General features: G+C 62.8%; 48 protein-coding genes, 1 tRNA gene and 1 riboswitch. Of the genes, 16 read left to right on the forward strand and 33 right to left on the reverse strand.

Annotated elements, in window-relative coordinates; genetic code table 11:
- Positions 1-1,101, forward strand: a 1,101-nt coding sequence (locus A3722_RS17390; RefSeq protein WP_067916321.1) for an FAD-dependent monooxygenase, incomplete at its 5' end; no start/stop codon positions are given.
- A gap of 18 nt (positions 1,102-1,119) precedes the next feature.
- Here the strand turns inward: A3722_RS17390 and A3722_RS17395 are convergent.
- The 3 genes from A3722_RS17395 to A3722_RS17405 form a co-directional block, all read right to left on the reverse strand.
- Positions 1,120-2,244: an aminotransferase class V-fold PLP-dependent enzyme gene (locus tag A3722_RS17395; protein WP_067622709.1), complete on the reverse strand. Its 1,125-nt coding sequence runs from the start codon at positions 2,242-2,244 to the stop codon at positions 1,120-1,122.
- 62 nt (positions 2,245-2,306) lie between these two features.
- A complete protein-coding gene (locus A3722_RS17400; protein WP_067622706.1) occupies positions 2,307-2,762 on the reverse strand; it encodes an Lrp/AsnC family transcriptional regulator in 456 nt (151 codons plus the stop codon).
- On the reverse strand, positions 2,759-3,214 hold the full coding sequence (locus tag A3722_RS17405) for an Lrp/AsnC family transcriptional regulator (RefSeq protein ID WP_067622704.1): 456 nt from the start codon (positions 3,212-3,214) through the stop codon (positions 2,759-2,761). Before A3722_RS17405 ends, A3722_RS17400 begins: the two co-directional genes overlap by 4 nt.
- Positions 3,215-3,348: 134 nt before the next feature.
- Between A3722_RS17405 and ilvC the strand changes: the two genes are divergently transcribed.
- Together ilvC and A3722_RS17415 are read left to right on the forward strand one after the other, a co-directional pair.
- Positions 3,349-4,371, forward strand: a complete 1,023-nt coding sequence (gene ilvC, locus A3722_RS17410; RefSeq protein ID WP_067622701.1) for a ketol-acid reductoisomerase — start codon at positions 3,349-3,351, stop codon at positions 4,369-4,371.
- Between the two features lie 76 nt (positions 4,372-4,447).
- On the forward strand, positions 4,448-5,368 hold the full coding sequence (locus tag A3722_RS17415) for a DMT family transporter (protein ID WP_067622698.1): 921 nt from the start codon (positions 4,448-4,450) through the stop codon (positions 5,366-5,368).
- Positions 5,369-5,374: 6 nt separating this feature from the next.
- Here the strand turns inward: A3722_RS17415 and glmM are convergent, their stop codons facing one another.
- The 9 genes from glmM to A3722_RS17460 form a co-directional block, all read right to left on the reverse strand.
- Entirely contained in the window at positions 5,375-6,721 is a 1,347-nt protein-coding gene (glmM, locus tag A3722_RS17420; protein WP_067916323.1) for a phosphoglucosamine mutase, read from the reverse strand.
- Positions 6,718-7,731, reverse strand: a complete 1,014-nt coding sequence (gene folP / locus A3722_RS17425; RefSeq protein ID WP_067627013.1) for a dihydropteroate synthase — start codon at positions 7,729-7,731, stop codon at positions 6,718-6,720. The genes glmM and folP overlap by 4 nt, the downstream gene beginning before the upstream one ends.
- The gene (locus tag A3722_RS17430) at positions 7,731-8,660 is read right to left on the reverse strand and encodes a dihydroneopterin aldolase (RefSeq protein WP_067627011.1); all 930 of its coding nucleotides are present in this window, start codon (positions 8,658-8,660) and stop codon (positions 7,731-7,733) included. The genes folP and A3722_RS17430 overlap by 1 nt, the downstream gene beginning before the upstream one ends.
- A 113-nt stretch (positions 8,661-8,773) precedes the next feature.
- Positions 8,774-9,418: a cell wall hydrolase gene (locus tag A3722_RS17435; protein ID WP_201722067.1), complete on the reverse strand. Its 645-nt coding sequence runs from the start codon at positions 9,416-9,418 to the stop codon at positions 8,774-8,776.
- Between the two features lie 126 nt (positions 9,419-9,544).
- Positions 9,545-12,082 (reverse strand): putative PEP-binding protein, encoded by a 2,538-nt coding sequence (locus A3722_RS17440; RefSeq protein WP_067627009.1) that lies wholly within the window; start codon positions 12,080-12,082, stop codon positions 9,545-9,547.
- A gap of 74 nt (positions 12,083-12,156) precedes the next feature.
- The gene (gene glyS, locus A3722_RS17445) at positions 12,157-14,484 is read right to left on the reverse strand and encodes a glycine--tRNA ligase subunit beta (RefSeq protein ID WP_067627007.1); all 2,328 of its coding nucleotides are present in this window, start codon (positions 14,482-14,484) and stop codon (positions 12,157-12,159) included.
- Between the two features lie 92 nt (positions 14,485-14,576).
- Positions 14,577-15,392 (reverse strand): DUF1206 domain-containing protein, encoded by an 816-nt coding sequence (locus A3722_RS17450; RefSeq protein ID WP_067627005.1) that lies wholly within the window; start codon positions 15,390-15,392, stop codon positions 14,577-14,579.
- Positions 15,393-15,473: 81 nt separating this feature from the next.
- Positions 15,474-15,989 carry a DUF6446 family protein gene (locus tag A3722_RS17455; protein ID WP_067627003.1) on the reverse strand — a complete coding sequence of 172 codons (516 nt, stop codon included), beginning with the start codon at positions 15,987-15,989 and terminating at the stop codon, positions 15,474-15,476.
- Entirely contained in the window at positions 15,986-16,933 is a 948-nt protein-coding gene (locus A3722_RS17460) for a glycine--tRNA ligase subunit alpha (protein WP_067627001.1), read from the reverse strand. Before A3722_RS17460 ends, A3722_RS17455 begins: the two co-directional genes overlap by 4 nt.
- Before the next feature lie 155 nt (positions 16,934-17,088).
- Between A3722_RS17460 and A3722_RS17465 the strand changes: the two genes are divergently transcribed.
- Complete coding sequence (locus tag A3722_RS17465) at positions 17,089-18,969, forward strand: serine protease (RefSeq protein WP_067626999.1); 1,881 nt, start codon at positions 17,089-17,091, stop codon at positions 18,967-18,969.
- A gap of 66 nt (positions 18,970-19,035) precedes the next feature.
- Here A3722_RS17465 and A3722_RS17470 read toward each other — a convergent pair whose 3' ends face one another.
- The 6 genes from A3722_RS17470 to A3722_RS17495 all read right to left on the reverse strand — a co-directional run bounded on the left by A3722_RS17470 (position 19,036) and on the right by A3722_RS17495 (position 25,111).
- Positions 19,036-20,484 (reverse strand): TrkH family potassium uptake protein, encoded by a 1,449-nt coding sequence (locus A3722_RS17470; protein ID WP_067626997.1) that lies wholly within the window; start codon positions 20,482-20,484, stop codon positions 19,036-19,038.
- Positions 20,485-20,565: 81 nt separating this feature from the next.
- Entirely contained in the window at positions 20,566-20,814 is a 249-nt protein-coding gene (locus tag A3722_RS17475) for a hypothetical protein (protein WP_067626996.1), read from the reverse strand.
- A gap of 215 nt (positions 20,815-21,029) precedes the next feature.
- On the reverse strand, positions 21,030-22,121 hold the full coding sequence (gene folE2, locus A3722_RS17480; RefSeq protein WP_067626994.1) for a GTP cyclohydrolase FolE2: 1,092 nt from the start codon (positions 22,119-22,121) through the stop codon (positions 21,030-21,032).
- 83 nt (positions 22,122-22,204) lie between these two features.
- Positions 22,205-23,389: an O-succinylhomoserine sulfhydrylase gene (gene metZ, locus A3722_RS17485; protein WP_067626992.1), complete on the reverse strand. Its 1,185-nt coding sequence runs from the start codon at positions 23,387-23,389 to the stop codon at positions 22,205-22,207.
- A gap of 64 nt (positions 23,390-23,453) precedes the next feature.
- Positions 23,454-23,530, reverse strand: a riboswitch (SAM riboswitch).
- Positions 23,531-23,592: 62 nt separating this feature from the next.
- Positions 23,593-24,198 (reverse strand): inner membrane-spanning protein YciB, encoded by a 606-nt coding sequence (locus A3722_RS17490; protein ID WP_067626991.1) that lies wholly within the window; start codon positions 24,196-24,198, stop codon positions 23,593-23,595.
- Positions 24,199-24,208: 10 nt separating this feature from the next.
- Complete coding sequence (locus A3722_RS17495; RefSeq protein ID WP_067626989.1) at positions 24,209-25,111, reverse strand: DMT family transporter; 903 nt, start codon at positions 25,109-25,111, stop codon at positions 24,209-24,211.
- A gap of 63 nt (positions 25,112-25,174) precedes the next feature.
- Between A3722_RS17495 and A3722_RS17500 the strand changes: the two genes are divergently transcribed.
- Positions 25,175-25,660 (forward strand): MgtC/SapB family protein, encoded by a 486-nt coding sequence (locus tag A3722_RS17500; RefSeq protein WP_067626987.1) that lies wholly within the window; start codon positions 25,175-25,177, stop codon positions 25,658-25,660.
- 33 nt (positions 25,661-25,693) lie between these two features.
- Here A3722_RS17500 and ftsY read toward each other — a convergent pair whose 3' ends face one another.
- Positions 25,694-27,076 carry a signal recognition particle-docking protein FtsY gene (ftsY, locus tag A3722_RS17505; RefSeq protein WP_067916325.1) on the reverse strand — a complete coding sequence of 461 codons (1,383 nt, stop codon included), beginning with the start codon at positions 27,074-27,076 and terminating at the stop codon, positions 25,694-25,696.
- Positions 27,077-27,172: 96 nt separating this feature from the next.
- The gene (locus tag A3722_RS17510; RefSeq protein WP_067916327.1) at positions 27,173-28,885 is read right to left on the reverse strand and encodes an NAD(P)H-dependent oxidoreductase subunit E; all 1,713 of its coding nucleotides are present in this window, start codon (positions 28,883-28,885) and stop codon (positions 27,173-27,175) included.
- 161 nt (positions 28,886-29,046) lie between these two features.
- Here A3722_RS17510 and A3722_RS17515 point away from each other — a divergent pair, with 161 nt between their 5' ends.
- Together A3722_RS17515 and A3722_RS17520 are read left to right on the forward strand one after the other, a co-directional pair.
- Positions 29,047-30,048, forward strand: coding sequence for an alkane 1-monooxygenase (locus tag A3722_RS17515; RefSeq protein WP_067625551.1), 1,002 nt, complete (start codon positions 29,047-29,049; stop codon positions 30,046-30,048).
- Positions 30,049-30,089: 41 nt separating this feature from the next.
- On the forward strand, positions 30,090-30,479 hold the full coding sequence (locus tag A3722_RS17520; RefSeq protein WP_067625553.1) for a hypothetical protein: 390 nt from the start codon (positions 30,090-30,092) through the stop codon (positions 30,477-30,479).
- A 6-nt stretch (positions 30,480-30,485) separates the two neighbouring features.
- Here the strand turns inward: A3722_RS17520 and xseA are convergent, their stop codons facing one another.
- Positions 30,486-32,048 carry an exodeoxyribonuclease VII large subunit gene (gene xseA / locus A3722_RS17525; protein WP_067625548.1) on the reverse strand — a complete coding sequence of 521 codons (1,563 nt, stop codon included), beginning with the start codon at positions 32,046-32,048 and terminating at the stop codon, positions 30,486-30,488.
- Between the two features lie 70 nt (positions 32,049-32,118).
- On the opposite strand from xseA, the gene purD reads away from it, so the two are divergent.
- Positions 32,119-33,384, forward strand: coding sequence for a phosphoribosylamine--glycine ligase (gene purD / locus A3722_RS17530; RefSeq protein WP_067625545.1), 1,266 nt, complete (start codon positions 32,119-32,121; stop codon positions 33,382-33,384).
- Between the two features lie 30 nt (positions 33,385-33,414).
- Here purD and A3722_RS17535 read toward each other — a convergent pair whose 3' ends face one another.
- Together A3722_RS17535 and A3722_RS17540 are read right to left on the reverse strand one after the other, a co-directional pair.
- The gene (locus A3722_RS17535; RefSeq protein ID WP_067625541.1) at positions 33,415-34,110 is read right to left on the reverse strand and encodes an FG-GAP repeat domain-containing protein; all 696 of its coding nucleotides are present in this window, start codon (positions 34,108-34,110) and stop codon (positions 33,415-33,417) included.
- A complete protein-coding gene (locus A3722_RS17540) occupies positions 34,110-34,433 on the reverse strand; it encodes a 2Fe-2S iron-sulfur cluster-binding protein (RefSeq protein WP_067625538.1) in 324 nt (107 codons plus the stop codon). Before A3722_RS17540 ends, A3722_RS17535 begins: the two co-directional genes overlap by 1 nt.
- Before the next feature lie 176 nt (positions 34,434-34,609).
- On the opposite strand from A3722_RS17540, the gene A3722_RS17545 reads away from it, so the two are divergent.
- Positions 34,610-35,161: a peptidoglycan-binding domain-containing protein gene (locus A3722_RS17545; RefSeq protein ID WP_067625535.1), complete on the forward strand. Its 552-nt coding sequence runs from the start codon at positions 34,610-34,612 to the stop codon at positions 35,159-35,161.
- A 54-nt stretch (positions 35,162-35,215) separates the two neighbouring features.
- On the opposite strand, the gene A3722_RS17550 is transcribed toward A3722_RS17545, so the two are convergent.
- The 7 genes from A3722_RS17550 to A3722_RS17580 all read right to left on the reverse strand — a co-directional run bounded on the left by A3722_RS17550 (position 35,216) and on the right by A3722_RS17580 (position 42,012).
- A complete protein-coding gene (locus tag A3722_RS17550) occupies positions 35,216-36,643 on the reverse strand; it encodes a DegQ family serine endoprotease (RefSeq protein WP_443068601.1) in 1,428 nt (475 codons plus the stop codon).
- A gap of 254 nt (positions 36,644-36,897) precedes the next feature.
- Positions 36,898-37,092: a DUF2065 domain-containing protein gene (locus A3722_RS17555; RefSeq protein ID WP_067625528.1), complete on the reverse strand. Its 195-nt coding sequence runs from the start codon at positions 37,090-37,092 to the stop codon at positions 36,898-36,900.
- Positions 37,089-38,204, reverse strand: coding sequence for a protease modulator HflC (hflC, locus tag A3722_RS17560; protein ID WP_067916329.1), 1,116 nt, complete (start codon positions 38,202-38,204; stop codon positions 37,089-37,091). The genes A3722_RS17555 and hflC overlap by 4 nt, the downstream gene beginning before the upstream one ends.
- On the reverse strand, positions 38,204-39,436 hold the full coding sequence (hflK, locus tag A3722_RS17565; protein WP_201722068.1) for an FtsH protease activity modulator HflK: 1,233 nt from the start codon (positions 39,434-39,436) through the stop codon (positions 38,204-38,206). The genes hflC and hflK overlap by 1 nt, the downstream gene beginning before the upstream one ends.
- 68 nt (positions 39,437-39,504) lie before the next feature.
- Positions 39,505-40,884, reverse strand: a complete 1,380-nt coding sequence (gene gorA, locus A3722_RS17570; RefSeq protein WP_067624511.1) for a glutathione-disulfide reductase — start codon at positions 40,882-40,884, stop codon at positions 39,505-39,507.
- An 89-nt stretch (positions 40,885-40,973) separates the two neighbouring features.
- The gene (rpiA, locus tag A3722_RS17575) at positions 40,974-41,762 is read right to left on the reverse strand and encodes a ribose-5-phosphate isomerase RpiA (protein WP_067624514.1); all 789 of its coding nucleotides are present in this window, start codon (positions 41,760-41,762) and stop codon (positions 40,974-40,976) included.
- Positions 41,763-41,775: 13 nt separating this feature from the next.
- Entirely contained in the window at positions 41,776-42,012 is a 237-nt protein-coding gene (locus tag A3722_RS17580) for a hypothetical protein (protein ID WP_067624517.1), read from the reverse strand.
- Between the two features lie 3 nt (positions 42,013-42,015).
- Here A3722_RS17580 and A3722_RS17585 point away from each other — a divergent pair, with 3 nt between their 5' ends.
- Both A3722_RS17585 and A3722_RS17590 read left to right on the forward strand, forming a co-directional pair.
- Positions 42,016-43,389, forward strand: coding sequence for an L-serine ammonia-lyase (locus tag A3722_RS17585; RefSeq protein WP_067624521.1), 1,374 nt, complete (start codon positions 42,016-42,018; stop codon positions 43,387-43,389).
- A 94-nt stretch (positions 43,390-43,483) separates the two neighbouring features.
- The gene (locus tag A3722_RS17590) at positions 43,484-44,395 is read left to right on the forward strand and encodes a pirin family protein (protein WP_067624524.1); all 912 of its coding nucleotides are present in this window, start codon (positions 43,484-43,486) and stop codon (positions 44,393-44,395) included.
- Between the two features lie 19 nt (positions 44,396-44,414).
- Here the strand turns inward: A3722_RS17590 and A3722_RS17595 are convergent, their stop codons facing one another.
- Positions 44,415-44,999 (reverse strand): TetR/AcrR family transcriptional regulator, encoded by a 585-nt coding sequence (locus A3722_RS17595; RefSeq protein ID WP_067624529.1) that lies wholly within the window; start codon positions 44,997-44,999, stop codon positions 44,415-44,417.
- A gap of 75 nt (positions 45,000-45,074) precedes the next feature.
- Here A3722_RS17595 and A3722_RS17600 point away from each other — a divergent pair, with 75 nt between their 5' ends.
- The 5 genes from A3722_RS17600 to A3722_RS17620 all read left to right on the forward strand — a co-directional run bounded on the left by A3722_RS17600 (position 45,075) and on the right by A3722_RS17620 (position 50,271).
- Positions 45,075-45,458, forward strand: coding sequence for a hypothetical protein (locus tag A3722_RS17600; protein WP_067624540.1), 384 nt, complete (start codon positions 45,075-45,077; stop codon positions 45,456-45,458).
- 103 nt (positions 45,459-45,561) lie between these two features.
- Positions 45,562-46,848, forward strand: a complete 1,287-nt coding sequence (locus A3722_RS17605) for a homoserine dehydrogenase (RefSeq protein WP_067624532.1) — start codon at positions 45,562-45,564, stop codon at positions 46,846-46,848.
- A gap of 474 nt (positions 46,849-47,322) precedes the next feature.
- On the forward strand, positions 47,323-48,285 hold the full coding sequence (gene glpX, locus A3722_RS17610) for a class II fructose-bisphosphatase (protein ID WP_067624535.1): 963 nt from the start codon (positions 47,323-47,325) through the stop codon (positions 48,283-48,285).
- A gap of 54 nt (positions 48,286-48,339) precedes the next feature.
- Positions 48,340-50,079 (forward strand): single-stranded-DNA-specific exonuclease RecJ, encoded by a 1,740-nt coding sequence (gene recJ, locus A3722_RS17615; RefSeq protein WP_067916331.1) that lies wholly within the window; start codon positions 48,340-48,342, stop codon positions 50,077-50,079.
- 117 nt (positions 50,080-50,196) lie between these two features.
- Positions 50,197-50,271: transfer RNA gene (locus A3722_RS17620), tRNA-Glu, on the forward strand.
- Between the two features lie 6 nt (positions 50,272-50,277).
- Here the strand turns inward: A3722_RS17620 and A3722_RS17625 are convergent.
- Together A3722_RS17625 and A3722_RS17630 are read right to left on the reverse strand one after the other, a co-directional pair.
- Positions 50,278-51,504: a tyrosine-type recombinase/integrase gene (locus A3722_RS17625; protein ID WP_067627245.1), complete on the reverse strand. Its 1,227-nt coding sequence runs from the start codon at positions 51,502-51,504 to the stop codon at positions 50,278-50,280.
- Positions 51,505-51,736: 232 nt separating this feature from the next.
- A partial coding sequence (locus A3722_RS17630; RefSeq protein ID WP_161487636.1) for an ATP-binding protein occupies positions 51,737-51,947 on the reverse strand: 211 nt, incomplete at its 5' end.

Below are 51,947 nucleotides of genomic sequence, written 5' to 3' on the forward strand. Positions count from 1 at the left end.
GATCCCACACCACCCGTCACCGATGGCTCCGCCCAAGGGGCCGACATGCGCTCCACCGCGCTGCTGCAACCAGCCCGTCTGCTCTTGGAAGACGCCGGACTATGGGACCGCCTCGCCCCCCATGCCGCCCCTCTGCAGATCATGAGAATCCTCGATGCGGGGGGCGATGACCCGAGCCCCCGCGTCACCCGCGAGTTCGACGCCGCCGATATCTCAGACATGCCCTTCGGCTGGAACTTCCCAAATTGGCTGCTGCGCCGTGAACTGCTCACCCGCCTAAACGAGCTGCCCAATGTCGATTTTCGCCCCGGCACCGGCACCACCACGCTCTTCACCCGCAGCTCCGAGGCCCGTGTCGGTCTCAGCGATGGCAGCCGCATCAAAACGCGACTGGTGATCGCCGCCGATGGGCGAAACAGCCCAATGCGCGATGCCGCCGGGATTGAGGTCACCACCCGCCGCTATGGCCAAAAGGCCCTGGCCTTTTGCGTGACGCACCCCATCCCGCATGAGAATGTTTCGACCGAAGTGCACCGCTCCGGCGGCCCCTTCACCCTCGTCCCGCTGCCTGACCGCGATGGCATGCCCTGCTCTGCCGTGGTGTGGATGGACGACGGTCCCGCGACCCAAGCCCGCGCCACGCTGGATACCGCCGCATTTGAGGCCGAGGCAACGGCACGCTCAGCCAACCTCTTCGGGCCGCTGACCCTCACCAGCCACCGCGCGCTTTGGCCGATCATCAGCCAAGAGGCCAAGCGCCTCTCCGCCGAACGGGTGGCATTGGTGGCTGAGGCCGCCCATGTGCTGCCCCCCATCGGCGCGCAGGGGCTGAACATGTCGCTAACCGATCTGGCGACGTTGTTGGATCTGGCCCGCAAATCGCCCGAATCGCTCGGCGATGCCGAGATGCTAGAAGCCTACCACAAGGCCCGCCACGCAGACATCAGCCTGCGCGTCCGGGGCATTGACCTGCTGAACCGGGCCAGCCAAGCCAGCAGCCCACTGGCCCGCGATGCGCGGGCGGCAGCGCTTAATGCGCTCTACGCCCTGCCCCAAGTGCGCAAGATGCTGATGCAAATGGGGCTGGGCCTGCGCCGCTAACGCGCGGCGCAGCCTGTTTTACAAAACCTCGTCGAGCACAGCCGTCAACCGTGCCACGGTGGCGTCAACGTCATAAAGCTTATCCAGCCCGAATAGCCCAAGACGGAAGGTGCGGAAATCATCCGGCTCTCCCACCTGCAACGGCACGCCCGCTGCAATCTGCATGCCATGAGCGGCAAAGGCCTTGCCGTTTTGCACATCCGGATCGGCGGTGTAGCCGACCACCACGCCCGGCGCGGCAAACCCGTCAGCAGAAACCGAAATCACCCCCCGTGCGGCCAGCGCCTGCCGCACCGCTTCCCCCAAACGCCACTGCGCTTCTTTCAACCGGTCGAACCCATAATCGCGGGTCTCTTTCACTGTATCACGGAACAGCCGCAGCGCATCCGTCGGCATGGTCGCATGATAGGCATGCCCCCCCGCCTCATAGGCTTTCATGATGTCGCGCCACTTGCGCAGATCGATGGCGAAACTGTCCGACGTGGTCTCATTCAACCGCGCCTCTGCCCGCGCGGACATCATCACCAGCCCAGCGGAAGGCGAGGCGCTCCACCCTTTCTGCGGGGCCGAGATCAGCACATCGACCCCAAGCGCCTTCATATCCACCCAGACACAGCCCGAGGCGATGCAATCAAGTACCATCAGCGCGCCGACTTCATGCGCCGCCGCAGCCAGTTCTTTGATGTAGTCATCCGGCAGGATCATGCCCGAGCTGGTCTCCACATGCGGGGCAAACACGACCTGCGGCTTCTGCTCGCGGATCGCGGCAGTGACCTCTTCAATCGGCGCGGGCGCAAAGGGCGCGGGGCTGGTGTTGCCCTGCATCCGGGCCTTCATCACCTCGGCACTCTTGGTCAGATCGGCGCTCTCAATGAGCTGGCTCCAACGGTAGGAAAACCACCCGTTACGCACCACCAACACGTCTTGACCCCGCGCGAATTGCCGGGCCACGGCCTCCATCGCATAGGTACCGCCGCCGGGCACCAGAGCCACAGCGTCGGCGTTGTACACTTCGCCCAGCCAGCCCGAGAGGTCGCGCATGACCTGCTGAAACTCTGCTGACATGTGGTTGAGCGAACGGTCGGTAAAGACCACGCTGAATTCATCAAGCCCTGTTGGGTCTACCGTGTCGAGCAATGCCATCGTTCTTCCTCCATCTTTCGATCAAAGGCATATGGCCCGCCGCCGCAAAAGGCAATTCACGGCTAAAGCGGCCCTGGCAAACGCTCCTCGCTCAAAAGCACATTGGCCTCCACCTCTCCCGCGCCGGGCAGGGTCATGACCCGCCGCCTCAGCACACGCTCGAAGTCAGGCAGGTCCCGCGCCACGACCCGCAGACGGTAGTCGAAAAGTCCCAAGACATGCTCCACCGTCTGCACCTCGGGAATGGCCGAAACCGCCCGCTCGAAATCCTCCAAACTCACCCGGCCCCGCGTGGCCAGTTTGATGCCCAGAAAAACGGTCACGCCAAATCCCAAAGCCTCGGCATTCAACCGCAACCGCCGACCCGAAATCGCGCCGCCCTCTTCCAAGCGCCTGATGCGCCGCCATGTCGCAGGCTGCGACAGACCCAACCGCCGCCCCAATGCACTAGCACTCTGCGTGGCATCCCGTGCCAATGCGCGCAGCAGCGACCGGTCAATCTCATCAAGCTCAATCACAACGGCAGCCCCTCTTGCGTCTTAATCCGCGCCACGTGCATCAGCGCCTCAATCTCGGCGATATGCGGCAGGGTCAGGATACGGCTACGGTAGATTTGCTGATAATGTGCCATGTCCCGCGCAATAATCGACAGCCGCAGATCGACCCGGCCCAAAAACGTCTGAAGCTCGATCACCTCAGGCACCTGCCGCGCCTCTGCCAGAAAGATGTCGAAGGCATTGGCCTGCGTCTTGTCCAGTGTCACCCGCAAGGACACTTCCAACGCATAGCCCAGTGCGGCCCAATCGATCACCACACCGCTGCCCTGCACGATCCCCTGATCCTGCAGACGCGCAATCCGCCGCGCGGCCTTGCCAGAGGTGATATTGCAGCGCTCCGCCAACTCGCCGGGGCTGAGACTCGGCTCCGCTTGCCAATAGCGCAGAATACGGCGATCCAGATCATCAAGCATGAATTTTCCGTTTTCCAGTGAAACCACGAATAACTATCTTCATTCTTTCACAAATACCTCTGCGATGACAATGGCCACTAGACACAACATCGCTATGGTGAACCGCAGATAGAGATCAACCAAAGGACAAGATCATGCGCGTTTACTACGACCGCGATTGCGACGTGAACCTCATCAAGGACAAAAAAGTAGCCATCCTCGGCTACGGTTCCCAAGGCCACGCCCACGCCCTGAACCTGCGCGATTCCGGTGCCAAGAACCTCGTCGTCGCCCTGCGCGAAGGCTCTGCCTCCGCCGCCAAGGCCGAAGGCGAAGGCCTCAAGGTCATGGGCATCGCCGAAGCGGCTGCTTGGGCCGACCTGATCATGTTCACAATGCCCGATGAACTGCAGGCCGAGACCTATAAGAAATACGTGCATGACAACATCCGCGAAGGTGCCGCCATCGCATTCGCCCATGGTCTGAACGTCCACTTCGGCCTGATCGAGCCGAAAGAAGGCGTCGACGTGATCATGATGGCGCCCAAAGGCCCCGGCCATACCGTGCGCGGCGAATACACCAAGGGCGGCGGCGTGCCCTGCCTTGTGGCCGTCGACAAAGACGCATCCGGCAAGGCGCTGGAAATCGGTCTGTCCTATTGCTCTGCCATCGGTGGCGGCCGTTCGGGCATCATTGAGACCAACTTCCGTGAAGAATGCGAAACCGACCTCTTTGGCGAACAGGCCGTGCTCTGCGGTGGCTTGGTCGAACTGATCCGCATGGGCTTTGAGACGCTGGTCGAAGCGGGCTATGCTCCCGAGATGGCCTATTTCGAATGCCTGCACGAAGTGAAGCTGATCGTCGACCTGATCTATGAAGGCGGCATCGCCAACATGAACTACTCGATCTCGAACACCGCGGAATATGGCGAGTATGTCTCCGGCCCGCGCATCCTGCCTTACGACGAGACCAAGAAGCGCATGAAAGACGTGCTGACGGACATCCAGAACGGCAAATTCGTGCGTGACTTCATGCAGGAAAACGCAGTCGGCCAGCCTTCGTTCAAAGCCACACGTCGCATCAACGACGAGCACCGCATCGAACAGGTCGGCGCGAAACTGCGTGAGATGATGCCGTGGATTTCCGCAGGCAAGATGGTGGACAAGGCCAAGAACTGAGCCATCTCCACCTACAAACAAGACGACATCGACCCCGGCCTTGCGCCGGGGTTTTTGCCTTCACGCCGGAGCCCCGATGAACACCACGCCTCAGATCACCCGCACCAGCTGGCTGCTGATCGCCATTCTGGGCTTTGTCTGGGGCGGCACCTTTCTGGCCATCGAAATTGCGCTTACGGGCATTACGCCCTTTTGGCTTGCCGCCTCTCGGATCGGGTTTGCCTCGGTGGTGATGCTGGCGCTATGGGCCGGGCGCGGTTTCGCGCTATTCGCCGACCGCCCAACGCGGGGCGTGATCGCGACACTGACCACCATCGGCATTATCAGTTCGGCCCTGCCGTTTTCACTGCTGGCATGGGGGCAGCAATATGTGACCTCTGGCTTTGCCGGGGTGACCATGGCCTCGGTCGCGCTGATCGTCCTGCCCTTGGCGCATTTCCTACTGCCGGGAGAGCGTATGACCCCGCGCAAGGTTGGCGGTTTTGTCATTGGCTTTATCGGCGTAGTGGTATTGATCGGCGGGCAGGCATTTGAAAGCACGGGTGCCGCGATGGAGACTGCGGGCCGTATCGCCTGCGTCGGCGCGGCATCGTGCTATGCCATCAGCTCGATCCTCATGCGCCGCTTGCCGTCGGTAGACCCGATCGGCCTGGCCACGATCCTTATGCTGATCGGTGCAGGCATCATGTTGCCTGCCGCTTTTCTCAGCGAAGGCCCGCCGCCCCTGCCCGGCCCCAAGATCGTGGCCGTCTTGGCCTTTCTCGGGCTGATTCCCACCGCAGGCGCGGCCTTTTTGCGGGTCTATGTGGTGCGCACCGCCGGGCCGGTCTTTATGTCCTTGGTCAATTACCAAGTGCCGGTCTGGTCGGTCCTCTTGGGGGCGCTGGTCTTGTCAGAGCCGCTGCCGATGTCGCTGCTCTATGCGATGGCGCTGATCCTTGCGGGGGTCGGGCTCAGTCAATACGGCGCGCTGAAACGGCTGTTCCAGCGCGGATAGGACAGCCTAGCCGCCCACCGCCGCATTCACCGCGTCAACCACGCTGTCCACGGCACGTTCCATCAGTGCCGCGTCTTCATGTTCGGCCATGACACGGACCAGCGGCTCGGTGCCCGATTTGCGGATCAACAACCGCCCGCCCTGCGCCAGATCGGCCTCGGCCTGCGCGATGGCGGCTTTGACCTGCGCCTCTTCCAACGGGGTTTGCCCGGCGGAGAACCGGACGTTTTTCAGCAGTTGCGGCACCGGGTCGAATTGGTACAGCAGCTCCGAGGCAGGTTTGCCCGAGCGGACCATCTCAGCCAGAAACTGCATCCCGGCCATAAGTCCGTCGCCCGTGGTCGCGTGGTCGGTCATCACGATATGACCCGACTGCTCCCCGCCGAGGTTGAACCCCCCTTCGCGCATCCGTTCCACCACATAGCGGTCGCCCACGCTCGTGCGCTCCAACCGCAGACCGCGGTCGTCGAGGAAACGCTCCAGCCCAAGGTTGCTCATCACCGTGGCCACAAGCGCCTTCCCTGCAAGCCGCTCTTCCTCGGCCCAACGGGCGGCCATCAGCGCCATGAACTGGTCGCCGTCCCCGATACGGCCATTCTGATCGATCAAGATCACCCGGTCTGCATCGCCATCAAGGCAGATGCCCACATCGGCGCCATTCGCCACCACGGCCTCTGCCGCGGATTGTGGCTGGGTCGAACCGCAGCCATCGTTGATGTTGAACCCATTGGGGGCCACGCCCACGGGGATCACGGTCGCACCCAATTCCCACAGCGCCATGGGCGCCACGTGGTAGGCCGCGCCATGGGCGCAGTCGATCACAACTTTCAGCCCATCAAGACGCATCTGCCGCGGGAAAGAGGATTTGACCCGTTCGATATAGCGATAGCGGCTGTCGTCGATCCGCTTGGCCCGGCCGATCTGATCCGGCTCCGAGGGCGCGACCCCTTCCGCGACCAGCGCTTCGATTTCCTGTTCGACCTGATCGGAGAGTTTGAAGCCATCCGGCCCAAAGAATTTGATGCCATTGTCGCTGGCCGGATTGTGACTGGCCGAGATCATGACTCCTAGATCAGCCCGCATCGACCGCGTCAGCAGGCCTACCGCAGGCGTCGGCACCGGCCCGAGCAACAGGACGTTCATTCCCGTGCTGGTGAGGCCCGCCGTCAGCGCGTTTTCGAACATATAGCCCGACAGCCGTGTGTCCTTGCCGATGACCACACGGTGCACGGTGTCTTTCTCACGCCGGAAATAGCGCCCCACGGCGGCACCGATGCGCAGCGCCATTTCGGCGGTCATGGGGTGAATATTGGCGGTGCCGCGCACGCCATCAGTACCAAAAAGTTTTGTCATAGCTGTTTTCCTGTCAGTGCCGCGCGGTAAAGTGAAATAGATTGGATGGTCTGCGCCACGTCGTGGACGCGCAAGACTTGGACACCGTGGCTCAGCGCCGCCAGCGCGACCGCGATGGACCCCGGTGCGCGATCTTCCCCAGCCGCGCCGCCGCCTATGGTGCCGATGAAGCGTTTGCGCGATGCGCCCAGCAAGATCGGCACGCCGAGGCTGTGGAACAGGCTGAGATTTGCAAGCAGCGTGAGGTTGTGCTCAAGCGTCTTGCCAAAGCCGATGCCCGGATCGGCGATGATGTTGTGCCGCGCGATGCCCTCGGCCTCCAACGCGGTGATCCGCCCCGCCAGATAGTCATAGACGTCGAGCAGGACGTTTTCATACTGCGGGTCACGTTGCATCGTGGCCGGGTCGCCTTGGGCATGCATCACGCAGACCGGCAGGTTCCGCGCCGCGCAAAAGGGCGCGAGCGCCGGGTCAAAGGTCAGCCCGGCCACGTCATTGACCAAATCCGCCCCCGCCGCGACCGCGGCTTCGGCCACGGCGGCCTTGCGGGTGTCGATGCTGATCGCTCCGGGTCCAGCAGCGCGCAGCCCTTCGATTACGGGCCGAACGCGCGCGATCTCTTCGTCCTCGGGCACCGTTTCGGCCCCCGGACGGGTCGATTCGCCGCCGATATCGAGCATGTCGACCCCCGCCGCCCGCATCGCCGCCCCCGCAGCGACCGCGATCTGCGGATCGGCATGACGACCGCCATCTGAGAAACTGTCCGGCGTGGCATTGAGAATCCCCATCACGCGGGGGCGGTCGAAAGTCAGCCCTGCGATGGCCGGGCGTGGCGCGGTCAACGCCGCCCGCGCCGTAGCGGGGAGCGCGTCTGCCGTGATCACATGCGGCGCCTGCCCCCGCGACAACACCTCAACATGGGTAAACCAGCCCCAGCCGCCCGCGAGCGTCAGCGCGCCTTCGGGCCGCGCGGGACCGGCCTGAACCAGGGGACGGTGGTAAGAGGTCATCAGGCAATCTCCGCAGTGTCGACATCAAGCACCCGCACCGGAAGTGCCGCGCCCTCGGGCCGGTCGGCGCCGATCAACACCAACTCGCTGGCGGCAGAGGTCTCTGCGAACCACGCGGCCAAGGCCGGTGCCGCGCTTGGCGGGGCGGCGGGGCCGTCCACCGCATCGAGCACGATACGCGCGGGCGCCCAAATGCTGATCTGGCCGTTCTTCATGGCCCAGTCCAACTCTGTCCGGCTGCCCACCACCGCGCAGCGGGGATCGCGCGCCCAGAGCACCCAAGCGTTCTGTTCGATCGCCAAAAGGTCGATGTGGCGTTGTGCTTTTTCATCTCCGGCCCGTGGGGCCGCGATGTCAGCGGGGCCAACGCAAAGGATCACGGGCTGGGCGGAGGCTTCCAATTGGTCGAGCCATCCGGTCAAACGGTCAGAGGCAATGGCGGCATTTGACAGGTAGACCACGCGCGGCTGCGGTGCCTCTTGGGCGGCGTCCTGCGCTATGGCAGCGCCCTCCCGCGCCCGCACGATCTCAACCCCAAGCGCACCGGGGCCACGGTCAAGCTTTTCGATCCGCACGAAAACCCGCATCGCCTGCGGTTCGATCAAGATACGGTCCGCCACCCGTTCGGCCAGCGTTTCCAAGAGGTTGAGCCGCTCGGCGGCAAGCTCGGCGGCGATGGCCTCGGTCACGCGGTCATAGGACAGGATGCGGTCCACATCGTCATCCACCACGCCCGTCAGGGGCGCCACCTCGACCACCACGTTGAAACAGACCCGTTGCGTGACATCCCGCTCGGCCTGAAAGGCGCCGATCTCTACCTCAACGATATGATCGCGCAGGGAAATACGGTCGCGCGGCTCAGGGCCGGCCATCGTCTCTGCCCGCTCAGAAGGGTGGGCAAAGGCAAGTCGAATTTCGTCGTCGGACATCGGCAGCGCCTATCGGATCAGGGTATCGGGCCCCGTCGGGGGCGCTTCGATGCACATTTAGCAGGCCCACCGACGGCAGGCCAGCACCCGAAGGCACATCCGAACCCGAACTCTTAGTTCGAGGCGGTTTTCCACGTGTGGCGGTAAAAGAGATGCTGACCGATCCGCGCGGTCTTGGTATAGACCCGTGCCCAGTTGGGGTTCACGGCGGTCGTGTGGTAGTGGGTCGCGCCATCCGTCAGCTTGGGCGCGGAGCCGTCGATGATCGCACGCGCCACTTTGGAGACACGGGCAAAGGCGCGCGGCTCATTGATGACTTCTTTGTAGCCGTCGCAGGTATAGGTAAACTGGCACTGATACTTGCGCCCCGTCCCCTGATTGATCACGCCGCAAAGCGTGCCGGGAAAGCGGGCCGATTTCACACGGTTCATGATCACTTCGGCCACGGCAAACTGGCCTTTGACCGTCTCACCGCGGGCCTCGAAATAAAGCGCTTCGGCAAGGCACTGCAACTCGGCGTTGCCTTCAGCTTTGGGCTGGCTGTCGACCCAAGCGGTCGAGAATTTCACATCTGTCTCGCTGGCCGACACGGGCTGCGCGACCATCTCCTGAAGCCGCGCCGCACCGGCGGATTTCAGACCTTGAATTTCAATCTGCGCAAGATCGCTCGCGCTTTCGGAGCTTGCTTGAACAGCAAGCGGGCTGCTGCACAGAGCCATGGAAAGAGCAAAAGAGATCGACCGGATAAAACGCATCATGCGCCTCGCATCATTGTTAGGGCTGCGGGGCGGATAGCCAAAAGGTTCCGGGCGGTAAACCCAACCGGGCATTATGTGCAGAAACTTGCCGAATTATGGTATAAGTTGGGCTGGAGCCCGCTGCCCCTACCCGATCTTGTGCGCAATGGCGAGCTGGGCCGCAGCCAAACGTGCAACCGGTACGCGAAACGGCGAACAAGAAACATAGTCAAAGCCCGATTCGCGGCAAAAAGCGATGGATTCGGGGTTCCCGCCATGCTCCCCACAGATTGAAAGGGTGATTCCGGGCTGGGCTTTACGCCCCCTTTCCGCCCCAAGTTGCAGCAATTCGCCGACCCCATCGGTGTCGAGCACATGGAAGGGATCCTCCGGGTAGACCCCTTGTTGGACGTAATTCGACATGAAGCGCCCCGCGTCGTCGCGCGAGAGGCCATAGGTCATCTGCGTCAGATCGTTGGTCCCGAAACTGAGAAAGGCACAATGCGGCGCGATTTCCTCGGCACGCAAACAGGCGCGCGGGGTCTCTACCATCACGCCGAGACGGTAGGTGAAGCTCGCATCACGCTCACTGCGCACGGCGGCGGCCACGGCGTCGACGCTCGCTTTGACCAATTCCACCTCGCGCCGGGCGCTGACCAGTGGGATCATGATCTCAGGCACTACCGGCTCGCCATCGCGGCTGGCTTCGATTGTGGCCTCAAAGATCGCGCGGGCCTGCATTTCGTAGATTTCCGGCACCGTCACCCCGAGCCGCACGCCGCGCAGGCCCAGCATCGGGTTGTATTCCGTCATCGCCGCCACGCGCCGCGTCACGTCAGACATCTGAAGGCCAAGCGCCTCGGCCAGTTCGCGCTGCCCGGCTTTGTCTGAGGGCAAGAATTCATGCAGCGGCGGATCAAACAAGCGGATGCACACTGGCTGCCCCTGCATGATGCGGAACAACTGGGTAAAATCCTTGCGCTGCATGGGCAGCAGACGTTCCAGCACGGCGCGGCGGTCTTCGCCGCTTTCGGCAAAGATCATTTCGCGCATCACGGTCAGGCGACCGGGCTCGAAAAACATATGTTCGGTGCGGCAGAGCCCGATGCCATGGGCGTTGAAATTGCGCGCGGTCTGCGCATCGGCGGGGGTGTCGGCATTGGCGCGAATGCCGATGTCGGCCACATCCTCGGCCCAGCCCATCAGCCGGGTGAAGGTATCATCCAGCGCGGCCTCTTGCATCTTGGCCGCCCCGGCCAAGACCTGCCCGGTTGAGCCATCAACGGTGACTTGATCCCCTTCGACAAAAACCCGCCCATCGGGGGCGATGATCTGCCGCTGGGTCACGATAAAGCGCATGTTCGATGCGCCAACGACGCAGGGCAGCCCCATGCCGCGCCCGATCACCGCCGCATGGCTGGTGATGCCGCCGCGTTCGGTTAACACAGCAGCAGCGGCATGCATGCCGCGAATATCTTCGGGCGAGGTTTCGCGCCGGACAAGGATACAAGGCTCCCCCCGCGCGGCACTGGCCTGCGCGTCGCTGGCCGAAAAGACAATCCGCCCAGTGGCCGCTCCGGGGCTGGCGGCGATGCCGCGCCCGATCACGTCACGTTTGGCGCTTGGGTCAACCTGACGGTGAAGCAGTTCCGACAGCGTGCGCGGCTGCACCCGCATGAGCGCTTCCTCGCGGCTGATGATCCCTTCGTCAGCCAGCGCCACGGCGATCCGCACCGCCGCACGGGAGGACCGTGCGACCTTCACACCATCCAGAATATGCAGCTTGCCTTGATCGATCACGAACTCGACCTGCATCTCGGCCCGGAGCCGTTTGCGCATCAGCGCCGCGTGGTCTTTCAACTCGGCAAAGGCATCGGGCACCAACTCTTCCAACGACGGCCCACGCGGATCGCGGGTGAGATACATCGCCGCCGCATCGCCTTCGAGCGCATCACGGCCTTGGCTTTGGCTGAGGTAACGCCCGGTGATTTGCGGCAGGCCAGTATCGCTATCGACCAGTTGCAACACGCCCGAACCGCACTGCCCCTGCCCCACGCCAAAGGCCATTTCCTGCACGATCAACCCCAACCCCGCATCCGCAGGTGCCCCCTTGGCTTGCCGGAGCAACCGCGCCGAAGTGCCGTTCCACGCCCGCGCCATTGACCGCAACACCGCAGCCAATTGCGTTGCCGGGTCTTGGGGAAAACGCTCTTCGGTCTCGGCCTCATAGGCGCGTAGTGATTCCATCAGCGCCGCACGGCCATCGCCGTTCACATCGTCGAACATATCGGGGTCAAGGCGGGCAACATTGACCGCATAGGACTGCACGAACCGCGAATAAAGCGCCGCTGCCGGGGCTTCGCCGATGGTGCCCGCGTAGCTTTCAAAGAGCGCATCGTTGATCCCGATGTTCAACACCGCCCCCGGCCCGCCCCAATCAGGGTCTTGGCTGGAGGGCCGTACACAAAGCAGCGCGCCTTTGGGAAATTGATCGACCACCGCTTGGATATCAGGCAACTGCCCGCGCGCGATCTGTTGCACAGCGTTAAAGGAAACCGCCACGGTAGAGGGCACGGGCAACTCAAGCCGCACAAGGCGCTGCAAGCATTTCGCCCGCCCGCCGTGGGTGTCATTGGCAATTGGCGCGGTGGGGGTCACCAGCGTGGTATGGGGATCGTTCTGCACTGCGGCACCTTAATCGTTCCGGTGCAGCATAGGGGTTGAGGCAGAAGGGGCAAGGGATCTTGCCCCCTCAGCGGTCATCCATCCAGTTTGGTCAAGTCCGCCACGGCGCTACAGATCGTGCGAATGCGGCTCAGCAGATTAAGCCGGTTGCGCCGCACGGTGGGGTTGTCGGCATTGACCTGAACCGCCTCAAAAAAGGCATCGATCGGTCCGCGCAATTCGGCCATCGCTGCCATCGCGGTCGAGAAATCCTGCGCCGCCATCGCCGGGGTGATCTTGGCCTCGGCTTTGTCGAGTGCGGCGAAAAGGTCTTTCTCGGCTTCTGTCTCGGCAAACTTCGGATCGGCGCCGAAGGAGTATTCCACGCCATCGGCCTCTTCAGCTTGGCTGAGGATGTTGTTGGCGCGTTTGAATCCTTGGATCAGGTTCTCGCCATCGTCGGTTTTGAGCGTCTCCGACAGGGCGCGGGCGCGTTTGACCAAGAGGGTCAGATCGTCGCTGCCATCCATGGCGATGCAGGCGTCAATGATGTCGTGGCGGATGCCTTGATCGCGGAGGTAGACTTTGAGGCGGTCGTGGATGAAGGAGAGAAGGTTCGAACCAACATCGGCAAACCCCGGCTTTTCCACTTGGCGTTCTTTATTCAACCTATTCACACTTGATATAGTTCGCAGGACCCCTGCGTCCGTGTCGTCGGCTTCTTCCAAGACTATCAGGTTTTCCTTGCGGATCGTTCCTAAGGTACCCCCAACCGTAGGGTTGTCCTTCCACATATGGCCAATTGACTCATAGTGCCAAGAGTCCCCGTCCGCGACGGGTGCTTTAGCAAGATAGTAAACCACGCTGTTTCTGCCGCTACTTGCGCGAACGCTAAGCGCATACGAAATATCAATAATCGTCGTCAGGCTTTCGAGAATGTCATTCTCAACCAAAATCCGAATAACCCCCAAAGCCGCACGGCGCAGCGCGAAGGGATCCTTGCTCCCGGTCGGCTTCTCATCAATCGCCCAGAAGCCGGTCAGCTTGTCGACCTTCTCAGCCAGCGCCACCGCAATTGACACCGGCGCGGTCGGCACGTCATCGGACGGCCCCAGTGGCGCGTAGTGATCTTTCGCCGCGTCTGCCACAGCATCCGACAGCCCGGCCTTGCGTGCGTAATAGCTGCCCATCAAGCCCTGCAACTCGGGGAACTCATAGACCATCTCGGAGCTGAGGTCGGCCTTGGCCACCCGCGCGGCCTGCTCGGCCTCATCGGCGTCGGCGCCGACCAGCGGGGCAAGCTCACGCGAGAGGGTCGCCATGCGGTCGATCAACTCGGCCTGGGTGCCGAGCTTGTTGTGGAAGGTGACGTTTTCCAGCGCTTTGACCCAAGTCTCCATCCCCGCGCCCGAGGTCACGGTGCGCAGGTCATTGTCCCAAAAGAATTTCGCATCCGACAGCCGTGCGCCGAGCACTTTTTCGTTGCCCGCAAGGATCGTCGCGCCATCGTCGGCGGTGGTGCGGTTGGCGACGGTGACGAAACGCTCGATCTGACCCGACTTCGGATTGCGGACGGAAAAGAACTTTTGGTGTTCTTTCATCGAGGTTTGCAGCACTTCGGGCGGCAGGCCGAGGAAATCCGCGCCGATGCGGCCCATCAGCACGACGGGATACTCCACAAGGCCCGCAACTTCGGCCAGAAGCCCTGCGTCTTCAACCACTTCCAACCCGGCCGCAAAAGCCATGTTGGTGGCGTCATGCCAAATCGTGTCGGCCCGCGCGGCGGGGTCGAGCACGACAAAGGCGCGCGAGAGTTTGTCTTGATAATCCTCGAACCCCGAGACTTCGATCTCAGCCGGTGCAAGGAAACGGTGCCCGCGCGTGGTATTGCCAGCAGCGATACCGTCGATGGTCAGCGGCACCACCTCGGCCCCCGCCTCATCGCTTATGACGCAAAGGATCGAATGCAGCGGGCGGACCCATTTGAGGCTCCCCGTGCCCCACCGCATCGACTTGGGCCACGGGAAATTGCGGATGGTCTGTTCCAGCACCTCGGCCACGATCTCAGCCGCAGGGCGGCCTGGCTTTTCGATCTTAGCAAAGAAAACTTTGCCTTTGGGCGTGTCGCGTTCTTCCAATTGATCACGGGTCAACCCAGCACCGCGCAAAAACCCTTCGATGGCTTTCTCAGGCGCGTCGGCTTTCGGGCCTTTGCGCTCTTCCACCTGTCGCGGGCTGGCGGCAAGCATATCGCCAAGCGCCAGCGTCAGACGGCGCGGGGTGGTGAAAACGGCGGCGGAGCCATAGGTCAGACCGGCTTCGACCAGACCGTTGGTCACCAGCTTTTGCAGGTCTTCTCCCGCGCGTTTCTGCATCCGCGCAGGGATTTCTTCGGAGAAAAGTTCAATCAGCAGATCTGGCACGGGCGGCCCCCAATTCTTGCCGCGATGGCGGCGTCTCATCGGGGGCTTGGATAACGAGTGCTAAGCGGAGGGTCTAGCCCCCCGCCCTGCGTTTAATCCAACAAGGTGCGGATATCGGGGTCAGAGAATTTCGGCACCACCCGATAGCCCGCTTCGACGAAGTTATAGACCGCAAAGCCAATCAGCCCCAGCCCGGCTCCGCCCAATAGGAAACGCCCAAAGGCCATGCCGCGCAGGCTTTGCAGCGCCTCGCCCAGACCGCCGGCCTGTGCGGGGTTCGCGGTCAGCGCCGCATAGCCCAGTGAAAAGGCAACCAACCCTAAGATACCGCCATAGATAATCAGGCCAACCTTCACGATGGGGTCGATGCTTTCGGTGAACTGGGTGCGCGCCAGATGGCCCTTATATTTCCCGCTCCAACCTTTGTAGGCATAGTAGATGCCTGCGCCCAATAGGATCAGCGCGCCAGCGGCCACGATATAGCGCCCGGCGGGCATCGCCATCAGCTTTTGCGTCCAGTCCTGCGCGGAACTGCCGCCGGAATTCTTGCCGCTCATTGCCAAAGCCAACACGGAAACGCCGATACCGCCGTGGATCAGCCCGGTCGTGACTTGCCCCAACCGCGCGATCAGCCCCTTGGCGTCGGTCCCGTGATCTTCGACATCCTTCACGCCCGCAGCCACGCGCCAGACCAGATAGGCAAGTAGCCCGATGCCGATCGCGATGAGTGCCGGAATACCGTATGGCTCATCCCGCAGCGCCGCGAGGGCGTCTTTCGTGCCCGAGGCTTGGGTGCTTTTGACGGCGGCCAATAGGGCCAGCCCCCCGATGATCGTGTAGATAACCCCGCGCGCGCCGTAGCCCGCGCGCATCACCCATTTCAGCCCCTCATGTGTTTTTTCCGACATTTTCGCCCCCGTTCTATGTGGGGACAAGCGTTCGGCAGCGCCAAAAGGTTCCGCGCAAACAGGCGGCGCCTGCGTTTAAGATCAGTCGGCGGGACGCTCGGGGCAAGCCTCTCCTACCACGGTGCCGTCATAGGACTTCTCGCCGCAGTCGTTCAGCTCATGCCAGATGTAGCCACGCCCGTCATCGGTCAGCGCCACGATCCGGTCGACGCCGTAGTGCACGTTCTTGCCGCCAAGGAAGGTCAGCGCGGTGCCGGCCTCAATCTCGGCCCCGATGGCGGGGGCGTCGAAACAATCGAACCAGCCCGGCGCGTTGCGCGGATCGGTGGGGTCGGTCATCTCATAAGTCTCGGTCGCCATGGCGAGGCTGATGTCATGCTCAAAGCAGGCACGGAACCGGATCGGAGAGCTGTCGGCGTCGATGGCCTGAAGGTTCTCTGCCGCGATCTCTTCCGGCTCTTGCGAGGTCAGCGATACCAGTTCGACCTTGGCCTCAGGCACCTCGTGATAAAATCCATAGATCTGCAAATAATAGAGTGCAGCCCCGGCGATCAGTGCGGATACAAGGATCACGATACCGACAATCTTGCCGCTCATGCCGCGCTATCCGCCTCAGGCGTCCAGCCGCCCGCGCGGGTCTGCACGAAGGCATCGGCACATTGTTTTGCCAAGGCCCGCACGCGCCCGATATAGGCCTGCCGCTCAGTGACCGAGATCACGCCGCGCGCGTCGAGTAGGTTGAAGATGTGGCTCGCTTTGATGCATTGGTCATAGGCCGGATGCGCCATGACGATGCGTTTCCCGGTTTTGGGATCTTCGGCGGGCTGTCCGAGGATAAACTGACAATGCGCCTCAGCCTCGTTGAACTGATCCAACAGCACCTCGGTATTGGCGGTGTCAAAGTTCCAGCGCGCGAATTCTTCTTCGGTCTGTTTGAACACATCGCCATAGGTCAGCGGAATTGGTGCCTCGGGGCTGTTAAAGGGCATGTCCATTACGTGATCGACACCTAGCACATACATCGCCAAACGCTCCAACCCATAGGTCAGCTCGCCCGAGACAGGGTGGCAGTCATGGCCGCCAACCTGTTGGAAGTAGGTGAACTGGGACACTTCCATTCCGTCGCACCAGACTTCCCAGCCCAGACCCCACGCGCCCAGCGTCGGGCTTTCCCAGTCGTCTTCGACAAAGCGAATGTCATGCAGCGCCATGTCGATGCCAATGGCTTCGAGCGAACCAAGGTACAGTTCTTGCAGATTGGGCGGGCTGGGTTTGATCAGCACTTGGTATTGGTAATAATGCTGCAAGCGGTTGGGGTTTTCGCCATAGCGCCCATCGGTGGGGCGGCGCGAGGGCTGAACATAGGCCGCGGCCCATGGCTGCGTGCCGAGACTACGCAGCGTGGTGGCCGGGTGAAAGGTGCCCGCGCCCACTTCCATGTCATAGGGTTGCAAGATTGCGCAGCCCTGCCGCGCCCAATAGCTCTGCAATGCAAGGATGATCTCTTGAAAAGAGCGTGGTTTCTGCGCCGCGTCAGACATTGTGATTGCCCCTTAATGATGCGCGCCTTTCCTACGTCTGCAATCCATGGGGGTCAATCGCAGCTTTGTGAGAAATTCGCCCCCTTTGCCATGGCATTTGCGCTGCTTTCCGGCGTAATCTGGCTCGGATTTGGTTTTGCGAGAGTTGAGTGACGATGAAGCGATTTCTACGTGCCCCGGTGGCGATCTTCTTGGCCCTGAGCCTGTCTTGGGCCAGCCTTGCGCGGGCGCAATCGGCGGAGGATATCGTTTGGGTTCAGATTGAGGCGCAGCCCTCGTTGGCCGAAGCCACCGACCGCGCACGCGCCTATGAGACCCTGTTGGATGACGTGAATGGCTTTTCCCTTGGCGGCGGTTGGTACGGCATCGCTGTGGGCCCCTACCGGCGCGAAGATGCGGAACTGGTGCTGCGCAGCTATGTGCGCGACGGTCTGGTGCCGCGTGACAGCTTTATCCAGCAATCCAGCCGTTTCCAGCAGCAGTTCTGGCCTGTGGGCGACAACGTTCTCGAAACCGGCGTGATCGACGCCCCCGCAGGCGTAGATGGCGGTGAGCCAGAGGAAGCCGCAGCGGGCAGCACCACCCCAGACGTCACCACAACCCCGCTCGACGCGACAACGACCGAAGGCGAGATTGAAGGCGAGACTGAGGGCGAGATTGAAGTCGCTGAGGCAGAGGCCGAAACCGCTCCGGCCCCCACCCCGCCAGAGCCGGATGAAACCCCGGCAGAGGCGCGCCGTTCGGAACGCGCCCTCTCGGCGCAAGAGCGCAAAGACCTGCAAATCGCCCTGCAATGGGCCGGTTTTTACGACGCCGCGATTGATGGTGCCTTTGGCCGGGGCACCCGCGCCTCTATGGGGGCGTGGCAAGCGGCGAACGGATATGACGAGACTGGCGTCCTGACCACCCGGCAGCGTGCCGCGCTGATCGCACAGTATAATGCCGTCCTTGATGGTTTGGGCCTGCAAATGGTGCGCGATGAGAAAGCCGGGATCGAGATTATGATGCCCACGGCTGAGGTCGAATTCGCCCGCTACGAGCCGCCCTTCGCCCATTACGACACCAGCGGCAACATCGGCGCAAGGGTGCTGTTGATCAGCCAGCCCGGCAACCAAGATACGCTCTACGGTCTCTATGACATCATGCAAACGCTTGAGATCGTCCCCTTGGATGGCCCCCGCGAACGCAAGCGCAACTCCTTTGAGTTGATCGGGGAGAACGGCAGCATCATCAGCCAGACGCAGGTCTCGCTGGAGAACGGTCAGATCAAAGGGTTCACCCTGATCTGGCCCGCCGGGGACGAAGACCGCCGCCGCCGCGTGGTGGCTGAGATGTCCAAAAGCCTGACCCGCCTGCCCGGCGTGTTGGACGCCGCCGCAGGCAACAGCGACGCGCAAGCGATTGATCTGGTCGCGGGTCTGCAAATCCGCCAGCCCAAGATCGCCCGCAGTGGCTTTTTCATCGACGGCAATGGTGCAGTTGTCACCACGAGCGAGGTTGTCGCCTCCTGCTCCCGGGTAACGCTGGACGCGGATACCGATGCCACTGTGATCGCCACCGATGACGCACGCGGGCTTGCGCTGCTCAAACCCGAAAGCCGTCTCGCCCCGCTGGCCGTGGCCGAATTCAGCAATGGCGCCCCGCGTCTGCAATCGGAAATCTCTGTCGCGGGCTACTCCTACGAAGGGGTGCTGAGTGCCGCGACCCTGACCTTTGGCGCGCTGTCGGACCTCAAGGGGCTGAACGGGGATGAAAACCTCAAACGCCTATCGGTCAACGCCCAGCCCGGTGATGCCGGGGGGCCGGTCTTTGACGAGAATGGCCATGTGGTGGGCATGTTGCTTCCCCAGACCGAGGCGGACCGCAAACTGCCCGAAGACGTGAGCTTTGCCCTTGATGGAAGTGTGATCCTTAAGGCGGCGCAAGACGCAGGCTTGGGCAGCAAACAGGCGCAGGGGGCCACAGGCCCGATCGCGCCGCGCGATCTGACGCTGCGCGCGCAAGGGATGACCGTCTTGGTAAGCTGCTGGGAGTAACGCGGGGGGCTCAGCCCCAAGCGACAAAGACAAAGGGCGGTGCCATCGGCACCGCCCTTTCGCGTTTCAAGCGCGCCAGAACTTGGCGGTGAACATGACGTAGACCGCAAGCAATTCCAGTCGCCCAATCCACATGGCGATGATCAAAATCCATTTCGCCGTGTCGTTGAGGCTGCTGAAGTTCCCCGCAGGGCCGATGATCTCTCCCAGTCCCGGGCCGATGTTTGCCAGTGCCGCCGCTGCGCCCGAGACGGAGGTGACGAAATCCAACCCCGTCAGGCTCAGCGCGACCGAGATCAGCCCCAGCGACACCACGAAGAACATGAAGAACGACATCACCGAGCTCAGCACGTCCGCCCCCACCGGGCGGCCATCATAGCGCGGGGTAAAGACGCCATGGGGCGAGCGGATCCGCCGCAACTGCGCGCGGATCGAGGCAAAGAGCAATTGATAACGGAAGATCTTGATCGAACAGGTGGTCGAGCCCGCGCAGCCGCCGATCAAGCCGATGAAAAAGAACAGCGCCACGGCGAAGCTGCCCCATTTCATATAATCCGCCGACGCATAGCCGGTGCCCGAGATGATGGAGGTGATGTTAAAGATCGCTTCCCGCAAGATCCGCTCGGACTCGTAGGTCGTGCCGCTGCGCAGGACGAAAAAGACAATCACCACCAGAAAGGTCAAGGTCATGAAAAAGCCGCGCACCTGCGGGTCGCGGTGCAGGGCTACGGGGTTGCCGTTGATAAGCTGCACGTAGCGCACGAAAGGCAAAGCCGCGAGGATCATAAAGATCGCCGCGACATATTCGGCGGGGCCAGAGAAGGTGCTGAACGAGGCATCGTAGTTGGAGAATCCCCCGGTCGACACCGTGGTCAGCGCGTGAACCGTCGCGTCGAAGGTGCTCATCCCGAGCGCAAGATAGCTCAGCATACAAGCCAGCGTCAGCCAGAGGTAGATCACCGAAATCTGAGTCGCGATCTGCCCCGCGCGGGGCAGGATTTTTCCAAAGGTGTCAAAGGATTCGGATTTGAAAATCTGCATACCACCGACCCGCAACTCGGGCAGGAACACCATGGCGACCACGACGATACCGATGCCGCCCAGCCATTGCAGAATACCGCGCCAGATCAGCAGGCCCTTGGGCAGGTCTTCCAATCCGGTCAGCACCGTGGCCCCGGTGGTCGTCAGCCCCGACATCGCCTCGAACATCGCGTCGGTGACGCTGGCATCGGTCGCGCCCAAGACGAAGGGCAAGGCCCCGAACAACGGCAGCATCAGCCAAACGCCGGTGGTGAGCATAAATGTCTGTTGGATGGTGAGCCCTTCGCGGACCCCATTGGCGCTGGCAAGGGCGATCATACCGCCGCCCAACGTGGTGATCAGCGCGCTTTCGACGAAGACCCACCATTGGCCCCGGCCCTCGGCCAGATCGACCCAGATCGGGATGATCATGGCAAGGCCAAGCACGGCCACCAAAAGGCCCACGACATATCCGACAGGTCGTATATCCAACATGGGCGCAGCGTTGGCTTGGCCGCTCGTCGCTGTCAAGCCGAGACGGGACCGGGGCGCGATTTGGCCCCGGTCCGTGTCGTCTTAGATGTAGTAGAGGTCTTTGAAAACGTGGTGAACGATGTCGTCACGCTTGATGCCCATGGCGGCCAGTTCTTCGTCGCTTTTCGCTTGCAGGCCTTGGACCTGCTCAAAACGGCGGTGGGCGGTGGAGCCCATCATGATGCCATGGCCGATCCCCGCAAAAAAGCGACGCAGACCGGCGCCGGCGCGCCGCAGCCCTTCAAAGGGAGAGACGGAGTGGGCGGGATGAGCAGTGCTCTGGTAGGTCATCTGATTGCCTTTGCAATTTCCAGTATTTCGATGACCGTTAGATAGGCAATGCTGCGCCGCAGCAGAACCGACGTTTTCGCATAGCCGCTGGTCGGGACTTGCAGGGCTGACGGGGCGACAATCGCCATATCTGCGCTAAGTCACCCGGAATGCCCCGCAAAGGGGCGCTGCGCGTGGTGCGGACAACCATCGCGCGACCACCGCGCCGCGCCGGGTCAGCCGACGTGAAAGAGCGTGTTGAAAAGCTTGGGGTCGATGCTTTGCGCCGCGAAGGTCTCACCTTGGGTCAGCACGCTGATCGCATCGTGGCTGTGCAGGCTTTCTTGATGGCTGGCGACAATGCGGAAATCCCCCACCCGGCCATCGGCCAAGAGTTGCTCGCAAAACAGCCGCGCGGCATCCTCAACAAAGATCGGATTCGCGGCGTTGAGTTCGGCGAACGCCTGTTCGTCCTCGCGCTTGACCATGACCTGCGTCTCGGTCGGCACGGCGCGGCGGCAAATCTCGATCAGGTCTTCGAACCACAGGCAATCGCCCTCGTCCCGCGTCTCGACCGATATCCGCGCCACGGAGCGCTGCGAATGCGGCGTCGCCAATTGCCCGCGCGTTTCCCGCGCGTGTTCGCTGAGTTCCAGCGAACAGGGGCAGGTGCTGGAATAGACGTAATCAAGATGCACGATCTTTTTGCGCTCTCCGTCCTGCTCAACCAGTTCCAGCGCGATGTCATAATATTGATAGCCCGTCAGCCCCGAGCGCAAACTGCCGATCTTCATTGGAAAAGAGAATCGCATCTGAATCCGCGCGTCCAAGCTTTCGAGATCGGTCTTATAATCATCCAGCGCCGCTTCGATCACCTCAAAGCTAAAGGTCGCCTCTGCATGGCGGTAAAAGCTGCGCATGATGCGGGACATGTTGATGCCCTTCTTTTCCGCATCAAGCGACACCGAACCGGTCACAGATGTTTCCAGCCGCATATCCCCGCCCTCACGGCTGCGGTAACGGATCGGTAGGCGAAAGTTCGAGATGCCGACATGCTGGATCAACTGCTGCGCCCCGCGGATCAGGCTGGAGGGGCCGTTTTGCAGATCCGGCAGGCTGGCGCGGTAGTTGGCTCCAGCAGTGAAGTCCTCGGGGTAGGCACGGCTCAGTGCCGGGTAGTCGGCGGGCGCGAGCATCCGCGCCATGGCCGGGTCAAGGGCTGCGATCTCTGCAGGGGTGGCCGTTTCGGCCCAAGCGCGCAGGGTGGCGAGCGCAGCCTCCGCCGCGCTTCGATCCGGTGTTTCGGACATCTCAGTCACGATGTTCATTGCGCGGCCCTCCGGTCTGTCGTCCTTAATGTATGATGCGCGGGGCAAAAATGCCACCGCGCCTGCGACACATCAGGTCAGGCTTACGTCGCCGCCGCCAGCGCTTGCAGCAAATCGGCCTTGAGATCGCCGGTATATTCCAGCCCCACGCTGATGCGAACCAGCCCCGGCGTGATGCCCAAAAGGTCTTTGGTTTCCTGCGGCAAACGCTGGTGCGTCGTGGTGGCCGGGTGGGTCACGATAGTCTTCGCATCGCCGAGGTTGTTGGAGATCACCCCCACCTGCAACGCATTCAGGAAAGCGAAGGCCGCCGCTTTGCCGCCCTTGAGGTCAATGGAGAGTACCGTGCCCCCTGCCCCCATCTGCTGCATCGCCAGCGCGTTTTGCGGATGCGCGGCCAAGCCGGGGTAAAGCACCCGCGCCAGTTCGGCGTGGCCCTCCAGCGCTTCTGCCAATTCCTGTGCGCTGGCCGCCTGTGCCCGCACCCGCAGGTCGATGGTTTCCAACCCCTTGAGCATGATCCACGCGGTGAAGGGGCTCATCGAGCCGCCGGTGTGTTTCATATAAGGCTCAAGCGTGCCACGGATGAAATCGCGGCTGCCCAGCACCACACCGCCAAGCGCGCGGCCCTGCCCGTCGATATGTTTGGTCGCCGAATAGACCACCACATCCGCCCCCTGCGAAATCGCGCGCGAAAAGACTGGAGTCGCAAACACGTTATCGACCACCACCAGCGCGCCCTTGGCATGGGCCAGTTTGGCGACGGCTTCGATGTCGATCACTTCAAGCGTGGGGTTGGCGACGGATTCAAAGAACACGGCGCGGGTGTCCTCGCGGATCGCGGCCTCCCATGCGCCCAGATCGCTGCCGTCGACGAAAGTGACCTCAACCCCATAGCGGCCAAGGATTTCTTCGAGCACATAGATACAAGACCCGAATAGCGCCCGGGCCGACACCACATGATCGCCCGCCTTCAGCATTGAGATCAGCGCGCCCGACACCGCCGCCATGCCGCTGGCCGTGGCGAATGCGTCTTCGGCCCCTTCCAGCGTGGCGATACGGTCTTCGAACATCGCGACCGTCGGGTTGCCGTAGCGGGCATAGATGAACTCATCCGGGCCAGTTTCCTCGAACCGGGCCTCGGCCTGTTCGGCACTGTCATAGACGAACCCTTGGGTGAGGTAGATCGCCTCGCTCACCTCGCCATATTGGCTGCGGCGGGTGCCTGCGTGGATCGCTTGGGTGCGCGCGTGACGGTCGTTGCTCATCTATCTCATCCTTCTGGCCCGACCTTGCGGGCATAAAAAAACCCCAGACGCGGCCAAGCGAAAGGGGTCTTTCATCCTGACCTTTTAGCGGCATGTTTAACGTGGCCCACAATCCGGTAACAAATCGCCACGCGGGGTGGATTACGCCGCGCGACGCTGCAGGTCAACAGTTTCGCGCGGGGCATTGGTTAAATTTGAGCGGATCAGCCTTTGTCTTTCTTCTCGCCATAGGCTTCGAACAATTTGCCCTGCGCCATGAAGAAAACGAAAATCGCCGCCGTCAGGCCGAAGGTTTTGAAGTAGACCCATGTGTCGGTCGAAAAGAACCGCCAGATCAGCTCATTCGCCAGCGCGAGGCCAAAGAAGAAGAACATCAGCCGCTTGGTCAGCAGCATCCAGCCCTCATCGCGTAGCGGCATCATCTCTTCCATGACGTATTTCAGATAGGACTGCCCGCGCAGCAGGCCAACCGCCAAAAGGCCGCCAAAGAGCACATAGATCAGCGTCGGTTTCATCTTGAAAAAGCGGTCGTCGTTCAGCCAGACCGACAGCCCGCCAAAGATCACCACCAGCACCACGGTGGCGACCTGCATCCGGCTCAGCTTGCCCGTCAGCGCCCAGAGCGCGCCGGTCGACAGCACCAGCAAAGGCACGAACATCGCGGTGACGACGATGAAGCCATCGTATTCGGTCCCGCCGAAGGTGTAGGTGTTATCCTTGAGCCACAGATAGGCAACGAGGAAGGCCAGCACCGGCCCGTATTCCAAACCTGCACGCAGCATTGGGTTGATCTCTCTTGGTTCTGACATGCCTGTTCCTTCAGCCGCCCATTTCAACAATCACCGCCCCGGCCGCGATCAGCGCCATCAGCGCAATGCGGCGCGGGCCGACGGTTTCTTTCAGCACCAGCACCCCGATCAGCGCGGCAAAGACGGTCGATGTCTCGCGCAGCACTGCCGCCTCGCCCACCTTATCAAGCCGCGTGGCCAGCATGACCGACCCAAAGCTCGCAAAAGCGATGAACCCGCCGATCACGCCGCGCAGCATCAGCGGCGCCACCTCGGGTGGGTTCTCCATCCGGTGCCAGCGCCGCCATGCAATCACCGGCATCACCAATCCGTCGATCATGAAAAACCACGCGAGAAAGGTGAACGGATCAGCCGTGGCGCGAATGCCATATGCGTCATATGTGGTGTAAAGCGCCACGAACAAGCCCGTGAGCACCGCGAGCCCCAAAGCCGCGTGCAGCGTATCGCGCGCGGCGACCAGATTGCGCAGGTTATAAACCGCTAGCCCGAAAATACCGCTGAGTAGCACAGCCACGCCGAGCCACTGCACTGCATTGAACCGCTCGCCAAAGATCAGATAGGCGCCGACCACGGCAAACAGCGGCCCCGTGCCGCGCACCACCGGGTAGACCACCGTATAAGCACCCTTGGTATAGGCCCAAGCCTGTAACAGTTTATAGATCACATGGATCACGAAGGCGCCGAGGAAGATCAGCCACATATGCGGCTCGGGCCATGGCACGACGAACAGCGCAAAGGGCGCGGCCATCACACCATAGGAGACATCAATCGCCCCGCGTGTCAGCCACGGATCATGCCGCCCCTTTTGCAACGCGCCAAAGACGGCATGTAAAAAGGCCGCCGACAGCGCCAACCAAAGCGCCGCGGTATGGCCCGCGGGCGTGCCTTCGATCGACAGGATCCACTCGGTCATCGCGGAACCACCACAGCGGCGAGAGGTTTATTCGTCAAAGCCTTTATCACCAACGGAAATTCCATGTTTGAAAGCCTGCTCGCCGATCTGACCAACAGTTTTTCCAAAGTGCCTGTCACTGTCGCTGCCGCGCGGCTGCTGATGGCCGCGTTTCTGGCGGGCGTTGTGGGGTTTGAGCGCGAGCGGCGGGACAAGCCTGCGGGGCTGCGCACACATATCATGGTGGCCATCGCGGCCTGCCTGTTCATCATCATCGGGCAAGAGCTGGGCAGTCTGGAGTTCGGAGAGGGCGACCAGATGCGCTTTGATCCGCTGCGTTTGATCGAAGCGGTCACGGCGGGCGTCGCCTTCCTTGCCGCGGGGATCATTTTCACCTCCAACGGCGAAGTGCGCAACATCACCACCGGCGCGTCGATGTGGTTGGCCGGTGCCATTGGTCTTGCTTGCGGCGCGGGGCAGATTTTGCTCGCCTGTCTTACGGCAGGGATTGTGGTCAGCGTTCTGACGGTATTGCGCTGGATTGAGCGAAAGCTCGGCACCCACGAGTAATCAGAGCCGCCGCGCAAGGCGACCAAGGCGTCGCTAGGCATCCGTACCAACCAATGCGGCGGCAAATTCATCGGGATCAAACGGGGACAGATCGTCAATCTGCTCGCCCACACCCACCGCATGGATCGGCAGACCGAAACGATCCGCCAGCGCCACCAGAACGCCCCCCTTTGCGGTGCCGTCGAGTTTGGTCATAACCAGACCGCTGACGTCGGAAATCTCTTGAAAAACTTTCACTTGGTTCAGTGCGTTCTGCCCGGTCGTCGCGTCCAGCACCAATAGGGTGTTATGCGGTGCGGTCTCGTCCTTCTTGCGGATGACGCGGACTATCTTGGCCAGTTCCTCCATTAGGTCGCCCCGGTTTTGCAAACGGCCTGCGGTGTCGATCAGCAACAGATCGGCGCCTTCTTCCTGCGCGCGGCCCATGGCGTCGAAGGCAAGGCTGGCGGGGTCGCTGCCCTGCGCTGCAGTCAGCACAGGCACGCCTGCGCGTTCACCCCAGACCTGCAATTGCTCCACCGCGGCGGCGCGGAAGGTGTCGCCTGCGGCGATCACGACCTTCTTACCCGCCGCACGGAATTGCGAGGCCAGCTTGCCGATGGTCGTCGTCTTGCCAGAGCCGTTCACGCCGACAACAAGCACCACCTGAGGCGTCTTGGAATAGATCGGCAGGGGCCGCGCCACAGGCTCCATGATGCGGCTGACTTCGCTGGCGAGCAGTTGTTTGATCTCCGCCACCGAGAGTTTCTTGCCAAAGCGCCCTTCGGCCATATTGGCGGTGACCCGTAGCGCGGTGTCAACGCCCATGTCGGCACTGATCAGCAGTTCCTCGAGCTGTTCGAGCATCTCATCGTCCAGCGCGCGGCGCACAACAGGCTGCGCTGCGCTGCGGCCCATCAAACGGCCTAGAAGGCCCGGCTTCGCAGGAGCGGCCTCTGCTTCGTCGAGCGCAGGCGCGACCGGGGTCATGGCTTGGCGCAGGTCCACGTCGGGCGGAACTTCGTCGGGGGCCGGAGCGGGGTCGGGGGCCGGGGCGGGGACTGGATCGACCGCTGGCGGCACCTGCTCGGGTTCGGGCGTGGGCTTCGGGTCTGCGGGCTCAGGTGGCACCGCTGGCGCAGGCTGAGGGGTGGGCTCGGGAATGGTGACGGGCTCGGGCGTCGGCTCGGGCGTTGGTTCTGGCATTGGAGCGGGTTCGGGGGTTTCCTCCTCCTGCTCAGCTGCCAACATCGGGCCGCTGTCGTCCTGCCCGTCGGGCATCACATCCGAGGCCGCGCCGGGCTGGTCCATCACCGCATCCACGGTGGCCGCTTCGGCCTCCGTTTCGCCGCCATCGCTGACTATCGCCTCTAGCCCCTCGTCGATCTTGGACGAGGATTTGAACAAGCGGTCCTTGAGCTTCGTGAAGAAGGCCATCGGCGTCTCCCATGCAGTTTCGTCTTGATCTATAGGCTTGCCCGCGCAGATGGAAGAGCGCCTAGGGCAGATCAAGGCAACCGAGAGGGGCCGCGGTTAGATTTCGTCAGAAAAATGCTTCATCACCAGCCGGATCGGGTTCGGCGCCGCCTGCCCCAACCCGCAGATTGAGGCATCAACCATCGCGGTCGACAACTCCTCCAGCAGCCCTTGATCCCAGCGGTCTTCTTGCATCAGCTTGACCGCCTTTTCGCAGCCCACCCGGCAGGGCGTGCATTGGCCACAGCTTTCATCCTCGAAAAACCGCAGCATATTGAGCGCGGCCGCGCGGGCGCTGTCATGTTCAGAGAGAACAACCACCGCCGCCGAGCCAATAAAGGACCCATGCGGTTGCAGCGTGTCGAAATCGAGCGGCACGTCATCCATCGAAGCCGGCAACAGGCCAGAGGACGGCCCGCCCGGCTGGTACGCCTTCAGCACATGCCCCTCGGCCATGCCGCCCGCCGCCGCGATGATATCGGTGATGGTCGACCCCGCAGGCAGTACATACATCCCCGGCTGCGCCACCCGCCCCGAGACCGAGTAGCTGCGCAGCCCCTTGCGGCCATTCTTTTCGGTCGCGTTTAGCACCTGTGGCCCTTCGCGGCAGATGCGGGCGATCCAATGCAGGGTTTCCACGTTATGCACCAATGTCGGGCGGTCAAAGACCCCCACCTGCGCCACGTAAGGCGGGCGGTGGCGCGGCAGGCCGCGCTTGCCTTCGATGCTTTCGATCATCGCGCTTTCTTCGCCGCAGATATAGGCGCCCGCCCCGCGGCGCAGATCGACATAACCGGGGGTGATGACGCCCGCATTCTCCAGCGCCGCAATCTCGCGCCGCAGGATGTCCAGCACCGCCGGGTATTCGTCGCGCATGTAGAGGAAGACTTTTTCAGCCTCGACCGCCCATGCGGCGATCAGCATGCCTTCGAGGAAAAGATGTGGGGTGCGCTCAAGATACCAGCGGTCCTTAAAGGTGCCCGGTTCGCCTTCGTCTCCATTGACTGCCAGATAGCGCGGCCCCGGATTGCCGCGCACAAAGCCCCATTTCTTGCCCGAGGGGAAGCCCGCCCCGCCCAGCCCGCGCAGACCGGCCTCCAGCAGTTGTTCTTGCACGGCTTCCCAGCCGCCATCCGCACGCAGGTTCAACAGCGCCTCGTAACCACCTGAATTCGTGTAGGTTTGGTAAGCCTCATAGTCCGGCAATTGGACATGCGTGTCCTGTGCTGCAATCGCCGCCTCAACCTTTTCCGGCGTTGCGTGGTCGATATGATTGTGGCCCAGTTCCAGCACCGGCGCGGTGTCGCAGCGCCCCATGCAGGGCGCACGCAGCACGCGGACCTCTGCGGGGTCCAGCCCCTCCTCAAGCGCCGATTTCAACGCCTGCGCTCCGGCGAGTTCACAAGACAGCGAATCGCAGACACGGATGGTCAGCGCGGGAGGCGGGGTCTCGCCCTCTTTCACCACGTCGAAATGCGCGTAGAAGCTGGCGACCTCATAGACTTCGGCCATCGACAGGCGCATCTCTTCGGCTAAGGCGCGCAGATGTGCGGCAGAGAGGTGGCCAAAGCGGTCTTGGATCAGATGCAGATATTCGATCAGCAGATCACGGCGGCGCGGGCGGTCGCCCAACAGCACGCGAACTTCCTCCCAAGCCGCGTCCTGCACCTGCCGACCCTTGGGATGATGCCGCCCCTTGCCCTTGCCGGATTTCCAGACGCCCTTTTGCGGTTCCTGCCCCGCCGCTTTACCGTGATCATCCAGCGCCATGTCGCTTCCCCCCGCCTTGCTTTCAGCAGTCGTAGCAAATCAAGGCGCAGCCCGGCGATCAAAAAGCGACAATCGCGCGGGTGTTTGCGTTGTGCGCGGGCCGTGCGGCGGGCAGAATGGGCGGATGCGCCGCAAGGCGGGTCATGAGTAAGGGAAAACACGTGCTGTGGTATGTGATCGCCAGTTTTACGCCAGCGGTGCTGATCGCCGCCGCCGCCCTCTGGGGCGGGGTCTGGCCTGTGCTGGCACTTTTGTCGATCACGGTTCATGTCGCCTTTATGGACCGATTGGGCCGCGCGCTGACCCTTTCCGACAGGTCCGGTCGGGGACTGACGCTGACATTGGCTGCGGTGCATTTCATGCTGCTGCCGCTCGGGGTCTGGGCGATTGGCGGCGCGCCGCATCTTGAGGGGCTGGACCGTGCGCTGATCTTTGCCGCCCTCGGTCTGTTTCTGGGTCAGATCAGCAATTCCAACGCACATGAGTTGATCCACGCATCCCGCCGCCTGCCCCGACGGATCGGCACGGCGGTCTATGTCTCTTTGCTGCACGGGCATCACGTCTCGGCCCATCTGCGGGTGCATCACCCCGCCGCCGCCACCCCCGCCGATCCCAATTCCGCGCCCAAAGGCATGGGGTTCTGGCGGTTTCTTCTCAGCGCAAGTTGGGGGGAGTTTCGCGCCGGGTGGCAGGCCGACAACGCGCAGCGGGCGCGCAAGACGGGGGCGAAGGGGCTGCACCCCTATGCAATCTACCTCGGCGGTGCCGCAGTGGCCCTGCTCACCGCGCTGCTTTTGGGCGGCATTACCGGGCTGTTGGCCTATCTTGGCCTTGCCGCCTATGCACAGATGCAACTGCTGCTGTCGGACTATGTGCAGCATTATGGCTTGCGGCGGCAGCAACGCACCGATGGCCGGTTCGAGCCGATCGGCCCACAGCACAGTTGGAACGCCCCGAAATGGTATTCCGCGGCCATGATGCTGAACGCGCCGCGCCATTCCGACCACCACATGCGCCCCGCCCGCGCCTTTCCGGCGTTGGAAGTGACCGAAGAGATGCCGAAACTGCCCTATTCCCTGCCCATCATGGCGGTGATCGCCCTTGTGCCACCGCTCTGGCGTCGGGTGATGGACCGCCGCGTGGCGCAGTGGCGCCGCGGCTGATCCCACTGGCGCGGGGCGCGGGCTTCTGGCAGGCTGTTGGGATGAGACATACCCTCGCCCTGATCTGCGCCCTCCTGCCCCTGCCCGCCTTGGCCGAGATGTCGGCGGCGGAGTTCGAGGCCTATACGCAGGGCAAAACGCTCTACTACGGCCAGTCCGGCGCGCCCTATGGGGCCGAGGTCTATCACGAGGATCGCCGCGTGCAGTGGTCCTTTCTTGATGGCCGCTGCAAGGAGGGGCGTTGGTATGAGGCCGAGGGGCTGATCTGTTTCGTCTACGAAGACGACCCCACCCCGCAATGCTGGAGCTTCACCGAAAGCCCATCCGGGCTGGTCGCCCGGTTCGAGAATGACCCAACCCAAACCGAGCTTTACGAGGCGCAGGAGCAGAATGACCCTCTGCTCTGTCTCGGGCCCGAAGTCGGGGTCTGACCGGCCTTAGCTTTCGCCTTTGACAGCCAGCCGACCATCCGCAAATTCGATCTCCAACCGGGCGGCGTTCTTTGCGGCCTCGGTGCTGGTCACCACATCACCGTCGCCCCGCACCACGGCGAAACCGCGGGCGAGCGTTTCGCGGTAGCCAAGCGTGCCAAGGGTGCGGCCCAAAGCGTCGATCTGGCGGCGACGACGGTCTTGATCCGCGCGGCCTGCGCGCGCCAACCGGGCGAGCACCTCATTCAATCGCTGGTCTTGGCGGGAAAGGTCGCGCAGCAGCACCTCGGGGCGGAAAGTCTGCGTACGGTCGAGCAGCCGTTCACGACGACGCAGGATCTGCCGCTGCAACACCTCGGGGTGAAACCGGTCGATCCTTGTCCCGAGCCGTTCACGCTGCCCTGCCAAATTGCGTTGCCATGCGGGGTCGAGCCTTGCCGATAGCTGGGCCAGCCGCTGACGATCAGCCTCCAACTGGCGGCGCAGGGTGCCGGGACGCAGGGCGCCGGACATATCGGCCAGTTTCACGCGGCGGCCTTGGACACCCGCGATCAGCGCGGGGGCCAGTTTCTCCCCACCCCGGTCGAGCCTTTGGCGCGGCCCTTCCAGCAAGGTCTCGGCACGCGGCAAGGCCCGCGCCAGATCCCGCATCCGCTGGCCGCGCCGGGTCAGCCCTTGGCTCAGCGCCTGACGCATCCTCGCGCCCTGCCCCTCCAGCCATGCCGCCAATTCATGCCGCACCGGCACGGCAAGCTCTGCCGCCGCTGTCGGCGTCGGCGCGCGTTTGTCTGAGACAAAGTCGATCAGCGTCGTGTCGGTCTCATGCCCCACGGCAGAGATCAGCGGGATCTCCGAGGCTGCCGCCGCACGCGCGACGCTTTCCTCGTTAAAGCCCCAGAGGTCTTCGACCGAGCCGCCGCCACGGGCCACGATGATCAACTCGGGCCGGGGCAATGCGCCACCGGGGGTCAGCCGGTTGAACCCTTCAATGGCGCGCACGACTTCGGGCGCGCATTTCGCGCCCTGTACGGCGACGGGCCAGACCAGCACTTTGCGCGGGAAACGGTCGCGCAGCCGGTGTAGGATATCACGGATCACAGCCCCCGAGGGCGAGGTCACGACGCCGATGATCTCAGGCAGGTAGGGCAGCGGGCGTTTGCGTTCGGGGGCAAAGAGCCCCTCCGCCGCCAGTGCCGCCTTGCGTTTCTCCAATAGCGCCATCAGCGCGCCCATGCCCGCCGGTTTGATATCCTCGATGACGATCTGGTATTTCGATTGGCCGCCAAAGGTGGTGATCCGTCCGGTGGCGATCACCTCCATCCCCTCTTCGGGCTGGGTTTCAAGCCGTGCGGTCACGCCCTTCCAGATCACGCCGGAGATCACCGAACGGTCGTCCTTGAGATCAAGATAAACATGCCCCGAACGCGGGCGGCTCACGCGGCCCACCTCACCGCGAATCCGGACATGGGCAAACTCACCCTCAATCACCCTTTTGATCGCGCCGGAAAGCTCGGTCACCGTAAATTCGGGGCTGTTTGCACCGGGGGCGGGGTCGTCGAACAGATCCATCTGGGCACCTTGTGTCTGTGGGCACCCCAGCTTAGAACGCGGGGCAAAGAAGTCCAAGGGAGTGCGCGGCATGAATATCCTGATCCTCGGCAGCGGTGGCCGCGAACATTCACTTGCTTGGGCGGTCATGCAGAACCCCAAATGCGACAAGCTGATCGTCGCGCCGGGCAATGCGGGCATCGCGGCCATTGCGCAATGCGCTAAGCTCGACATCATGGATGGCGCGGCGGTGGTGGCTTTCTGCGAAGGCAACAACATCGACTTCGTCATCATCGGCCCCGAAGCGCCCTTGGCGGCAGGCGTGGGCGATGACCTGCGCACGGCGGGTTTCGACGTGTTCGGCCCCTCCAAAGCGGCGGCTGCGCTGGAAGCCTCCAAAGCCTTTACCAAGGAAATCTGCGACGCCTGCGATGCGCCCACGGCGGCCTATGGCCATTTCACCGACGCCGCCAGCGCCCGCGCCTATGTGGAAAAGCAAGGCGCGCCGATCGTCATCAAGGCCGACGGTCTGGCGGCGGGCAAAGGTGTCATCATCGCCATGACCGACGCCGAAGCCCTCGCCGCCGTAGATGAGATGTTCGACGGTGCCTTTGGCGACGCGGGCGCCGAGGTCGTGATCGAAGAGTTCATGGAAGGCGAAGAGGCGTCTTTCTTCGTGCTTTGTGACGGGGAAACCGTGCTGCCCATCGGCACGGCCCAAGACCACAAGCGCGTCGGCGACGGCGACAGCGGCCCCAATACTGGCGGCATGGGCGCCTATTCCCCCGCCCCGGTGCTGAGCGACGAGATCGCCGAACGCGCGTTGGATGAGATCATCCGCCCCTGCATGGCCGAGATGGCGAAACGTGGGATGCCCTATCAAGGCGTACTTTATGCCGGGTTGATGATCAAAGACGGCCAGCCGCGTCTGGTGGAATACAACGTGCGCTTTGGCGATCCTGAATGCCAAGTGCTGATGATGCGCCTTGGCGCGCAGGCTTTTGATCTGATGCAGGCCACGGCCAAAGGCACGCTGGCCGATATGCAGGTGAACTGGGCCGAGGATCACGCGCTGACCGTGGTGATGGCGGCGAATGGCTATCCCGGCGCCTATGAAAAGGGCAGTGAGATCAAGGGGCTCAAAGACCTGCCCGAAGACAGCGCCAATATGGTGTTCCACGCGGGCACCGTGGCGCAAGACGGGGCGATCTTGGCAAACGGCGGCCGCGTGCTGAACGTCACCGCGCGCGGGGATACATTGGCCGAGGCGCAGGAGCGTGCCTATGCGATGGTCGACGGGATCGATTGGCCCGAAGGTTTCTGCCGCCGCGACATCGGCTGGCGCGCGCTGAGCTAACAGGCGGCGGCTTAGGCCGCCCCAGCACCCTCAGTCACAGGCAAGTGCCGCGGCAAAGCTGTCGGCCCCTGCGAAGGGGCCGATGTCGCGACGCGCAAGCTGCCCGTCCGTCAGGCGCACCCCCACCACGCGCTGCCAATCGGCATCCGCCAGCACCATCTCTGGCCCGGCACCGCAATCGCGCAGACCGCCCGAGATGAAGGACTCTCCGATTCGATGGTTGGTCAGCCCCGGCATCTGAGCCACCTCGCTCAGGTCCCCATCCGCAAAACGCCAGACCCGCAGCACCCGCGCCAGATGCGGGCGGTCGACATAGGCGATCTCAACCGCGCCGTCACCGTCGAGATCAGCGGCGCCTATGGGGGCAAGCCAGCGGTTGCTTTGGCCGATATGCGGGGTCTCAGCAATCTTGCCCTCGGGGCCGTAGATTGCCAGCGCCGCGCCGCGGTTCACGTCGGTCTCAATCACAAGCACTTCGGGCGCGCCATCGCCGGTTACATCGACCAGCCGGGGGGCGATATCTTCGAAAACATGGTCACGGGGTAGAGTGAAGCGTCGCGCGTTTCCGTCTGCCAAAGAGACCTGTAGCCCACCCCATTCCAGCGCATCGCCCAGAATGCCGTGGGCGTAGCGCCCGGTGGGCGAGATATAGCGCGCGGCGGTGATCGTCTCCGCCGCGGCGCTGGTCGCAATCAGCGCAAGCAGAACTGTGCCGACCGCCCGCATCAAATCTGCTTTTCCGGCATCTGCACGCGCAGACCGTCCAGCGCATCGGTGACCTTGATCTGGCAGGTCAGACGCGACCGCGCAGGGTCAGGCTCGAACGCGAAGTCGAGCATGTCTTCTTCCATGTCGTCCATCGGCGTCAGCTTCTCTGTCCACGCGGGATCGACATAGACGTGGCAGGTGGAACAAGCGCAGGCCCCGCCACAGTCGGCTTCGATGCCGGGAATGTTATTGTCCCGCGCGCCTTCCATGACCGTGAGACCATTGGCCACCTCGACCACATGTTCGGTGCCGGAATGTTCGACATAGGTGATTTTGGCCATGATGATGCCCTTTCGTCCTAAAAGCTCGGCCTTGTTTAGCGGGCTATGGCAGCCGGTTCCAGCCCCCTTTTCATGAGTTCGCCCACGCATGCCCCCGCCGATGACATTGCGGTGGGCAAGGTCCGCGCCTCCCGCTAGTCTGCGCGCAAACAACAGGTGAGCCCCGCGATTCCGGCATGACACAGCCCCCTCCCCTCCGATCCACATTGCAGCGCGCGGCCTTGCTGCTACTCGTCGCCGGTATCGCGGGCTGCGAGACGGCGACACCGGCCACGCCGCGCCCGGAGCCGGGAGTGTTGGAGGCTACGCGCAACGGCCCCGCAAGCGCGGCTGAGGGCAGTTGCTGGGGCCGCACGGTCAGCCCCGCGGTGATCGAGACGGTGACCGAACAGGTCGAAGTCACCCCCGCCAAAATGAACGCCGATGGCAGCATCGCCAAACCGCCCGTCTACAAGACAGAGACCCGCCAAGAGATCGTGCGCGCACGGGTCGACAACTGGTTCGAGACCCCCTGCCCGGATGTGCTAACGTCAGAGTTCAACAGCACCCTGCAACGGGCGCTGCAGGCACGCGGTTTTTACGCCGGGCCGATCACCGGTGAGATGGACAGAGCGACACGGCTCGCCGTACGGCGCTATCAGGCCAAACAGGGGCCGAACAGCGAGGTGCTGTCGCTCACCACCGCCCGTGCGCTTGGGCTTGTCGCGGTGCCCCGGCAGGGCGGCTGATCCCCCAACGAAAAAGGGCGCCCGGAGGCGCCCTTTCCAAACCACGGTAGCGGATCACTCCGCCAGCGACAGCGCGACAAATCGCGGGTCGCCGCCACGGCGCACCAGCAGCAGCAGAGACTTGCGGCCAGCCTCTTTCGCGGCGGCGATCCGCGCTTCCAGATCAGCGATGCTTGTCACCTGCTCCTGACCCGCTTCGGTGATGATGTCCCCCATGCGCAGGCCCTTCTCAAAGGCCTCCGACGTTTGATCCACATCCGTCACGGCAAGACCGCTCATATCGCCATCGGCCCCCAGTTCGGCGCGCAGATCATCCGTAAGCGGCATCAGGGTCAGGCCCATCAGCATGGTCGACTGCGGCTCTGTCTCGGTGCCGTCATCGGCGTTTTCGTCCATTGCCGCAGGAACCGCGCCATCCGCATCTTCGCGGCGGCCCAGCACAACTTTGATGGTCTGGGTCTTGCCATCGCGCAGCACGGTCACGCGGACCGTCGCGCCCACGGGGCTATTGCCCACCTGACGCACCAGACCGCGGGTATCGACGACTTCGACGCCATCGAAGGATTTGATCACGTCACCGGTCTTGAGCCCTGCTTCCCGCGCCGGGCCTTCCGGCACGTCGGTGATCAAGGCCCCAACGGCTTTCTTAAGGCCCATGGCGTCGGCCACATCATCAGTCACGTCCTGAATGCGCACACCCAGCCAGCCACGGCGGGTCTCACCGAATTCCTGCAACTGGTCGATCACGCGGGTGACCACGTTCGAGGCCATCGAAAAGCCGATCCCGATGGAGCCGCCATTGGGCGACAGGATCGCGGTGTTCACGCCGATCACCTCGCCATCCATGTTGAACAGCGGCCCGCCCGAGTTGCCCCGGTTGATCGCAGCATCAGTCTGAATGTAGTCGTCATAGGTGCCCGACAGCGCCCGGTTGCGGGCTGATACGATGCCCGCAGAGACTGAAAAGCCCTGCCCCAGCGGGTTGCCCATGGCAATCACCCAGTCCCCCACACGCGCGGCGTTGCTGTCGCCGAAAGAGACGAAGGGCAACGGCTGGCTGGCTTCGACCTTCAGCAGCGCAATGTCGGTCTTGGGGTCGGTGCCGATCACCTTGGCGACCAGTTCCTCGCCCGAAAAAAATTCGATCGTAATCTCATCGGCGCTTTCGATCACGTGATTGTTGGTCACCACATAGCCATCTTCGGAAATCACAAAGCCTGAGCCAAGCGCCGAGGAACGGCGCGGGCGGTTGCCCTCGCCGTCGTTGTTGCGATCCTGAAACTCGCGGAAAAAGTCTTCGAAAGGCGAGCCTTCGGGAACGATGCCCTGCGGCCCGGTGCGGCCCTCAACCGTGGTCGATGTGGTGATATTCACCACCGAGGGGCTGATCTTTTCCGCAAGCGGGGCAAGGCTTTCAGGTTTGGCCAGCGCCATGCTGGCTTGCAGGATCAAGAGGGTCAGCGCCATCACCCCCATTGCCATCGCTCGCATCCATTGGGTGTGTTGTGCTGTTTTGGACAGGGAAACCGCCTTGGCCTGCATTCATCGTCTCCTGATTGTTCCTGTTGTTGCCAACGTGGGCAGAGTGCATTCCGAAAGGACGCGCTGCAACAGCAAAGATGGGGCCGATCACGGGCATTTCAACGGGCACGCGGCTGATGATTTATCGCTCGGGCCTCTGTGCCTTGGCAGAATGCGCGGCGAAACCGAACGTCCTTCGGCCCCTGATCCGGCCTTTAGACGCCCAATTGAAACGCCAGCCAGACAAATATCAATCCGGCGACCACCACCAGTGCGCCGAGTTGGCGCAGCGCCGCCTCAGGGATGCGGCGGAGCATTTCCAGCATCTGCTCCAAAAACGAAGGGGCCAGTGCGTACACCAGCCCCTCGAATATCAGAACCGACCCTAGAGCCAGTAGAACAAGGCTCATTCGTCGAGCGCGGCTGGCTGGTCGGCCTCCGCGTCCGGCGCGACAGGTGCAGGCGCTACAGGCTCAGGCGTGGCGGGGGCCGCAGGGGCGGCCTCCTCCTGCGTGTCGTCGGCAGCAGCGCTATCGTCCGCTGGCGCAGGTTCCGCCGCCGGCGCATCGGTTTGCGGTGCCTCGGCTGGCGTCTGGACCTGTGCCTCGGCCGCTGTCTGCGGCGGTGCGTTCGCATCGACAGTGGTCGAAGGATTGCGGTCCGAGCGCAGGTAGTTGAAGAACTCGCTGTCCGGCGACATCACCATGGTCGAGTTCTCGCCCCGCAGGGCCTGCTCATAGGCGGTCAACGACCGGTAGAATTCAAAGAACTCCTGATCCTGACCATAAGACTGCGCGAAGATTTTGTTTCGCTGAGCGTCCGCCTCACCTTCGATGATCCGTGCGTCCCGACGCGCCTCCGACAAGATCTCTTCATAGGTCCGGTCAGCAAGGGCGATCACACGCTGCGCGGCCTCGCGGCCACGGGCGCGTTCATCGGTGGCTTCACGCTCACGTTCGGCGATCATCCGCTGCAGGGTCGCATCAAAGTTCTGCTCTGGCAGGTTGGTCTGACGCAGACGCACATCAACGACCTTGAGGCCAAGCGCCTGTGCACGGGCATCTGCGCGGACACGAATTTGCTCCATCAGGTCCGACCGCTCGGGCGACAGGATCGTGTTGGAGGTCACGCCTTGCGAACCCAAAACGGCACGGATCTGGCTTTCCATGATGCCGCCCATTTCGCTTTCGGCCTGACGTTCACCGCCCGCACCCAAAGCTTGGCGGTACTGGACCATGTCGTCGATCCGGTAGAGCACGAAGGCATCGATTTCCAGACGACGGTCATCGGCGGGGGTAACTTCGATCACCGGGGTTTCCAGCGACAAGATCCGGTCTTCGTAGCGCACGACCTCATCCAAGAAGGGCACCTTGAAGCCGATGCCCGGCTCGTTGCGGACCTGTTTGATCTGGCCGAAGCGCAGCACCAGCGCTTTTTCGCGCTCGTCCACGACAAAGACAGCCGAAAGGACACCCACGATGGCGATCACCAAGATGGGAATGATAAGACTTGTTTTCCGCATCAGTTCGACCCTCCGCCGCGCCGCAATTCATTGAGTGGCAGATAGGGAACGACGCCCTGCCCGCCTTGGCCGCTGCCGTTTTCGAGGATGATTTTATCCACGTCGCCCAGCACCTTTTCCATGGTCTCAAGATACAGACGCTTGCGCGTCACGTCGGGCGCGTTGCGGTATTCTTCCAAGACGGCCTCAAAACGGCTGGCTTCACCCACAGCATCGTTCACCACACGGGCGCGATAGCCTTCGGAGGCTTCCAAAAGCTGCGCGGATTCACCGCGGGCTTCGGCGGTGCGGCGGTTGGCATAGGCATCGGCCTGACGCTCTACCCGGTCACGCTCCTGTTCGGCCGCTTGCACGTCGCGGAAGGCGTCGACGACCGACTGCGTGGTCGTGTTGCCATTGGCATCGGTGACCTGCACGGTTTGGCTGGGCGGGTCGACCTTGTTCACGTTGACACGCAGCACGTTGATGCCGGTCTTGCGGTTATCAAGCGTGGTTTGGATCAACTCTTTTACCCGATCTGCAACGGCACCACGGTCCCGGTTGAGGATCGGCGCGAGTTCGGACTGGGCGATAACTTCGCGCATCGCGGATTCGGAAATCGCACGCACGGAGGCTTCGGGATCGCGCAGCGAGAATTTGAAATCGCGCGCGTTCTTGATGTTCCAGACCACCTGAAAGTCGATGTCGACGATGTTTTCATCGGTGGTCAGCATCAGGCCTTCGTTGCCGCCCGTGCCGCGCCGCACACCAAGTTCTTCGGTGCGGTTGGTGGTGACGTCAAAAACCTCTGCCGTGACCAGCGGCCATGGGGCAAAGTTCAAACCCTCGGTGCCAATGCCGGAAAATTCGCCCAAGAACAGTTCGATCGACTGCTGTTCGGGCCGCACGGTATAAAAGCTGGCAAAACCCCAAAGCGCCACGCCGGCCAAAAGGGCAATACCAATTGTCGAGCGGGTCACGCCCGGCCCGCCAGAGCCGCGGCCACCGCCGCCGGTGCCATTGCCCCGGTCGCCACCACGGCCGCCCATCAGGACACGCAGCTGCTCTTGGCCCTTGCGCACCAGATCGTCGATCTCGGGCATCTGGGGGCGGTCACCGCCCTGCCCGCGTGGACCCTGCGGCCCGTCGTTGCGTCCCTCGTTGCCGCGGTCACCATTGGTGCCCCGGTCTCCGCCGTTGCCCCGGTTGCCGCCTCCGCCGCCCCCCCAGGGGCCTTGCGAATTTCCTGCCATTGATATGTTCCCCTCTCGGCCGCCCATGCGGCCTATCGTTCCAAAAATTGTACGCTTTCGCGCGATATTCAAGCCGTGCGGGTCGGATTACGCATCGTCACCAGCTCTTCGGACATGGTTGGGTGTACCGCGCAGGTGGCGTCAAACTGCTCTTTCGTGGCCCCCATCTTGACCGCGATGCCGACCATCTGGATCAACTCGCCCGCATTTGGTGCGACGATATGACAGCCCAGCACGACCCGCGTATCGGCGCAGACGATGAGCTTCATCAGCACCCGGTCGGCCTTGCCCGCAAAGGCCCCCTGCATCGGTTTGAAAGAGGTTGCATAGACCTCAATCGGTCCTTTGTCGCGGGCGTCTTCCTCGCTCAGCCCCACGGTGCCCATTTCGGGCTGCGTGAAGATCGCCGAGGGCACCAGATCGTGATCGACCTGCGTCGGGTTGCCGCCAAAGACGGTTTCGACAAAGGCCATGCCTTCGCGGATCGCCACCGGCGTAAGGTTGATCCGGTTGGTCACATCGCCGATAGCATAGACCGAGGGCACGGCGGTCTGGCTGTACTCATCCACTTCGATCGCACCGCTGCGGCCCAGTTTCACGCCCAGTTCTTCCAGCCCCATGTCGTCGCTGTTGGGGCGGCGGCCAGTGGCAAAGAGCACTTGGTCGAACATCTTTTCGGTGCCGTTGGTCGGCTTGACCTTCATTGGGCCGCTGCCGTCTTCGTGGCTGGGCGTCATTTCCAGAATGTTGGTGCCAAGATGCAGGTCGATCCCCTTTTCCTGCATCATCTCGGCCACCATGCCGCGGGCTTCGTCGTCAAAGCCGCGCAGGATCTGCGCACCGCGGTAGTATTGCGTCACCTCGACGCCCAAGCCGTTGAGGATACAGGCGAATTCACAGGCGATGTAGCCGCCGCCGATGATCAGGATCGACTTAGGCAGCTTCTCAAGGTGGAACAGATCGTCGGAGACCAGCCCCAGTTCCGCATTCTCGATCTCGGGGCGCACGGGGCGACCGCCGCTGGCGATGAGGATATGTTTGGCGGTCTTCTCGGTCCCGTCGGAAAGGGCGACGGTATGGGCGTCTTTGATCCGCGCGCGGGCGTCGAAAGTATCGACGCCAGAGTTCTTCAAGAGCTTGCGATAAACGCCTTCAAGGCGGTCCAACTCTGTGTTCAGGCGGCTTTTGAAGTCATGCCAATCGAAGGCCCCGGCCTTGAGATCCCAGCCAAAGCATTTCGCCTCATCCACCACATCGGCATAGCCCGAGGCAAAGACCATCAGCTTTTTGGGCACACAGCCCCGGATCACACAGGTGCCGCCATAGCGGTCTTCTTCGGCCAGTCCGACCTTGGCGTCATGCTCGCCCGCCGCGACACGCGCCGCCCGCACACCGCCCGAGCCGCCACCGATGACAAACAGGTCGTAGTCGAATTCATTCTTGGCCATTTGGCGCCTCTCTTAGTCGTTTTTGGTGTTGCGCGGGATCGCGCATATTCTGGTGTTGCGCGGGATCGCGCGTGTCTCGCTCTTGGGCGTTAATCGCTGAGGTCGGAAAACAGGTTGTCGGTCTCGACGAATTCCAGCCGGTCGGTCGCCACGGTGCCTTCATTTATGTCGCGCACCTCAACCCTGCCATCCCCGTAGCCGATCACAACCGCGTCACAGATATCTATGAACAGGCCGTTTTCCACCACGCCGGGCATCTGGTTCAGCACCAGCGCTAGTTGCCGCGCGTTGCCGATGCGCCCCAGCCGCAGGTCTAGAATATAGTTCCCCTCGTCGGTGATGAAAGGCACCTCGCCGTTCATCCGCAGGGTCGAGCTTTGGCCCAGCACATCCATAGAGATCAGCGTCTCTTCGACCAGCGCCTGCGTGGTCTGCCAGCCAAAGGGAATCACCTCGATCGGCAGGGGGAATGCCCCCAGATGATGCACCTCTTTGCCGATATCGGCGATCACCACCATCTGGTCACTGGCCGTCGCTACGATCTTTTCTTGCAGCAACGCGCCGCCGCCGCCTTTGATGAGGTTCAGCTCTGCGTCGAACTCATCCGCGCCGTCAATCGTCAGGTCGAGCCATTTCGCCTCATCAAGCGAGATCACCTCGATCCCCACCTCCCGCGCCAGTTGCGCCGTGCGCGAGGAGGTCGGCACGCCTTTGATCCGCAGCCCATCTTCGCGCACCAACTCGCCCAGACAGCGCACAAGCCACGCCGCCGTCGATCCGGTGCCAAGGCCCACGCGCATCCCATCTTCCACGAACTCACAGGCCCGTTTCGCGGCCACGAATTTGGCCTTGTCGATCGGTGATAGGTCTCCGGACATCGGGTGCTCCCTCTCAGGCGTTTGCCGCGTTATAGGGCGAATTGGCATAGGGTGCGAGGGGCAAGTCAGCGGTTTTTGGACGCACGGCGATGCGACAAGACGGCCAGAGCGCGCCTTCAGTCGCTTTCAGCGCGCCAAGCGGCGGCAGGAAATGGTTGGATCGGCCCACACCACTTGCAATGCGCCAAAGGTCTGGGCGATACCCGTTCCACCGCGCCCCGACACCCGCAACCATAAAAGGGTCCGCCACCTGATGTTTCTTTCCGTCTTCGACATGTTCAAAGTGGGTATCGGCCCTTCGTCTTCGCATACCATGGGGCCGATGGTGGCGGCGGGGCGTTTCCTGGACCAGATGCGCGCATCGCCTTTCCAATTTGCCGGGCTGCGCGCCTCGCTCCACGGCAGTCTGGCCTTTACCGGGGTGGGCCATGCCACCGACCGCGCCACGATCCTCGGCCTCGCCGGATTCACGCCCGAAGACTATGACGCCGAAGCCGCCGAGAAGACGCTGGACCAGATCAAGCAGACCCGGCGCATCAGCGTCGAGGAGCTGCCCGAACTGCGCTTCGACCCCGAGCACGACATGATCTTCGACTACGACACCAAGCTTGCAGGCCACGCCAATGGCATGATGCTGATGGCCACCGACGCCCAAGGCGACGTTGCCTTGCGCGAAACCTATTATTCCATCGGCGGCGGCTTCGTGATGACCGAAAAGGAACTGGCCGCAGGCAAGGACACGGATGAAGGCGCGCCGGTGCCCTTCCCATTCAAGTCCGCCGCGGAAATGCTTGAGATGTCGGCCAAATCCGGCAAGACCATCGCAGGTATGAAACGCGCGAATGAGGAGGCGCGCGGCGGGGCCGAGAACCTGCGCGAAGGCAGCAAACGGCTGTGGCAGGTGATGCGCGATTGCATTGACCGGGGGCTAACGACAGACGGTATCCTGCCCGGCGGGCTCAAGGTGAAACGCCGCGCTAAGGGCATCTACGACGCGTTGATGGCCGAGCGCGGACAGAACCAATCCGCGCCGCATACGATCAACGATTGGATGAGCGTCTATGCCATGGCGGTGAACGAGGAGAACGCCGCTGGCGCTCAGGTCGTCACCGCCCCCACCAACGGGGCTGCGGGCGTGATGCCCGCGACCTTACGCTATTACCTCGACCACGTGCCCGGCGCGTCAGAGGCGCATATCGAAGACTTCCTGCTCACCGCCGCCGCCATCGGCGGGCTGGTGAAATACAACGCCTCGATTTCGGGGGCCGAAGCGGGCTGTCAGGCCGAAGTCGGCAGCGCCGCCGCCATGTCCGCCGCCGGGCTCTGCGCCGTGATGGGCGGCACGCCGCAGCAGATTGAAAACGCCGCCGAAATCGCGCTGGAGCATCACCTCGGCATGACCTGCGACCCCGTCAATGGGCTGGTTCAGGTACCTTGTATTGAGCGTAACGGGCTGGGCGCGATCAAGGCGGTTTCGGCGGCCTCATTGGCGCTGCGCGGCGACGGCACGCATCTGGTGCCGCTGGACGCCTGTATTGAGACCATGCGCCAAACCGGCGCGGACATGAGCGAGAAGTACAAGGAAACCTCGCTCGGCGGGCTAGCAGTGAACGTGCCAAATTGTTGAAGCTGCGCAAATTTGCACAGCCTCCGTTCGCCGGGGCCAATTGTTGAGGACACCGCCACCGCCTATCTTCTAAGCAACCGCAAAGGAGAGCATCATGTCCCTCAGACCCACATTGGAAACCCGCCGCGCCACGCCCACAATGGAAGGCGCAGGCGTCAAATTGCACCGCGCCTTCGGCTTCCACGATCCGTCGGAGCTGGACCCCTTCCTGCTGTTTGACGACTTCCGCAACGACCGGCCCGAAGACTTTGAAAAGGGCTTCCCCTGGCACCCCCACCGCGGGATCGAGACGATCACCTATGTGCTCGAAGGCACCGTGGAACACGCGGATTCGCTGGGTAACACCGGCGATCTGAACGCGGGCGACGTGCAATGGATGACCGCAGGCTCGGGCATCTTGCACCAAGAAATGCCGCGCGGGAATGCCGCCGGGCAGATGCATGGCTTCCAGCTTTGGGGGAACCTGCCGTCAGCCCAGAAGATGACCGCGCCGCGTTATCAGGATATGAAGTCCAGCGATATCCCAGTGGTGACCGACGACGACGGCACGCGGGTGAAAGTCATCACCGGCGAGTTCTGGGGCAAACGCGGCCCCGTCGATGGCATCGCGGCTGACCCGCAGTATTTGGATGTTTTCGTGCCCGCAGGGGTCAAGAAGACCTTTAAGATCGACACCTACCGCCGGGCCTTCGCCTATGTCTTCCAAGGCGCGGGCGCTTTCGCCGATGCCTCTGCCCCCGCGGGCGTGTTGCTTGAGAAAGAGGTCGGCGGCGAAGAGGTCAACATCCGCGATATGTCGGGCGACCGGACGCTGATCCGTTTCGGCACCGGGGATGAGGTGACGGTTCAGGCTGGCGAGGAAGGTGTGCGCTTTCTTCTCATCTCTGGCGCGCCGATTGAAGAGCCCGTCGCGTGGCATGGGCCAATCGTGATGAACACCCGCGCCGAATTGCAGCAGGCGATGCGCGATCTGAACAACGGGACTTTCATCCGCCCCGCGCATTGAACCGAAGGGCCGTGGCCGCTTAGGCGGTCACGGCCTTGCGCACCATATCCCAATATTGCGCGACAACCTCGTCCAGCGACAGCCGCCCGCCCGCGCGGTACCAAGTATTCACGCCCGTCAGCATCGCGATGATCGCCAGCGTCACGATCTTGGTGTCGGCGACGGAGAAATCGCCGCTGGCAACTCCGGCGCGGAGGATCGCTTCCAACCGGTCCTCATAGTCGCGGCGCAGACGCTCGATCACGGCGAAATTCTCCTCCGTCAGATTGCGCAATTCCATGTAGGCGATGAAAACCTCATCAGGCCGATCCGCGTGAAAGCGGATGTGGAAGGCCACGAAGTCCTGCAACTGCTGCAGTGCAGAGCGGTCTGCATTGTTGGGCGTTTCGGCCAGCAGGTCGGTCATATGTGCCCGCATCAGGTCGAACAGAAGGCTTTGTTTATCGGGCGTGTAGTTATAAAGCGCCCCGGCCTGAACGCCGACCTCAGCAGCAATCGCGCGCATCGACACGGCGGCATAGCCGCCCCGTGCAAAAAGCCGCAGTGCAGCTGCGCGCACGCGCGGGCCAGTGATATCGGAGTGTGAGCCTGTGGTTCTTGCCATGGCGGCAATTTAATGAACAAGCGTTCAAAAGCAAACCCCGCTTGCGCGAAGATCGCCGCTGGGGCAGAACGAGGCATGACACTCATGCGCACGCCCCGTCCTTTTTCGATTGCCGCCTTGCTTCTAGGCGTGACGCTATTCGCGGGTTGCGCGCAATTCCCCGAACTTGATCGCACGATCACCCCCGAACTCGAAGCCGCGCCCTACCCCGACATTGTGCCGATCGCCCCCCTTTTGGCCCAAGCCACGGCCGGGCGGATTGACCCAGTGCAGACCGAAGCAGAGCTTAGCGGACGTGCAGCACAACTAGAGGCACGCGCCGGACGGGTATCCAGCAATAGCACTGATACCACCACCGCCGCACGGGTGGCACGGCTGCGCGCACGGGCCGAACGTTTGCGCCAACAGCGGATCACCTCTGACGAACGTGAACGTCTGGCGCAGACACCAGCACTCTGAAGCGCGTTTGGCGCGTTGCACGCAGGCGCTGAACCCGCTACATCGCGGCAATGCCCGGCCCCATCTGCCGGGCCTTTCGGATCAGACCAGAAGGACCACCGCCATGTCTAAGCCGCTTCGCCTCGGGATTGCCGGATTGGGAACCGTGGGCGTGGGTGTGCTGCGCATTCTGCGCCAGCAGGCCGCCCTGTTAGAGGCCCGCACCGGCTGCGCGATGACGGTTTCTGCGGTCTCTGCCCGCACCCGCAACAAGGATCGCGGGCTGTCGCTCTCTTCCTATGATTGGGAAGATGACCCCGTCAAACTGGCGACCCGCGATGACGTGGATGTTTTCGTGGAGCTCATGGGCGGCGCGGACGGCCCCGCCAAGGCCGCGACCGAAGCCGCCCTGGCAGCGGGCAAGCATGTGGTCACGGCGAACAAAGCCATGCTGGCGATACACGGCCAAGCGCTGGCCGAACAGGCCGAAGGCGCAGGCGTGGCGCTGCGCTATGAGGCCGCCGTGGCGGGCGGCATCCCGGTCATCAAGACGCTGATGGAAGGGCTTGCTGGCAATGAGATCACCCGCATCATGGGGGTGATGAACGGCTCGTGCAATTACATCCTCACCCGGATGGAGGATTCGGGCAAAACCTATCAAGAGATTTTCGCCGAGGCCGATGGGCTGGGCTATCTCGAAGCCGATCCGCAATTGGATGTCGGCGGTATCGACGCGGCGCATAAGCTGGCGATCCTGTCCTCCATCGCATTCGGCACCAAGATCGACTTCGACGGCATCCAGCTTGAGGGGATCGAACGGGTCGCCATCGAAGACATCCGCGCCGCCGCCGACATGGGCTACAAGATCAAACTGCTGGGCGTCACCCAGAAAACCGGACGCGGACTGGAGCAGCGGATGATGCCCTGCCTCGTGCCGCAGACCTCGCCTTTGGGGCAGCTTGATGGCGGCACCAACATGGTGGTGATCGAAGGCGATGCCGTGGGCCAGATCGTGCTGCGCGGTGCCGGCGCGGGCGAAGGTCCAACGGCCAGCGCGGTGATGGCCGATGTCTGCGATATTGCGCGCGGGTTGCGCGGGCCCGTCTTTGGCCAGCCCGCCGAGACACTAGAGCAAACCACCCCCGCCAGCAGCCAGCGCCCGGCACCTTACTATCTGCGCATGGCGCTGGTCGACAAACCCGGTGCACTGGCGAAAATCGCCACCGTGCTGGGCGAAGCGGGCGTGAGCATCTACCGGATGCGCCAGTATGAACATTCCGACACTTCTGCCCCGGTTCTGATTGTGACGCATAAGACCAGCCGCAATGCGCTGGTTGAGGCGCTGGCGAATATGGACAAGACCGGCGTGCTGGCGGGTGAGCCGGTCGCGTTGCGGATCGAAGAGGTCTGAAGGTTTGCGTTGAGGGCCATCGCCTGCCCGCGGGTCGGCGATTTGACCGCGAATATTGCCACTTTATGGTGCAGCCAAGATGTACCATCGCAAAGTAGCACCCAGCCCCACCAAATCGGCTACCCGTCTGGGCGGGCAGGCGATGGCCCGGCGCCTGCGGCTTGATTCCGGGCTTAGGTGGCATTTGGAGCCAAGCTCCGGCGTTTGCCAGCGGATCGGCAAACTGAAGGCAGCGACATGCCACTTTATGGCGCAGCCGTGATGTGCGCTCCGCGAGGGTGCACCCGACCTCATCAAATCGCCCACCCGGTCGCACCAAAGGTGCGCCCTTATAATACGGCACGCCTTTCGCGTGACGGCCCGGCGCCTGCGGCTTGATTCCCGGCCAAGTGCTACCTGCGCCCAACCCAAAACTTGCCCCGAGGCCCGCGCGAGGGTACAGGACAGAAAACACATTGCACCCAAGGACACCTCATGACCGCTTCTGCCGAATTCCAAGACCGCATGCTCTCACTGGGCCTCGCCCGTGTTTCCGAAGCCGCCGCATTGGCCTCGGCCAAGCTAATCGGCAAGGGTGACGAGAAGGCCGCCGACCAAGCTGCCGTGAACGCCATGCGCGAACAGCTCAACATGCTCGATATCGCGGGCGTCGTGGTCATCGGCGAAGGCGAGCGTGACGAAGCCCCCATGCTTTATATCGGCGAAGAGGTCGGCACCGGCAATGGCCCCGGCGTGGACATCGCGCTTGACCCGCTCGAAGGCACCACGCTGACCGCCAAAGACATGCCCAACGCGCTGACCGTGATCGCCATGGGGCCGCGCGGCTCCATGCTGCACGCGCCCGACACCTATATGGACAAACTCGCCATCGGTCCGGGCTTCGAGACCGATGTCGTCACCCTCGACATGACCCCCGGTGAGCGCGTCGAAGCGCTGGCCCGCGCCAAAGGCTGTGCGGCTTCCGACATCACCGTTTGCATCCTCGAACGCCCCCGCCATGCGGATATGATTGCCGAGGTTCGCGCCACCGGTGCTGCCATCCGCCTCATCACCGACGGCGATGTGGCGGGTGTGATGCACTGCGCCGACCCCGAGACCGGCATCGACATGTATATGGGCCAAGGTGGCGCACCCGAAGGCGTGCTGGCCGCTGCCGCACTGAAATGCATGGGCGGGCAGATGTATGGCCGCCTGCTGTTCCGCAACGACGACGAAAAAGGCCGCGCTGCCAAGGCCGGGATCACCGAATTTGACCGCATCTATTCGCGCGACGAGATGGTCACCCAAGACGTGATCTTTGCCGCCACGGGCGTCACCGGTGGCAACATCCTTCCGGGCGTGAAGCGTGAGCCGGGCTGGCTGACCACCGAGACGCTGATTATGCGCTCGCGCACCGGGTCGGTGCGCCGGATCAACTACCGCACCCCGGCAGAGTGAGGGCCAGATCGGCCCTTCCCCCACCCCCTTCTATAACGGCCAAATGAGGTCCGCATGAGCTTTCTCGGTGTCGAAACATCCTTGACCGGGCGGCGCTGGATCGGCCCTGACGTGGAACTGACTCGCGCGGCGGAACTGCTGGTTCAGCGCGCGGGCCTGCCCGACCCGGTGTGCCAAGTGCTGGCCCGCCGCGGCGTGCTCGACACCGAGGCGGCGGGCTTTCTGGCCCCCGCCCTGCGCGACCTGCTGCCCGACCCACGCAGCTTGCGCGATATGGAGGCAGCGGCAACGCGGTTTCTCTCGGCCCTCCAAAAACGTGAACGCATCGCGATTTTCGCTGACTACGACGTGGATGGCGGCTCTTCCGCTGCGCTGTTGCTCGTCTGGCTGCGCGACATGGGCCACCGCGCGACGCTCTATATCCCTGACCGTATCGACGAAGGCTATGGCCCCAATGACGAGGCCATGTCGGCACTGGCCGCCGACCATGACCTGATCGTTTGCGTCGACTGTGGCACGCTTTCTCACGGACCAATCGCGGCGGCCAAGGGCGCGGATGTCATCGTGCTCGATCACCACTTGGGCGGCGAAACGCTGCCGGATGCGCTCGCTGTGGTGAACCCCAACAGACAGGACGAGGACGGCACGCTGGCGCATCTCTGCGCCGCTGCGGTGGTGTTTCTGATGCTCGTCGAAGCAGGCCGCCAGCTGCGTGAAGCGGGCCAGAAGGGGCCGGACCTCATGGGGATGCTAGACCTCGTGGGGCTGGCCACCGTGGCCGATGTGGCCCCGCTGATCGGCGTCAACCGCGCCTTTGTGCGTCAGGGCCTGAAAGTCATGGCCCGCCGCGCGCGCCCCGGTCTGGCCGCCCTTGCCGATGTGGCGCGGATGGACACGGCCCCCACGGCCTATCACCTCGGCTTTCTACTTGGCCCCCGCATTAACGCAGGCGGGCGCATTGGCCAAGCCGACCTGGGCGCACGGCTTTTGGCCACCGCCGACCCGCATGAGGCCGCCGCATTGGCCGAACGCCTCGACCAGCTCAACACCGACCGCCGCGAGGTCGAAGCCGCCGTGCGCGCCAGCGCCATGGCACAGGCCGAAGAGCGCGGCTTTGACGGGCCGCTGGCATGGGCCGCTGGCCCCGGCTGGCACCCCGGCGTGGTGGGGATCGTCGCCTCGCGCCTCAAAGAAGCCGCCAACCGCCCCTCCATTGTCATCGGCGTCGAAGACGGCATTGGCAAAGGCTCTGGCCGCTCGATCAGTGGCATCGACCTTGGCGCGCCGATCCAACGCCTCGCTGCCGAAGGGCTGCTGATCAAGGGCGGCGGCCACAAGATGGCAGCGGGCCTGACGGTGGCAGAAGACAAAATCGACGCAGCGATGGAACGGCTTGGCGAATTGCTCACCAAACAAGGTGCGCATCTGGCCGGACCTGCTGACCTGAAACTCTGCGGCATGATGATGCCCGGCGCGGCCACGGTGGAACTCGCCGAAATGGTCGACCAGGCCGGCCCCTTCGGCGCAGGCGCCCCTGCCCCGCGCTATGCCTTCACCGATATGCAAATCCGCTTTGCCAAACGCGTGGGTGAGAACCACCTCAAGGTCAGCTTTGGCGACGGTCTGGGCGCGAACCTCGAAGCGATTGCGTTCGGTGCATACGACGGGCCCCTCGGGCCTGCGCTTGAAAACCACGGCGGCGCGCGCTTCCACCTTGCCGGGCGTCTCGACATCAATAATTTCCGCGGTCGGCGCACAGTTCAACTGCGTTTGGAGGACGCCGCGCGGGCCTGAAAACTTTTTCTAGAAAAAGTTCATTTTTCTGCTTGCAGCCCCCCGCCGGATTACTTAAACGTCCGCTCACAGACAGAGCAGCAACACACGAAACGCTGCACTGACCTGACATAGAGTGGCCCGTTCGTCTATCGGTTAGGACGCCAGGTTTTCAACCTGGAAAGAGGGGTTCGATTCCCCTACGGGCTGCCACTAAATCTATTTTTTCCTTTGTTTACCAGCACTTGTGCCGCGCAGTGCCCCACGATCTATGGGGCATGGGACACTATCGCCTTCAAAGGCAGCTTCGGCACGTAGCGCAGCACGCTCAGCGAGGCGCGCGCGATCGACCCGCTTGGTGTAGATCGCAGCCGTTTTGGGATCGCTGTGCGATAGGTGCGCCATCACCTCGTAGACTGATCCAGACGCCTCGGCAATTTGCTCGGCGCGACGCTTGCGGATGCCGTGCTGGGACCGGGTCGCCCGCAGTTTCGGTTTTCCGTTCTTCTCAATTGTCAGGTTGCCCTCGTCATCGAGCAGCGGCTTGCAGAGACCAGCGGCGATGATCCACTTGCGGACAGCGTTGTCGAGCGAGCCCGAGGATGCAAAGGGTTCACCCTTCGCTGTCATAAGATACGCAGGAGCGTCCACAGGGAGGTCGGCGACCTCGAGCATGAAGTTCCACGGCAGTGGGAGCTGGACTTCGGAAGACCCCCGTTTCGACGGATGAAACCGGATGTAGAGGCGTTCGTTCCGGGTCAATTCATGCTGCGGTCCGAGAAGATGCATGTCGCCGATGCGGCCGGCGGTCGCTTCAGCAAGAAAAAACCACCTGCGAGCCATCGTTCCCGGACCATGAAAGGCCAGAAATTTGTCTACGTCGGCGTCGCTCCACGGCTCCGCACCACCCTTCTCGACGTGCCCGCTCTTTACCTTGAAGACCGGACTGTCTGTTGGATATCCATGATCCTCGCCCCACGCATATGCGGCGCGCAGTGCCTTCAGGCACGTATGCGCAGCCCCCGTGCGCACACCAAACGAGTCACGAATATGGGCGAAGGCTTCGCGCGGAAGAGATGCCTTCATCGCGCCGATCGTCATTCTCTTGTTCGGCGAAAGGCACTCTCTTGCCTGCGTGAGGCCCGTCTTGCGGCTGGCGAGTGTCAGCGGCCTCAGGTTTCCGGCTTGCACCTGGACTTCCATCCACTCAATGAACTTCTCACAAAGCTCGTCGAGCGTGTTCTTCGCCGGCTTGGACTCTTCCTTTATAATCAGCTTCAGCCCTGCCCTCGCGGCGAGGTAATGGTCCTCGAAGTCAACGTGGTCGGGCCCCACCGGAATTGTAATTCTCTTGATCTTCTGCCCTTCAACGCGAACACGCCAACGGAGTGTGCCCGCGGGCGTTTTCTCTTCACATAAGCCTTCGTAGTTCTTCTCGATTTTCATTTTCCGTCTTCCCATGAAGGGGCTTCTACACTCACTGCTGCACAAAGCCCGTTATCCGTTATCGGCCCTCCTGCGGGTGCCTGGTTTGCGTTGCCCGCCAGGTCGACACAGAATGAGCCATCCGCATTGACGCGCACGGCACCTGGCTGAAGACCGGCGGTGTTGATTGTCACTGAGAACTGACCCGGTATTTTCACCGAGATTTGACCCACCCTCAGTTATGCGTCGTGGTCTATGATGCGGTCAATGTTTTGGCCTCCTTTGCAGTTTTCTTTGCTGCCTCAGAACTGACCTTGAAGCGGTAGCTGTCGTTTCCGGTTTCGAGGATGTGGCAGCGGTGGGTAAGCCGATCCAAGAGAGCGGTGGTCATCTTTGCATCCCCGAAGACCTGCGCCCATTCTGAGAAGCTAAGGTTGGTGGTGATGATCACACTGGTGCGCTCA

Origin of the sequence: Sulfitobacter sp. HI0027, from assembly GCF_001634775.1 — a bacterium.
Taxonomy (GTDB): Bacteria; Pseudomonadota; Alphaproteobacteria; order Rhodobacterales; family Rhodobacteraceae; genus Sulfitobacter.

Bases quoted from the DNA above. Each gene is read 5' to 3' on its own strand.
- hflK (WP_201722068.1), bottom strand. From the start codon at position 39,436: ATGGCAGGAAATTCGCAAGGCCCCTGGGGGGGCGGCGGAGGCGGCAAC.
- metZ (WP_067626992.1), bottom strand. From the start codon at position 23,389: ATGAGCAACGACCGTCACGCGCGCACCCAAGCGATCCACGCAGGCACC.
- purD (WP_067625545.1), top strand. From the start codon at position 32,119: ATGAATATCCTGATCCTCGGCAGCGGTGGCCGCGAACATTCACTTGCT.
- A3722_RS17430 (WP_067627011.1), bottom strand. From the start codon at position 8,660: ATGTCCGACGACGAAATTCGACTTGCCTTTGCCCACCCTTCTGAGCGG.
- glpX (WP_067624535.1), top strand. From the start codon at position 47,323: ATGACCGCTTCTGCCGAATTCCAAGACCGCATGCTCTCACTGGGCCTC.
- recJ (WP_067916331.1), top strand. From the start codon at position 48,340: ATGAGCTTTCTCGGTGTCGAAACATCCTTGACCGGGCGGCGCTGGATC.
- A3722_RS17495 (WP_067626989.1), bottom strand. From the start codon at position 25,111: ATGACCGAGTGGATCCTGTCGATCGAAGGCACGCCCGCGGGCCATACC.
- A3722_RS17455 (WP_067627003.1), bottom strand. From the start codon at position 15,989: ATGAGCGGCAAGATTGTCGGTATCGTGATCCTTGTATCCGCACTGATC.
- A3722_RS17555 (WP_067625528.1), bottom strand. From the start codon at position 37,092: ATGAGCCTTGTTCTACTGGCTCTAGGGTCGGTTCTGATATTCGAGGGG.
- A3722_RS17470 (WP_067626997.1), bottom strand. From the start codon at position 20,484: ATGTTGGATATACGACCTGTCGGATATGTCGTGGGCCTTTTGGTGGCC.
- A3722_RS17405 (WP_067622704.1), bottom strand. From the start codon at position 3,214: ATGCTTGATGATCTGGATCGCCGTATTCTGCGCTATTGGCAAGCGGAG.
- A3722_RS17395 (WP_067622709.1), bottom strand. From the start codon at position 2,244: ATGGCATTGCTCGACACGGTAGACCCAACAGGGCTTGATGAATTCAGC.
- A3722_RS17540 (WP_067625538.1), bottom strand. From the start codon at position 34,433: ATGGCCAAAATCACCTATGTCGAACATTCCGGCACCGAACATGTGGTC.
- A3722_RS17415 (WP_067622698.1), top strand. From the start codon at position 4,448: ATGAACACCACGCCTCAGATCACCCGCACCAGCTGGCTGCTGATCGCC.
- A3722_RS17490 (WP_067626991.1), bottom strand. From the start codon at position 24,198: ATGTCAGAACCAAGAGAGATCAACCCAATGCTGCGTGCAGGTTTGGAA.
- A3722_RS17605 (WP_067624532.1), top strand. From the start codon at position 45,562: ATGTCTAAGCCGCTTCGCCTCGGGATTGCCGGATTGGGAACCGTGGGC.
- A3722_RS17500 (WP_067626987.1), top strand. From the start codon at position 25,175: ATGTTTGAAAGCCTGCTCGCCGATCTGACCAACAGTTTTTCCAAAGTG.
- gorA (WP_067624511.1), bottom strand. From the start codon at position 40,884: ATGGCCAAGAATGAATTCGACTACGACCTGTTTGTCATCGGTGGCGGC.
- ilvC (WP_067622701.1), top strand. From the start codon at position 3,349: ATGCGCGTTTACTACGACCGCGATTGCGACGTGAACCTCATCAAGGAC.
- A3722_RS17520 (WP_067625553.1), top strand. From the start codon at position 30,090: ATGAGACATACCCTCGCCCTGATCTGCGCCCTCCTGCCCCTGCCCGCC.
- A3722_RS17450 (WP_067627005.1), bottom strand. From the start codon at position 15,392: ATGTCGGAAAAAACACATGAGGGGCTGAAATGGGTGATGCGCGCGGGC.
- xseA (WP_067625548.1), bottom strand. From the start codon at position 32,048: ATGGATCTGTTCGACGACCCCGCCCCCGGTGCAAACAGCCCCGAATTT.
- glmM (WP_067916323.1), bottom strand. From the start codon at position 6,721: ATGACAAAACTTTTTGGTACTGATGGCGTGCGCGGCACCGCCAATATT.
- rpiA (WP_067624514.1), bottom strand. From the start codon at position 41,762: ATGTCCGGAGACCTATCACCGATCGACAAGGCCAAATTCGTGGCCGCG.
- A3722_RS17535 (WP_067625541.1), bottom strand. From the start codon at position 34,110: ATGCGGGCGGTCGGCACAGTTCTGCTTGCGCTGATTGCGACCAGCGCC.
- A3722_RS17545 (WP_067625535.1), top strand. From the start codon at position 34,610: ATGACACAGCCCCCTCCCCTCCGATCCACATTGCAGCGCGCGGCCTTG.
- A3722_RS17585 (WP_067624521.1), top strand. From the start codon at position 42,016: ATGTTTCTTTCCGTCTTCGACATGTTCAAAGTGGGTATCGGCCCTTCG.
- A3722_RS17625 (WP_067627245.1), bottom strand. From the start codon at position 51,504: ATGAAAATCGAGAAGAACTACGAAGGCTTATGTGAAGAGAAAACGCCC.
- ftsY (WP_067916325.1), bottom strand. From the start codon at position 27,076: ATGGCCTTCTTCACGAAGCTCAAGGACCGCTTGTTCAAATCCTCGTCC.
- A3722_RS17595 (WP_067624529.1), bottom strand. From the start codon at position 44,999: ATGGCAAGAACCACAGGCTCACACTCCGATATCACTGGCCCGCGCGTG.
- A3722_RS17475 (WP_067626996.1), bottom strand. From the start codon at position 20,814: ATGACCTACCAGAGCACTGCTCATCCCGCCCACTCCGTCTCTCCCTTT.
- A3722_RS17465 (WP_067626999.1), top strand. From the start codon at position 17,089: ATGAAGCGATTTCTACGTGCCCCGGTGGCGATCTTCTTGGCCCTGAGC.
- A3722_RS17600 (WP_067624540.1), top strand. From the start codon at position 45,075: ATGACACTCATGCGCACGCCCCGTCCTTTTTCGATTGCCGCCTTGCTT.
- A3722_RS17510 (WP_067916327.1), bottom strand. From the start codon at position 28,885: ATGGCGCTGGATGATCACGGTAAAGCGGCGGGGCAGGAACCGCAAAAG.
- hflC (WP_067916329.1), bottom strand. From the start codon at position 38,204: ATGCGGAAAACAAGTCTTATCATTCCCATCTTGGTGATCGCCATCGTG.
- A3722_RS17435 (WP_201722067.1), bottom strand. From the start codon at position 9,418: ATGATGCGTTTTATCCGGTCGATCTCTTTTGCTCTTTCCATGGCTCTG.
- folE2 (WP_067626994.1), bottom strand. From the start codon at position 22,121: ATGAACATCGTGACTGAGATGTCCGAAACACCGGATCGAAGCGCGGCG.
- A3722_RS17460 (WP_067627001.1), bottom strand. From the start codon at position 16,933: ATGTCTGACGCGGCGCAGAAACCACGCTCTTTTCAAGAGATCATCCTT.
- A3722_RS17590 (WP_067624524.1), top strand. From the start codon at position 43,484: ATGTCCCTCAGACCCACATTGGAAACCCGCCGCGCCACGCCCACAATG.
- folP (WP_067627013.1), bottom strand. From the start codon at position 7,731: ATGACCTCTTACCACCGTCCCCTGGTTCAGGCCGGTCCCGCGCGGCCC.
- A3722_RS17550 (WP_443068601.1), bottom strand. From the start codon at position 36,643: ATGGCAATGGGGGTGATGGCGCTGACCCTCTTGATCCTGCAAGCCAGC.